At 71.0% G+C, this 48,292-nt stretch carries 42 protein-coding genes; 23 read left to right on the top strand and 19 right to left on the bottom strand.

All coding sequences use genetic code 11. From position 1 onward, the window contains the following. Positions 1-137 precede the first annotated feature (137 nt). Positions 138-1,355: an FAD-dependent monooxygenase gene (locus tag ACFWSK_RS29345; protein ID WP_383792523.1), complete on the top strand. Its 1,218-nt coding sequence runs from the start codon at positions 138-140 to the stop codon at positions 1,353-1,355. Here the strand turns inward: ACFWSK_RS29345 and ACFWSK_RS29340 are convergent. The 4 genes from ACFWSK_RS29340 to ACFWSK_RS29325 all read right to left on the bottom strand — a co-directional run bounded on the left by ACFWSK_RS29340 (position 1,332) and on the right by ACFWSK_RS29325 (position 5,634). Beyond that, positions 1,332-1,799, bottom strand: a complete 468-nt coding sequence (locus ACFWSK_RS29340) for a MaoC family dehydratase (protein ID WP_383792520.1) — start codon at positions 1,797-1,799, stop codon at positions 1,332-1,334. The two genes, ACFWSK_RS29345 and ACFWSK_RS29340, sit on opposite strands and share 24 nt — an antisense overlap. A gap of 17 nt (positions 1,800-1,816) precedes the next feature. Further along, a complete protein-coding gene (locus ACFWSK_RS29335; protein WP_383792517.1) occupies positions 1,817-3,154 on the bottom strand; it encodes an MFS transporter in 1,338 nt (445 codons plus the stop codon). Positions 3,155-3,318: 164 nt separating this feature from the next. Beyond that, the gene (locus ACFWSK_RS29330) at positions 3,319-4,542 is read right to left on the bottom strand and encodes an acetyl-CoA C-acetyltransferase (protein WP_383792514.1); all 1,224 of its coding nucleotides are present in this window, start codon (positions 4,540-4,542) and stop codon (positions 3,319-3,321) included. A 168-nt stretch (positions 4,543-4,710) separates the two neighbouring features. Beyond that, entirely contained in the window at positions 4,711-5,634 is a 924-nt protein-coding gene (locus tag ACFWSK_RS29325; protein WP_383792511.1) for a LysR substrate-binding domain-containing protein, read from the bottom strand. Positions 5,635-5,813: 179 nt separating this feature from the next. On the opposite strand from ACFWSK_RS29325, the gene ACFWSK_RS29320 reads away from it, so the two are divergent. The 4 genes from ACFWSK_RS29320 (at position 5,814) to ACFWSK_RS29305 (ending at position 9,608) form a co-directional block, all read left to right on the top strand. Continuing rightward, positions 5,814-6,731: a CoA transferase subunit A gene (locus tag ACFWSK_RS29320; RefSeq protein WP_383792526.1), complete on the top strand. Its 918-nt coding sequence runs from the start codon at positions 5,814-5,816 to the stop codon at positions 6,729-6,731. Positions 6,732-6,766: 35 nt separating this feature from the next. Beyond that, positions 6,767-7,546, top strand: coding sequence for a CoA-transferase subunit beta (locus tag ACFWSK_RS29315; protein WP_383792509.1), 780 nt, complete (start codon positions 6,767-6,769; stop codon positions 7,544-7,546). A 36-nt stretch (positions 7,547-7,582) separates the two neighbouring features. Continuing rightward, positions 7,583-9,121: a 3-hydroxyacyl-CoA dehydrogenase gene (locus ACFWSK_RS29310; protein WP_383792506.1), complete on the top strand. Its 1,539-nt coding sequence runs from the start codon at positions 7,583-7,585 to the stop codon at positions 9,119-9,121. Between the two features lie 94 nt (positions 9,122-9,215). Then, the gene (locus ACFWSK_RS29305) at positions 9,216-9,608 is read left to right on the top strand and encodes a VOC family protein (RefSeq protein ID WP_383792504.1); all 393 of its coding nucleotides are present in this window, start codon (positions 9,216-9,218) and stop codon (positions 9,606-9,608) included. Here the strand turns inward: ACFWSK_RS29305 and ACFWSK_RS29300 are convergent. Both ACFWSK_RS29300 and ACFWSK_RS29295 read right to left on the bottom strand, forming a co-directional pair. Further along, positions 9,548-10,402 carry a helix-turn-helix domain-containing protein gene (locus tag ACFWSK_RS29300; RefSeq protein WP_383792500.1) on the bottom strand — a complete coding sequence of 285 codons (855 nt, stop codon included), beginning with the start codon at positions 10,400-10,402 and terminating at the stop codon, positions 9,548-9,550. The two genes, ACFWSK_RS29305 and ACFWSK_RS29300, sit on opposite strands and share 61 nt — an antisense overlap. Before the next feature lie 13 nt (positions 10,403-10,415). Next, positions 10,416-11,474, bottom strand: a complete 1,059-nt coding sequence (locus ACFWSK_RS29295) for a YihY/virulence factor BrkB family protein (RefSeq protein ID WP_383792497.1) — start codon at positions 11,472-11,474, stop codon at positions 10,416-10,418. A 104-nt stretch (positions 11,475-11,578) separates the two neighbouring features. Between ACFWSK_RS29295 and ACFWSK_RS29290 the strand changes: the two genes are divergently transcribed. The 15 genes from ACFWSK_RS29290 to ACFWSK_RS29220 all read left to right on the top strand — a co-directional run bounded on the left by ACFWSK_RS29290 (position 11,579) and on the right by ACFWSK_RS29220 (position 26,320). Beyond that, positions 11,579-13,216: an acyl-CoA dehydrogenase family protein gene (locus ACFWSK_RS29290; RefSeq protein ID WP_383792494.1), complete on the top strand. Its 1,638-nt coding sequence runs from the start codon at positions 11,579-11,581 to the stop codon at positions 13,214-13,216. Between the two features lie 259 nt (positions 13,217-13,475). Next, complete coding sequence (locus tag ACFWSK_RS29285; protein WP_383792491.1) at positions 13,476-14,702, top strand: GAF domain-containing protein; 1,227 nt, start codon at positions 13,476-13,478, stop codon at positions 14,700-14,702. 126 nt (positions 14,703-14,828) lie between these two features. Next, entirely contained in the window at positions 14,829-16,058 is a 1,230-nt protein-coding gene (locus ACFWSK_RS29280; protein WP_383792488.1) for a peptidoglycan DD-metalloendopeptidase family protein, read from the top strand. A 90-nt stretch (positions 16,059-16,148) separates the two neighbouring features. After that, entirely contained in the window at positions 16,149-16,745 is a 597-nt protein-coding gene (locus tag ACFWSK_RS29275) for a GNAT family N-acetyltransferase (protein WP_383792485.1), read from the top strand. A gap of 119 nt (positions 16,746-16,864) precedes the next feature. After that, on the top strand, positions 16,865-16,948 hold the full coding sequence (locus tag ACFWSK_RS29270) for a putative leader peptide (protein WP_309486338.1): 84 nt from the start codon (positions 16,865-16,867) through the stop codon (positions 16,946-16,948). A 114-nt stretch (positions 16,949-17,062) separates the two neighbouring features. Next, positions 17,063-18,760, top strand: a complete 1,698-nt coding sequence (locus ACFWSK_RS29265) for a nitrite/sulfite reductase (protein ID WP_383792481.1) — start codon at positions 17,063-17,065, stop codon at positions 18,758-18,760. Continuing rightward, positions 18,757-18,936 (top strand): hypothetical protein, encoded by a 180-nt coding sequence (locus tag ACFWSK_RS29260; RefSeq protein ID WP_328906565.1) that lies wholly within the window; start codon positions 18,757-18,759, stop codon positions 18,934-18,936. Before ACFWSK_RS29265 ends, ACFWSK_RS29260 begins: the two co-directional genes overlap by 4 nt. Then, complete coding sequence (locus tag ACFWSK_RS29255; RefSeq protein WP_383792478.1) at positions 18,933-19,649, top strand: phosphoadenylyl-sulfate reductase; 717 nt, start codon at positions 18,933-18,935, stop codon at positions 19,647-19,649. The genes ACFWSK_RS29260 and ACFWSK_RS29255 overlap by 4 nt, the downstream gene beginning before the upstream one ends. Next, on the top strand, positions 19,649-20,218 hold the full coding sequence (gene cysC, locus ACFWSK_RS29250) for an adenylyl-sulfate kinase (protein WP_328906563.1): 570 nt from the start codon (positions 19,649-19,651) through the stop codon (positions 20,216-20,218). Before ACFWSK_RS29255 ends, cysC begins: the two co-directional genes overlap by 1 nt. Next, positions 20,215-21,150 (top strand): sulfate adenylyltransferase subunit CysD, encoded by a 936-nt coding sequence (gene cysD / locus ACFWSK_RS29245; protein ID WP_383792475.1) that lies wholly within the window; start codon positions 20,215-20,217, stop codon positions 21,148-21,150. Before cysC ends, cysD begins: the two co-directional genes overlap by 4 nt. 1 nt (position 21,151) lies before the next feature. Further along, positions 21,152-22,504, top strand: coding sequence for a sulfate adenylyltransferase subunit 1 (locus ACFWSK_RS29240; RefSeq protein ID WP_383792473.1), 1,353 nt, complete (start codon positions 21,152-21,154; stop codon positions 22,502-22,504). A 234-nt stretch (positions 22,505-22,738) separates the two neighbouring features. After that, positions 22,739-23,854: an aliphatic sulfonate ABC transporter substrate-binding protein gene (locus ACFWSK_RS29235; protein ID WP_383792471.1), complete on the top strand. Its 1,116-nt coding sequence runs from the start codon at positions 22,739-22,741 to the stop codon at positions 23,852-23,854. Between the two features lie 43 nt (positions 23,855-23,897). Further along, the gene (locus tag ACFWSK_RS29230; protein ID WP_383792468.1) at positions 23,898-24,689 is read left to right on the top strand and encodes an ABC transporter ATP-binding protein; all 792 of its coding nucleotides are present in this window, start codon (positions 23,898-23,900) and stop codon (positions 24,687-24,689) included. Then, positions 24,676-25,554 (top strand): ABC transporter permease, encoded by an 879-nt coding sequence (locus ACFWSK_RS29225; RefSeq protein ID WP_383792466.1) that lies wholly within the window; start codon positions 24,676-24,678, stop codon positions 25,552-25,554. The genes ACFWSK_RS29230 and ACFWSK_RS29225 overlap by 14 nt, the downstream gene beginning before the upstream one ends. Before the next feature lie 7 nt (positions 25,555-25,561). After that, a complete protein-coding gene (locus ACFWSK_RS29220; RefSeq protein ID WP_383792463.1) occupies positions 25,562-26,320 on the top strand; it encodes a sirohydrochlorin chelatase in 759 nt (252 codons plus the stop codon). 16 nt (positions 26,321-26,336) lie between these two features. Here ACFWSK_RS29220 and ACFWSK_RS29215 read toward each other — a convergent pair whose 3' ends face one another. From ACFWSK_RS29215 to ACFWSK_RS29185, 7 genes are all read right to left on the bottom strand, one after another. Continuing rightward, entirely contained in the window at positions 26,337-26,969 is a 633-nt protein-coding gene (locus ACFWSK_RS29215) for a DsbA family protein (RefSeq protein WP_383792460.1), read from the bottom strand. Positions 26,970-27,095: 126 nt separating this feature from the next. Beyond that, on the bottom strand, positions 27,096-27,479 hold the full coding sequence (locus ACFWSK_RS29210; protein WP_383792457.1) for a DUF4440 domain-containing protein: 384 nt from the start codon (positions 27,477-27,479) through the stop codon (positions 27,096-27,098). 262 nt (positions 27,480-27,741) lie between these two features. After that, entirely contained in the window at positions 27,742-28,944 is a 1,203-nt protein-coding gene (locus ACFWSK_RS29205; RefSeq protein ID WP_383792454.1) for a S8 family peptidase, read from the bottom strand. 333 nt (positions 28,945-29,277) lie between these two features. Next, positions 29,278-30,477 (bottom strand): macrolide-inactivating glycosyltransferase, encoded by a 1,200-nt coding sequence (gene mgt / locus ACFWSK_RS29200; protein ID WP_383792451.1) that lies wholly within the window; start codon positions 30,475-30,477, stop codon positions 29,278-29,280. A 54-nt stretch (positions 30,478-30,531) separates the two neighbouring features. Next, on the bottom strand, positions 30,532-31,827 hold the full coding sequence (locus tag ACFWSK_RS29195; RefSeq protein ID WP_383792448.1) for an ABC transporter substrate-binding protein: 1,296 nt from the start codon (positions 31,825-31,827) through the stop codon (positions 30,532-30,534). After that, positions 31,827-32,666 carry a carbohydrate ABC transporter permease gene (locus ACFWSK_RS29190; protein ID WP_383792445.1) on the bottom strand — a complete coding sequence of 280 codons (840 nt, stop codon included), beginning with the start codon at positions 32,664-32,666 and terminating at the stop codon, positions 31,827-31,829. The genes ACFWSK_RS29195 and ACFWSK_RS29190 overlap by 1 nt, the downstream gene beginning before the upstream one ends. Further along, a complete protein-coding gene (locus ACFWSK_RS29185) occupies positions 32,663-33,610 on the bottom strand; it encodes a carbohydrate ABC transporter permease (protein WP_383792442.1) in 948 nt (315 codons plus the stop codon). The genes ACFWSK_RS29190 and ACFWSK_RS29185 overlap by 4 nt, the downstream gene beginning before the upstream one ends. 127 nt (positions 33,611-33,737) lie before the next feature. On the opposite strand from ACFWSK_RS29185, the gene ACFWSK_RS29180 reads away from it, so the two are divergent. Further along, positions 33,738-34,604, top strand: a complete 867-nt coding sequence (locus ACFWSK_RS29180) for a phosphotransferase enzyme family protein (RefSeq protein WP_383792439.1) — start codon at positions 33,738-33,740, stop codon at positions 34,602-34,604. On the opposite strand, the gene ACFWSK_RS29175 is transcribed toward ACFWSK_RS29180, so the two are convergent. The 4 genes from ACFWSK_RS29175 to ACFWSK_RS29160 form a co-directional block, all read right to left on the bottom strand. Next, on the bottom strand, positions 34,601-35,866 hold the full coding sequence (locus tag ACFWSK_RS29175; RefSeq protein WP_383792437.1) for an arginine deiminase: 1,266 nt from the start codon (positions 35,864-35,866) through the stop codon (positions 34,601-34,603). The two genes, ACFWSK_RS29180 and ACFWSK_RS29175, sit on opposite strands and share 4 nt — an antisense overlap. Positions 35,867-35,925: 59 nt before the next feature. Next, positions 35,926-37,380 carry a basic amino acid/polyamine antiporter gene (locus ACFWSK_RS29170; RefSeq protein WP_383792434.1) on the bottom strand — a complete coding sequence of 485 codons (1,455 nt, stop codon included), beginning with the start codon at positions 37,378-37,380 and terminating at the stop codon, positions 35,926-35,928. Positions 37,381-37,594: 214 nt separating this feature from the next. Continuing rightward, a complete protein-coding gene (locus ACFWSK_RS29165; protein ID WP_383792431.1) occupies positions 37,595-38,323 on the bottom strand; it encodes a 3'-5' exonuclease in 729 nt (242 codons plus the stop codon). Positions 38,324-38,422: 99 nt separating this feature from the next. Continuing rightward, entirely contained in the window at positions 38,423-39,655 is a 1,233-nt protein-coding gene (locus ACFWSK_RS29160; protein WP_383792428.1) for an SAV2148 family HEPN domain-containing protein, read from the bottom strand. A 347-nt stretch (positions 39,656-40,002) separates the two neighbouring features. Here ACFWSK_RS29160 and glgX point away from each other — a divergent pair, with 347 nt between their 5' ends. Both glgX and treY read left to right on the top strand, forming a co-directional pair. Beyond that, a complete protein-coding gene (gene glgX, locus ACFWSK_RS29155) occupies positions 40,003-42,171 on the top strand; it encodes a glycogen debranching protein GlgX (protein ID WP_383792426.1) in 2,169 nt (722 codons plus the stop codon). 102 nt (positions 42,172-42,273) lie between these two features. Beyond that, complete coding sequence (gene treY, locus ACFWSK_RS29150; protein WP_383792423.1) at positions 42,274-44,682, top strand: malto-oligosyltrehalose synthase; 2,409 nt, start codon at positions 42,274-42,276, stop codon at positions 44,680-44,682. On the opposite strand, the gene ACFWSK_RS29145 is transcribed toward treY, so the two are convergent. Then, on the bottom strand, positions 44,585-45,682 hold the full coding sequence (locus ACFWSK_RS29145; RefSeq protein ID WP_383792420.1) for a cytochrome P450: 1,098 nt from the start codon (positions 45,680-45,682) through the stop codon (positions 44,585-44,587). The two genes, treY and ACFWSK_RS29145, sit on opposite strands and share 98 nt — an antisense overlap. Before the next feature lie 147 nt (positions 45,683-45,829). Further along, on the bottom strand, positions 45,830-48,070 hold the full coding sequence (locus ACFWSK_RS29140) for an MMPL family transporter (RefSeq protein WP_383792416.1): 2,241 nt from the start codon (positions 48,068-48,070) through the stop codon (positions 45,830-45,832). Positions 48,071-48,292 lie beyond the last annotated feature (222 nt).

Genomic DNA, 48,292 nt, shown 5'->3' with positions numbered 1-48,292 from the left:
CGTCCGGACAGCGTCGGCTGTCCGGACGGCCCCTGCCTCTGTCGGCCGCGCGCGCCGGAAGCGCGCTCGGAGCCGTGCCACGGCTGCGACCATGAGGGCTTCCAGCACCTTCACGTAGTGGAACAGGCGGTACCGGCGTGGCGGCAACAGCCTTACGGATGGGCGTGGTCGGCGGCAGCATCGCGGGCTGTGCCATGGCGATCGCGGGTCTCCGGGCCGGCGCCGACGTCACCGTCTACGAGCGCAGCAACGGTGAACTGCAGGACCGGGGGCTCGGCATCGTGATCCCGCCGGCCCTGCATCAGGAGCTCGTATCGGCCCGATATCTGGACGCCTCGATGGAAACGGCACCGGTCGGGGCCCGGGTGTGGGTCACCCGGAAGCCGGACGGGCGCACGGCCCACGAGTTCGGCAGGCAGCCGAGCGCCGTGGTGCCCTGCAACTGGGGCATGCTGTGGCGTTCGCTGCGCTCGCGAGCCGGTGACGTCCGCTATCACCGCGGGCTGCCGGTCACCTCCGTGGAACGGGAGCCGTCGGGCGGGGCACTGATCCGCACCGCTGCCGGGGTGGAGTCGTACGACATCGTCGTCGGCGCGGACGGCCATCAGTCGGTCACCCGTGAGCTGCTCGCGCCGGGGCTGCGGCCGACGCCCGCCGGGTACGTGGTGTGGCGCGGCACCGTCTCCCCCAGCGCGTTCGCCGGCCGGCCCGAGCAGCTGGAGCTGCTGCGCGGCGCCTGGGTCACGGTGGCATTTCCACGGGGGCACGGGGTCTTCTACCTGATCCCGACGGCGCCGAAGAGGGCCGGTGGCGCGGGCGGCGAACGGCTGCTCGCCTACGCGATCTACGGATACCCGCCCGCCCCGGCGGCCGGGCGCCGCCAGGAAGATGTGGCCACCTACGTACGGACCCTCGCCGATGAGCACTTCCCCGTGGAGTGGGCCGATGTCGTCGCCCGGGGCGAGCACCTCTCCCTGATGTGCCACCCGGTGGCCGACATCCAGGTGCCCCGGGCCGCGGACCCGCCGTTCCTGCTCGCCGGGGACGCCGCCGCGATCACCCGCCCGCACACCGCGAGCGGCGCGGTCAAGGCGCTCCAGGACGCCCTGTGCCTGGAACGGGTGCTGCGCGACTCCACCTCGACGGACGAGGCGCTGCGCCGGTACGCGGACGAGCGCACCGCCGCCGGTGCCCACCTGGTCGAGCTGGGGCGGCGGCTGGGGCGTGCCCAGGTGGAGCGGACACCGGAGTGGCACACCATGGGGCCCGCCGACGTGGACACCTGGAGCCGCGCCGTCCTGGACGGCGCGACGAGCTATCTGTTCGGCGGCCTAGGGGTAGAAGTGCGTGAGTGACTCGGCTACGCAGGCGGGCTTCTGCGAGCCTTCCAGTTCGAAGGTGAACGCCCGGGTCATCTGTACGCCGCCCCGCGCGACCTCCCGCACGTCCGTGACCGAGGCGTGCAGCCTTACGCGGCTGCCGACGGGCACGGGCGCGGGGTACCGGACCCGGTTGACGCCGTAGTTGAGGGCCCGGCCGACGCCGCGTACCCGGAGCAGTTCGCCGAACATCGGGATGCCCCAGCTGAGCACCATGTAGCCGTGGGCGATGGTGCGTCCGTACGGTCCGGTCGCGGCGCGCCCGACGTCCGTGTGAATCCACTGGTGGTCGCCGGACACGTACGCGTACGCGTCGATGAGCTCCTGGGTGATCTCCTTCCAGTGGGAGTGCCCGAGGTCGCGCCCGTTCAGGGCGAGGATCTCCGGGATGCCGTTCACGGTGAGCGGGGTCGGTGACACGGTCCTGTTCCGTTCGGTCAGGCGGTGGCGGGGACGGTGGGGCGTGCGGGGACCGGCTCCGCCGCCTGCTCGTCGTGGTTGGGGCGCTTGAGCAGGAGCAGCATGCAGCCCAGGGTCAGGGCCACCTGGAAGACCGCGTACGCGATGACGGCGGTGATCGATCCGGTGCGGTTCAGCAGGAACTGGCCGATGATCGGGGTCGTGCCGCCGAGCAGCGTGCCGCAGAGCTGGTAGCAGAGCGAGATGCCGGTGTAGCGCAGGTGGGCCGGGAAGCGGCTGGCCAGCATGCCGGCGAGCGCCGCGTAGTAGAGGCAGTGCGGGATGGTGGCGACGGCGACGCCGAGCATCGCGAGGCCGTAGTTCCCGGTGCTGATGAGGATGAACATCAGCGGCATCAGGATCAGTTCGGGCAGCAGCATCACGGTCACGGCCCGGGACCAGCTCTTCATCCTGGTGGCCATCACGGCGCCGAAGGGCTGGACGATGATCTGGGTGATGTTGGCGACCAGGATGATCGTCAGGAACGAACTGCGGTCGAAGCCGAGCGAGGTCGTGGCCCAGGACAGTGCGAACGTGGACTTGAAGTAGGTCGCCGACAGGCCGATGGTACAGGCGCCGATGCCGAGGGCGATCAGCATGGGCTGGGTGCGCAGGACCTCGGTCAGCGGGAGCTTGACGACCTTCTTCTTCTCGATGAGGTTCGCCATGGCCGGGGACTCGGAGACCTTGAGCCGTACGAGGAGTCCCACGATGACGAGTGCGGCGGAGGCGAGGAACGGCACCCGCCAGCCCCAGGAGACGAACGCCTCGTCGGGCAGCTGGCTGATGGCGAGGAAGCTCAGGGTGGAGAGGGTGTTGCCGACCGGTGAGCCCTGCTGGGCGAAGGCCCCGTACAGCACGGACTTGCCCTTCGGGGCGTGCTCGGAGGCGATGAGCACCGAGCCGCCCCATTCGCCTCCGAGGCCGATGCCCTGCACCATGCGGATGCAGACCAGCAGGATCGGTGCGGCGATGCCGATGGAGGCGTAGCCGGGCAGCAGGCCGATCGCGGTGGTGGAGATGCCCATCATCAGGAGCGTGATGACGAGGGTCTTCTTGCGGCCGAGGCGGTCGCCGTAGTGGCCGAAGATGATGCCGCCGATGGGGCGGGCGAGGAAGCCGACCCAGAAGGTCGCGAATGCGACGAGGGTGCCTATCGGGCCTTCGAGTCCGGGGAAGAAGACCTTGTCGAAGACGAGGGCGGCCGCGGTTCCGTAGATGTAGAAGTCGAACCACTCGATGGTCGAGCCGATGAAGGCTCCGAATCCTGCGCGGTTGGCGGCTCGTGTGCGCTCTCGTGCGGTGGACGCACTCATGGTGGCTCCCGATGAACGTCGTTGATCAAGCGGATGGGGGCATGGCGAAGCAGCGTCGCCCGAGACGCGGGTTCGCCGGGGAATGCCGGGGAGGGGTGGTGAAGGGTGACGAGAAGTGGTGAGGGGTGGTGAGCGTCGGGAAGGGGACGGGGAGTGAAGTCGGGTCAGGCGGCGATGCGTTCGAAGACAGCGGCGAGGCCCTGGCCGCCGCCGATGCACATGGTCTCCAGCCCGTAGCGGGCCTCGCGGCGGTGCATCTCGCGGGTCAGGGTGGCGAGGATCCGGGCTCCCGTGGCGCCCACGGGGTGGCCGAGGGAGACTCCGGAGCCGTTGACGTTGATCCGCTCGTGGTCCTTGTCGCCGAGGCCCAGTTCGCGGGTGCAGGCGAGCACTTGGGCGGCGAACGCCTCGTTGAGCTCGATGAGGTCGAGGTCGGCGAGGGTCAGCCCGGCGCGGCCGAGCGCGGCGTGGGTGGCCGGGACGGGGCCGATGCCCATGGTCGCGGCGGGGACTCCGGCGCGGGCGAAGGAGACGAGGCGTACGAGCGGGGTGAGGCCGAGCCGCTCGGCGGTGGCGGCGCTGGTCACCAGGCAGGCGGCCGCCGCGTCGTTCTGGCCGCTGGCGTTGCCGGCGGTGACAGTGGCCTCCGGGTCCGTCTTCCCCATGAGGGGGCGCAGCGCGGCGAGTTGCTCGGCGGTGGTGTCCGGGCGGGGGTGCTCGTCGGCGGTGACGACCGTCTCGCCCTTGCGGGTGCGTACGGTGACGGGCACGGTCTCCGCGTCGTAGCGTCCCTCCGCCGCGGCGCGGGCGGCGCGCTGCTGCGAGCGCAGGGCCAGCGCGTCCTGGTCGGTGCGGCTGATCGCGTACGCGCGGCGGAGGTTCTCCGCCGTCTCGATCATGCCTCCGGGGACGGGGTGGTTGACGCCGCCCGCCGTGACCCGGCCGCGGGCCAGGGAGTCGTGGAGCTGGAGGCCGGGGCCCTTGATGCCCCAGCGCCCGTCGTGTGTGTAGTAGGGGGCGGCGCTCATCACGTCGACGCCGCCCGCGATCACGAGGTCGCTGAAGCCGGCCCGGATCTGCATCGCCGCGTCGAGTACGGCCTGGAGGCCGGAGCCGCAGCGCCGGTCGATCTGCGCTCCGGTGACGGAGTCGGGCAGTCCGGCGTCGAGGGCGGCGACGCGGCCGATGGCGGGCGCGTCGGAGGAGGGGTAGGCGTGCCCGAGGATCACTTCGTCGACCCGGGCGGGGTCGACGCCTGTACGGGCGACGACCTCGGCGATGACGCGCGCGGCGAGCGAGGCCGGCGTCTGCTGTGCGAACGCTCCGCCGAAGCGGCCGATGGGGGTGCGCAGGGGTTCGCAGATGACGACATCGAGCTGGTCGGGCACGGCGGGGCCTTTCGGAGGGTGGCCGGGGGCGGGTCGGAGAGGAACCGGGGGCGTGCGGTGGTGGGGAGAGGGGCCGGGGGCGCGGTGTGAAGGTGTGGGGCGACCCTCGCATCAGGTGACTGATTCGGTCCAATATTGAATTCGCCCTGATTCAAGACGGATCACGTCTCAATCGAGGGGGTCGGTGTCCCGCTCCACCGGGACGGGGGTCGGCAGGGCCTCCTCCGCAACCGCGAGCACCGCACGGAGCGCGGCGGAAGGGTTGTCCTGGCGCCAGGCCAGGGCCGCCTGGCGCCGGATGGGCGGCCCGGCGAGGGGCCGGTAGACCAGGCCGTTCTGCTGGATGTGCTGACAGGAGGTGACCGTCAGGGTGACGCCGACCCCGGCGGCCACCAGCGCCAGGATCGTGTACGAGTCGGGCGCCTCCTGCACCACGCGCGGGTTGAACCCGGCGGCCTCGCAGGCTTCGGTCATGGCGTCCCGCACGGTCGACCCGGTGTTGGCGGGGAAGGACACGAACGGCTCCTCGGCGAGCACCGCCAGCGGGACGCTCTCCAGTTGGGCGAGCCGGTGGTCGGAGGGCAGCGCGCAGATCAGCTCCTCCTCGTCGATCACCCGGTGGGCCACGCCCGGCTGGGTCACCGGCAGCCGGACGAAGCCGAGGTCGAGGGAGCCGTCGGCGACCCGGGACAGGGCGACGTTGGCGTACGTCTGGCCCGTCATGACGAGCTCCAGGCCGGGGTGGGCGGCGCGCACGGCGCGGGTCAGCTGCGGCAGCGTCTCGTGGCTCGAGGCTCCCGCGAAGCCGATGGTGACCCGTCCGTACTCACCTCGTCCGGCGGCCTTGGCCGCCCGTACCGCCGTGTCGAGATCGTCGAGCACGGTGCGTACCGGTTCGAGGAACGACTCGCCCGCGCTGGTGAGGCGCACGGAGCGGGTGTTGCGTTCGAAGAGCTGCACGCCGAGCTGCTTCTCCAGCTGGCGGATCTGCTGGCTCAGCGGGGGCTGGGCCATCTGGAGCCGTTTGGCGGCCCGGCCGAAGTGCAGCTCCTCGGCCACGGCGACGAACGCGGTCAGATGACGCAGCTCCATGCCGCTCCCCACTCCTGCTCGGCTTGATGACCGGCATTCATTAATCAGCGGTCTGGATGCGACCTTAATTTGGTATTGGACAGCAATCAATGGCCGCTGACACGGTGGGGCCACCCGCATGCGCACGCCTGAGGAGCACCGTGGACAGGACAGACAGGCCGGACAGGACCGACAAGGTCATGACGATGAGGGCGGCGATCGCCGCCTTCGTCCATGACGGGGACACCGTCTGCCTCGAAGGCTTCACCCATCTCATCCCGACCGCCGCGGGACACGAGATCATCCGCCAGGGCCGCAGGGACCTCACCGTCGTCAGGATGACCGCCGACATCGTGGTGGACCAGATGCTCGCGGCGGGCTGTGTCTCCCGGCTGGTCTCCTCCTTCGTCGGCAACTCGTCCGCCGGATCGCTCGGCAATCTGCGGCGCCGCATCGAGAGCGCCGATCCGGAGCCGCTCGCCTACGAGGAGTACAGCCACTACGGGATGATCTGCCGCTATCTCGCCGGCTCCCAGCGGCTGCCGTTCTATCCGCTGCGCTCGTACGGCGGCAGCGATCTCCCGAGCGTCAACAGCGATCTGCGCAAGGTCACTTCGCCCTATCCGGGGCCGGACGGCGAACCGGAGCAGATCTATGTCGTGCCGCCGGTGAACCCCGATGTGACGATCATCCACGCGCAGCGGGCCGACCGCGGCGGCAACACCCAGATGTGGGGCCTGACGGGCATCCAGGCGGAGGCGGTGTACGCGGCGAAGAAGGCGATCGTCGTGGTCGAGGAGCTCGTGGACGACGAGGTGGTCCGCTCGGACCCGAACCGTACGCTCGTCCCCGCGCACGCGGTCCACGCCGTCGTCGTCTGCCCGCGCGGCGCGCACCCCTCGTTCGCGCAGGGGTACTACGACCGTGACAACGCCTTCTACCGGGCCTGGTCGCAGATCAGCCAGGACCCGGACCGCCTCCAGGCATGGCTGGACGAGTGGGTGCGCGGGACGGCCGACCACGCGGAGTACGTGGCGAAGCTGGGCGAGGAGTTCTGGGCGGGCCTGGCCGTCGGCGAGGCGCTGAGCGAGCCGGTCAACTACGGACGCCGACTGTGACGACCGCGCGTACTGGATACGAGAAGGAGCCGGCCATGACCATCACCGCACAGGACACCCCCGTCACCTCGTCGGAGCTGTTGTCCGTCGTGGCGTCCCGCGAACTCGTCGCACGCCGGACGGTGTTCGCGGGCATCGGGCTGCCGACGCTCGCCACCGAGCTGGCGCATCTGACGGTCGCACCGGAGATCGAGGTGGTGTACGAGTCGGGGGTCTGCGGCGCGCACCCCTCTCACCTGCCGGAGACGATCGCGGACGCCGTCCTGATCACGGGGGCCGAGGCGGTGATCTCCATGCCCACGCTGTTCGGCTGTGTCCTGCAGGGCGGGCACATCGACGTCGGGTTCCTCGGGGCCGCCCAGATCGACCGCTGGGGCAATCTCAACACCTCGGTCATCGGCGACTGGGAGAGCCCGTCGGTTCGGCTGCCGGGGTCCGGTGGCGGGATCGAGGTGATGGCCAACGCGCGCGAGGTGTTCGTGGTGATGCGCCGCCACACTCCGCGTTCCTTCACCGATCCGCTGGACTTCTGCACGACCCCGGGTCCCGACCGGGCGCTCGCCGAGGGCATCCGGCCGCTCGGTACCGGCGTCACCCGGGTCATCACGGAACTGGGCATCCTGGCCCGTGAGGGCATCGGCCACGAGCTGCGACTGGTCGCCGTCCAGCCGGGCGTCACGGTCGACCAGGTCAGGGCCGCGACCGGCTGGGACCTCCAGGTCGCCGATACGGTCACCACGGTCGAACCCCCGACCGCCGACGAGCTGCGCCTGCTGCGCGACGAAGTCGACCCCGAACGCGTCTATCTTCGCTGAGGCGAAATCCGACCCACCGAAAGGACCGTTACTGCCATGCGGATCAGGATCGTCGGCGCCGGAGCCATGGGCCGCGGCATCGCCCAGTGGGCGGCGACCGCAGGACACACCGTGGAGTTGTGCGACGTACGCGCCGAGGCGGTGAAGGACGCCCTGGAGTTCGTGACGGGCATGCTGGAGCGCGCCGTGCGGAAGGGCCGCCTCTCCGCCGAGGAGTGCGCGGCCACGGTCGGACGTCTCGTGCCGCTCGACGACCCGTGGGCGGCGGGCCCCGATGTGGAGCTCGTCATCGAGGCCGTACGGGAGGACCCCGCGACCAAGGCCGAGGTCTTCGGCAGGCTGGAGCGTGCGCTGCCCGCCTCGGCCGTGTTCGCGACGAACACCTCCTCCCTCTCCGTCACCGGGATCGCCGCGACGCTGCAGGACCCGACGCGTCTCGCGGGGCTGCACTTCTTCAACCCGGTGCCGCTGATGAAGATCGTCGAGGTGGTGCCGGGCGCGGCCACCCGCCCGGAGATCCCGCCGGCCCTCACCGCGCTGGTGGAGAGCTGCGGGCACCGGGCGGTCACGGTCGCCGACACCCCCGGCTTCCTGGTCAACCACGCGGGGCGAGGGCTGGTGACCGAGGCGCTGGCGCTGCTGGAGGAGTCGGTCTCCGATCCGGCCGGCATCGACCGGATCGCCCGCGAGGTGCTGGGGCTGCGGATGGGCCCGTTCGAGCTGATGGACCTCACCGGGCTCGACGTGACGGCCGCGGTGATCGACTCGATCTGGCAGGGCTTCCGTTACGAGGACCGTCTCCGGCCCTCCTTCCTCACCCCGAACCGGGTCACGGCGGGCCTGCACGGCCGCAAGACCGGGCAGGGCTGGTTCGCGTACGGCCCCGGGGCTCCGGCCCCCGCCCCTGAGCCGCCGGTCACGGGCGACGCGGACCGCCCGGTGCACGTCGTGGGCGAGGTGTCGGACCCGGACGTGGCCCGGCTGCGTGCCGAGCTGGCCGGGGCGGGCGCGAACGTGGCGGCCGGGCCGGTGCCGGCCGCGGACGCCGTCGTGCTCGTCCCGGTGTGGGGCACCACGGTGGCCGCCGCAGTCGCCGCGCGGGGGCTGTCCGCCGACCGCACGTTCGGCGTGGACCCGCTGCCCGCGGCGGGCCGCCGACGGGTGCTCGCCGTGACGCCCGCCGCGAGCCCGGCCGCCGCGCGGGACGCCCGCGCGGTGCTCGCCCGGGCGGCGGACGGCGAGGAGCCGTGGGCCGTGTCGGTGGTCCGGGACACGGCGGGGTCGGTCGCGCAGCGGCTGCTCGCCTCCGTGGTCTCCGTCGCCGCGTCGATCGCGGAGCGCTCCCTCGCCACGCCCGCCGACATCGATCTGGCCGTCACGACCGGGCTCGGTTACCCGGCCGGGCCACTGGCCTGGGGCGAGCGCGTCGGCGCCGGGCGGATGCTGGAGCTCCACCGGGCGCTGCACGCCTCGACGGGCGACCCGCGCCACCGTCCGACCCGCTGGGTCACCGAACGCGCTCAGCTCGGCCTCGCGCTGACGGACCCCGGCGTCTCCCCCGCCGACTGCGCGTAGCGGTGGGCCGGGTGCCCGGGGACGCACACCCCGGCGCCCGGCCCATGACCGTTTCTTACAAGACCACGGGCCGTCTCCGTCCTAGATTCGGTGCATGACTCCACGACTCGACGCGATCAGCATCACCACCGCGGACCTGGGCGCCTCGCTCGCCTTCTACCGCCGGCTCGGGCTCGACATCCCCGCCGGTGCCGAATCCGCACCCCATGTCGAGGTGACGCTGCCGGGCGGAATGCGCCTGCTCTGGGACACCGAGGACGTCGTCCGCTCCTTCGACCCCGACTGGGCCGGCACGGCCGGCGGGGAACGTCTCGGGCTCGCCTTCCTCTGCGACAGTCCGGCGGAGGTCGACGCCGTGTACGGCGATCTGACCGGCGTCGGCTACGAGGGCCGTCTCAAGCCGTGGGACGCGGTGTGGGGGCAGCGTTACGCGGTGGTGCTCGACCCGGACGGCAGCGCGGTGTCCCTCTTCGCCAACGCCTCGTAGCCCGTGTTCAGCCCGCCCGCATCCCGGTCGCCCGTCTCCACGTCGCCCGCATCCCGGTCGCCCGTATCCCGGTCGCCCGTCCCCACGTCGCCCGCATCCCGGTCGCCCGTATCCCGCAGATAGTCGCTGAGCGTCGTGCCGGCCAGGTCCCGCATCTCGCGGGCGAGGTGCGCCTGGTCGGTGCAGCCCGCGGCGTAGGCGGCATCGGCGTACGGCATTCCGGACCGTACGAGACCCAGCGCCCGTTGCAGTCTCAGGACCCTGGCCAGCGTTTTGGGCCCGTAGCCGAACGCGGCCAGGGAGCGGCGGTGCAGCTGGCGGGCGCCCAGGCCGGCGGCCCTGGCCGTGTCGGCGACGGTGCGGCCCCGGCCCAGCTGCGCGGCGACGGCGACCGCGAGCGGGTCGGGCGGTCCGGCCTCGGCCGCTCTGCGCCGGGCGAGGCTCTCCAGCGCGGCGGCGGGGTCGGCCGCCTCGCCGAGCCGCTCGGTGAGCCGGCGGACGTGGGCGGCGGGCCAGAGGTCGTCGAGGGCGACCCGCCGGTCCCGCAGCTCGTACGCCGGTACGCCGAAGAACGCGGGCGCCGTCCCGGGGGCGAACCGGATCCCGGCGCACGGCCCGTCGTACTCGCCTGACACCAGGAACGCGTGGGTGTCGGGGCCCGCGACCCGGAGCCGGCCACCGGTCCAGAGCAGGTCCATGCACCCGTCGGGGAGGACCGGCCGGGCGGGGCCGCCCTGCCGGTCCACCGTCCAGACGACCGCACCGCCCATGCGCGACGCCCACTCCTCGTACATCCGGGACCTCTCCCTACGGGCCTGGCTTCGTCTCCCTGTCACGGGGTCCGTGCAGCCGGGACTTCACGTCGTCCGGCGGCAGGAACCGTGACCACCGCTCCGGGAACTCGGACGGCATGTACACGTCTTCGTCCTCCTCGTCGTCGTCCCCCTGTCCCACCGCGACGGCGGACCAGGTGCGGGCCACGAACTCGGCCGCCTGCGCGGCGCGGGCCCGCTCGTTGGCCGCACGGGCCACGGAGGTCGCGAGCGAGGGCCAGACCCGGTCGATGGCCGCGTTGACCGCGGCTCCGACCAATACCGCGAAGGCGGAGATACCGATCCACAACAGGACAGCGATGGGGGCGGCCAACGAACCGTAGATCGTGGGGCCTTCGACCGTGCTGGTGAGGTAGATCCGCAGGAGGAAGCTGCCGACCACCCACATGGCGAGGGCGACCAGGGCGCCCGGCACGTCCTCGATCCACGGCGAACGGACCGGCACCGACACGTGATAGAGCGTCGTGAGGAACGCGATGGTCAGCAGGATGACCAGCGGCCAGTACAGGACCGCTATGACCTCCGTGCCCCAGGGCACGAACTCCACGACGCGGTCGGGGCCGACCACGAGCAGGGGCAGCACCACCGCGCCGAGCAGCAGCGCGATGACGTACAGCAGGAAGGCGAGCAGCCGGGTCTTGACGATGCCCCGCTCGCCGTCGAGTCCGTACATGACGGTGATCGTGTCGATGAAGACGTTCACCGCCCGCGAGCCGGACCAGAGGGCGATCGCGAAGCCGATGGAGATGACATCGGGACGGGCCCCCGTCGACACGTCGTCCAGCAACGGCTTGGCGAAGTCGTTGACGCCCCGCTCGGAGAGGACCGTCTGCGCCGCGTTGAGGATGTTGCGCTCGATTGAGGCGACAGTGGTGGTGGTCGTCCACTCGTCGACGTATCCGAGCAGCCCGATCAGGCCGAGCAGCAGCGGAGGCATCGACAGGAGGGTGAAGAACGCCGCCTCGGCCGCGAGACCGAGGATCCGGTACTCGATGCACGAATTGACGGTGTCCTTGAGCAACTGCCACGCCATCTGCCGCTTGGATACGTTGCGGTAGAGAACGCGAGCTCGGTGGAGCCGACCCGATGGCTGCCCGGGTGTTTCGTTTGCTGCCTGCACCTCCTTACCGTAGCTGTATGGCAGCCACCACCCACACAGTGACCAACCAGGTTCCACCGCTGGTCGGCTATGACGTCTTCCATGCCGATCTCGCCCTCACCGAGGCCGTCGAGCGGCACATCGCGCCGGATCTCCTCCCCACGGTGCGCGAGGACCTCGGCACGCTCGGCCGGTCCGCCGGTTCCGTCCATGCGCAGGAATGGGGTGCGCAGGCGAACGAGAACCCGCCGAAGCTGCGTACGCACGACCGCTACGGCCACCGCATCGACGAGGTGGACTTCCATCCGTCCTGGCACCGGCTGCTGGGCCACGCCGTGTCCGCCGGCCTGACCGACGCCTGGGGCAGGCCGGGCGGTCACGTGCGGCGTGCGGCCGGTTTCCTGGTGTGGACGCAGAGCGAGGCGGGCCACGGCTGCCCGCTGTCCATGACCCACGCGGCGGTGCCAGCCCTGCGGACCGACCCGGCGCTGGCCGCCGAGTGGGAGCCGCTGCTGACGTCGAAGGTGTACGAGGAGGGTCTGCGGCCCCCGCTGCAGAAGGCCGGCGTGCTCTTCGGGATGGGCATGACCGAGAAGCAGGGCGGCACCGATGTGCGGTCCAACACGACGCGGGCCGAACCGCTGGCCGGGGACGGGGAGTACCTGCTCACGGGTCACAAGTGGTTCTGTTCGGCGCCGATGTCCGACGGCTTCCTGGTGCTCGCGCAGGCTCCCGGGGGGCTGACCTGCTTCCTCCTGCCTCGGGTGCTGCCGGACGGGACCAGGAACGTGTTCGCCATCCAGCGCCTCAAGGACAAACTGGGCAACAGGTCCAACGCGTCCAGCGAGGTCGAGTTCGACGGGACGTGGGCCCGCCGGGTCGGCGAGGAGGGGCGCGGGGTGCGCACCATCATCGAGATGGTGGCGGCCACCCGGCTCGACTGCGTGGTCGGTTCGGCGGCGCTGATGCGGCAGGCGGTGGCGCAGGCGATCCATCACACGGCGTACCGCAGCGCGTTCGGCGGTCTGCTGATCGAGAAGCCGCTGATGCGCAACGTACTGGCCGACCTGGCGCTGGAGTCGGAGGCGGCGACGACGCTCGCGCTGCGGCTGGCCGCCGCGTACGACGCCGATACGCCGCAGGAGCGGGCGTTCCTGCGGATCGCCGTGCCCACCGCCAAGTACTGGGTAACGAAGCGGTGCGCCCCGGTGGTGGGCGAGGCGCTGGAGTGCCTCGGCGGCAACGGGTACGTGGAGGAGTCGGGCATGCCGCGCCTGCTCCGCGAGGCGCCGCTCAACTCGATCTGGGAGGGCTCCGGGAACGTCCAGGCGCTGGACGTGCTGCGAGCGTTGCAGCGCGAGCCGCAGGCGCTCGACGCGTTCCTCCAGGAGATCGGCGCGGCACGGGGCGCCGATCACCGCCTCGACGGGGCGATCAAGGATCTGCTCACCGAGCTGGCGGACCTGGAAGCGGTCGAGGCGCGGGCCAGGCGGCTCGTCGAGCGGATGGCGCTGGTGCTCCAGGGTTCGCTGCTGATCCGCTGGGCGCCGCCGGAGGTCGCCGACGCGTTCTGCGCGTCACGGCTGGGCGGGGACTGGGGGTCGGCCTTCGGGACGCTGCCGCACCAGCTCGGTCTGGCCTCGGTGGTGGAGCGCGCACGGGCCTGCGACCGCTAGGACGCGGAAGAGCGACGGAGGGTGGTGCTGCGCCGACACGGCACCACCCTCCATGCTTGTTCAACACCTGACCGCGGGACACGGGCCCCGCAGTGCGGTGTTCCGTCACTCTCGTCCGGACCTGCACCCGCTGACCAGAGTTGCAAGGGGTTGCAAGCATTGGTGACATGCGGTGCCGGACAGCGGCAGGATAGGACTGCCCGACCATGGTCGGCCGGTCCGCGGGCCCCCACCCCGCAGCCGGGACAAGGGAAGAGTGATGAGGGGGGCACGAGTGATGCGGACGAGCCGCGCCGGGCAGCAGCGTGGGGCCGCCCCGCGGGCGGAGATCGACGCCTCGTGGGACCGGGTGGCGCGCAGTGGCGTCGATCCGGACCAGTCGACCGAGAGCGAGCTGCTGGGGTCGAACGAGATCGAGCACCGGCGGAACGCCTCCACGCTCGGCGAGGTGATGCCGCTGCTGCGCGACGGTCTCGCCTCCATCGCCGACGCCTCGCAGCAGATCATGGTGGTCACCGATGTGGACGGCCGGGTGCTGTGGCGTCAGGGACACGCGGCGGTGATGCGCCAGGCCGACGGGATCTGTCTGGAGGAGGGAGCCGCGTGGTCGGAGACGTCAACGGGCACCAACGCCATCGGCACGACGCTCGCCACGCGCAAGCCGATCCAGGTGCACTCCTCCGAGCACTTCGTGCGCTCGCTGCACCACTGGACCTGCGCCGCCGCTCCCGTGCGCGACCCCCGGGACGACAGGCTCGTGGGCATCCTGGACATCAGCGGACCGGCCCGCACCTTCCATCCGGCCACGCTGGCACTGGTCGACTCGGTGGCCAGGCTCGCCGAAAGCGAGCTGCGGATGCGGCATCTGGTCTCGATCGAGCGGCTGCGGTCGGTGGCCGCGCCGATCCTCTGCCGGCTCGACGGCCCGGCGCTGGCGGTCGACAGCCACGGCTGGCTGGCCGCGGTCACGGGCATGCCCCCGGTGGACCGGCTGCCTCTGCCGAAGTCCTTGCAGGCGGGCCGGGTGTGGCTGCCGTCGCTGGGCATGTGCCGGGTGGAGCCGCTGCCCGGCGGCTGGCTCGTGCAGGTGGCCGACGCGAGCCTCGACGGCCCCCCGCGCCGGGTGGTGCTGGATCTGAGCAGGGCCCGGGGGCTGACGGTCCAGGTGGTCAATCCGGTGGGCACCTGGACCCAGCGGCTCTCGCCGCGCCACGCGGAGCTGCTGTACGCGCTGGCGCTGCACCGTGAGGGGCGTACGGCGGCGGAGCTGGCGCAGGACATCTTCGGCGACCCGACCAGGACGGTGACGGTCCGGGCGGAGATCTCGCGGCTGCGGCGCCATCTCGCGGAAGTGCTCGCCCACCGCCCGTACCGCTTCGGGGACGGGGTGGAGGTCGAGGTGATCCACCCGGAGGACCCAGCCGATCTGCTGCCGCATTCGAAGGCACCGGTGGTGCTCGGGGCGCGTGGCTCCGCGAGCCAGTAGGGGTGGGAGCCGCGAGGCCCTCTTGTCATGTACAGACCTTGCCGGGAGTCTGATTCCGACCACGTATCCATGCGCGTAGACCTGCCCTCCGGGAACGGCCTGCGCCCCGTCGGAGGAATCAGACCGATGTCGCATCGAAGACGCCGCACATCGTCCATCACGAGAATGGTGACGGCCCTGGCCGTGGCAGCGGCCGGCACGCTGCTCACCGTCGGGCCGTCCGTGGCCGGCGAGGCAGGGGCAGCTGCGGCCGCCCCCGGGCCCGAGGCCGCGGTGACCGGACATCTGCACGAGCGCGGGCAGTGGCGGGCCGGCGTGGCAGCCGCGGGCGACCGGCCGGTGGTCGAGGTGACACGCGAGGCCGGGGCCTGGGCCCATGGCACCGCCGTCCTGGCCACGGAGCCCGGGTCCGACCGGATGCCGGAGGGCTGGCTGTTCATCGCCCACCGGGACAAGGGCTCCTGGCAGGTGGCGTTCGACGGCGAGCCGCGGTTCGCCGAACTCTCGGCCCGCTCCACCCTCACCAGGGCCGCCGAGAAGCCGCTCTTCGCCGAGCAGGACGGCAAGCAGCCCACCGCGCGCACCACCGGCATCACCCCGCTCGCCGGAAGCGACTTCCGTACGGGCATGGCGCTGCCCTGGGCCAATGGCCAGACATGGACCATGACGTCGGGGCCGCACGGCTGGGGCGGCTCGGAGGCCCCCTGGAGCTCGGCGGACTTCGCGGGCGGTGACCAGGCGGTGCGCGCCACGCGCGGCGGCACCGCGTACACGATGTGCACGGGCTGGGTCCGGGTCATCCACGACCGCGGCTACTCCACGGACTACTACCACCTGTGGAGCAGCATAAGCGCCAACGGAACAGCCGTGGGAGCCGGCGCCCACCTCGGCTACACGGGTACGGACGTCACGTGCGGCGGTGCCGCGTACGGGCGGCACGTCCACTTCGGGCTGCGGCAGAACAGTGCCTACGTCGGCCTCGCCGGCCATGGACTCGGCAAGTGGGTCATGGAGAACGGCGGCGCCGCCTACCAGGGCTCCGCGCTGCACGGCAGCGCCCGCGTCGGAGCCGGGGGCAACCTCTACAACTACGGCGCCCTCGGCCTGAACCAGGGCGTCATCGACGCCAACGGCGGCGGCTCGGTCAACAAGCGCACGGGTCCCGGCACCGGCTACGGCATCAGCGGGTCCGTGGCGGACGGCGCCACGGTCACGGTGTCCTGCTCCAGCAACGGCACCTCGCACACCGGCCGCTACGGCACCACGAGCCTCTGGAACAGGCTCTCGGACGGTACGTGGGTGAGCGACGCGTACATGTGGACGGGCGTCAACGGAGCGATCAACGGCTACTGCTGAGCCCACCGGCAGCCGGGGCGGGCCCAGGTTCCGGACACTTCACCCCGGACCCGCCTTGGCCGAAATCGAACGGCATGATTCCCTGGCCGTATGAGCAACCCCTCGCGCCCCGGCCCCGCCACCACCGCGGTGACCATCTGGTCCCTGGAGCAGACCTCGCCCGCCGACCTGCGGCCCTCGGCCGCCCCCGGGGACGCGATACGGGTCGTGCGCTCGGAGAGGCCGCTGCCGGAGTTCAGCCGCTTCCTCTATACGGCGGTCGGCGGCGACATCCAGTGGACCGACCGGCTGGGCCTGTCGTACGCGCAGTGGCAGGAGACCCTGGACCGGCCAGGCGCCGAGACCTGGGTGGCGTACGAGAACGGCACCCCGGCCGGTTACGTGGAGCTCGACCCGCAGGACGACGGCGCCGTGGAGATCATGTACTTCGGCCTGATTCCCGCCTTCCGGGGACGGCGCATCGGCGGACACCTCCTCTCGGTGGGTGTGGCGCGCGCCTGGGACCTCGCCGAGCGGTGGCCGGAACGGACGCCGACGAAGCGGGTCTGGCTCCACACGTGCTCCAAGGACGGTCCGCACGCGATGGACAACTACCTGCGCCGGGGTTTCCGGCTCTTCGACACCCGGATCGAGCAGGAGACCGAGGTGGAGACACCCGGCCCCTGGCCCGGTGCACGCACGGACTGAGTCGACTTGTCGACCCTCCGGGAGTGACGGACGACACAGCGTCTCACTCTTCGAGACCATGTCGTCCACATCGTGGATCGTGGTGGACTGCTCGGAACTGCGCGTGACACGCTTCCGTCATGTCTGGAACTGGAATTGCCTTGGTGAGTCGGCGGCACGTCGACCTCGGCCGCATGTCCAGCGCCATCTGTCCGGCGAGCTGAGACACCCAGCACCGCCGAGATCCCTTTACCTCTGCTGACCCAGCGCACCGCCGCGCCCACGCGCGAGTGTGCAGTTCAGAGCCGCCCTCCCGCAGTCCCGAAGGACGTATTGTCATGGCCGCCACCCCGGAACAGCCTGCGACCACCGCGCCCCGCCGCAAGGCCGGACGCCACCGTGGCGAGGGCCAATGGGCGATGGGGCACTTCACCCCGCTCAACGGGAACGAGCAGTTCAAGAAGGACGACGACAGTCTCAACGTGCGGACACGCATTGAGACGATCTACTCCAAGCGCGGCTTCGACTCGATCGACCCCAACGACCTTCGTGGACGCATGCGCTGGTGGGGCCTGTACACCCAGCGCAAGCCCGGCATCGACGGCGGCAAGACCGCGATCCTGGAGCCGGAGGAGCTGGACGACCGTTTCTTCATGCTCCGCGTCCGCATCGACGGCGGCCGGCTGACCACCGCCCAGCTGCGGGTCATCGGTGAGATCTCGCAGGAGTACGCACGGGGCACCGCCGACATCACCGACCGGCAGAACGTCCAGCTGCACTGGATCCGCATCGAGGACGTTCCGGCGATCTGGGAGAAGCTGGAGGCCGTCGGGCTCTCCACCACCGAGGCGTGCGGCGACTGCCCCCGCGTGATCATCGGCTCCCCGGTGGCGGGGATCGCCGCTGACGAGATCATCGACGGCACCCCGGCGGTCGACGAGATCCACGACCGCTACATCGGCAGCCCCGAGTTCTCGAACCTGCCCCGCAAGTTCAAGACCGCCATCTCCGGCTCGCCGGTGCAGGACGTGGTCCACGAGATCAACGACATCGCGTTCGTCGGCGTCGACCACCCCGAGCACGGCCCCGGTTTCGACGTCTGGGTCGGCGGCGGGCTCTCCACCAACCCGAGGCTCGCGGAGCGGCTCGGCACCTGGGTGCCGCTCGACGAGGTCCCGGACGTCTGGGCCGGAGTCGTCGGTATCTTCCGCGACTACGGTTACCGCCGGCTGCGGACCCGCGCCCGCCTCAAGTTCCTGATGGCCGACTGGGGTCCCGCCAAGTTCCGCCAGGTGCTGGAGGACGAGTACCTCAAGCGCCCGCTGCTGGACGGCCCGGCCCCCGCGCAGCCCACCTCCCGCTGGCGCGACCACATCGGTGTCCACGAGCAGCGGGACGGCCGGTTCTACGTCGGCTTCGCCCCGCGCGTCGGACGCGTGGACGGCTCCACCCTGGCGAAGATCGCCGACCTCGCGGCCGCGCACGGCTCCGACCGGCTGCGCACCACCGTCGAGCAGAAGATGATCATCCTCGATGTGGAGCGGGACCAGATCGACTCACTGGTCTCCGGTCTGGAGGCGCTGGACTTCCAGGTGAAGCCGTCGCCGTTCCGGCGCGGCACGATGGCCTGCACCGGCATCGAGTTCTGCAAGCTGGCGATCGTCGAGACGAAGGCGCGCGGCGCCTCGCTCATCGACGAACTGGAGCGCCGCATGCCGGAGTTCGAGGAGCCGCTGACGATCAACATCAACGGCTGCCCGAACGCGTGCGCCCGTATCCAGACGGCCGACATCGGCCTCAAGGGCCAGCTCATGCTCGACGGTGAGGGCAACCAGGTCGAGGGCTACCAGGTACACCTCGGCGGCGCCCTGGGCCTGGAGGCCGGCTTCGGCCGCAAGGTCCGTGGTCTCAAGGTCACTTCGGCCGAACTGCCCGACTACGTCGAGCGCGTGCTCGGCCGCTTCCAGGAGGAGCGCGAGGACGACGAGCGCTTCGCGACCTGGGCCGCCCGGGCCAGTGCGGAGTCGCTGTCATGAGCGAGCGAGCCGCGCCGTTCTACTGCCCGTACTGCGGCGACGAGGACCTGCGTCCGCACGAGACCGGGCACGGCGCCTGGGAATGTGCCTCCTGCAACCGCGCGTTCCAGCTGAAGTTCCTGGGGCTGCTGTCCCAGGGCCTGAAGCGCAACGACGTTGAAGGGGACGGGATATGACGGACACTCTGCATGCCGCCGAGCTCACCGACGAGGCCCTGCGGGAACTCGCCGAACGCGCGGGCCGCGAGCTGGAGAACGCCTCCGCGCCCGACATCCTGAAATGGGCGACCGACACGTTCGGCACCCGCTTCTGCGTCACCTCCTCCATGGAGGACGCGGTGGTCGCGCATCTCGCCTCGCGTGTCGCGCCCGGTGTGGACGTGGTGTTCCTCGACACCGGCTACCACTTCGAGGAGACCATCGGGACCCGGGACGCGGTGGACGCCGTGATGGACGTGAACGTCATCACCCTCACCCCCCGGCAGACGGTGGCCGAGCAGGACGCCGTGTACGGGCCGAAGCTGCACGACCGCGACCCCGACCTCTGCTGCGCACTGCGGAAGGTCAAGCCCCTCGAGGACGGCCTGACGTCGTACACCGCATGGGCCACCGGCCTGCGGCGGGACGAGTCCCCGACCCGGGCGAACACCCCGGTGGTCGGCTGGGACGAGAAGCGCCGCAAGGTCAAGATCTCGCCCATCGCCTCGTGGACGCAGGACGACGTGGACGCCTACGTCGCCGAACACGGCGTACTGACCAACCCGCTGCTCATGGACGGGTACGCCTCCGTGGGCTGCGCGCCCTGCACCCGGCGGGTGCTGGAGGGCGAGGACGCACGGGCCGGCCGGTGGGCCGGGCGGGGCAAGACCGAGTGCGGACTGCACGGCTGATGACAACGGATCAGGAGACTTCGATGAGCGTGACGGAGACAGGGGCCACCGTCTGGCTGACCGGTCTGCCGAGCGCGGGCAAGACGACCATCGCGTACGAGCTGGCGGGCCGGCTGCGCGGTGACGGGCACAAGGTGGAGGTGCTCGACGGTGACGAGATCCGGGAGTTCCTCTCCGCCGGGCTCGGCTTCTCCCGCGAGGACCGCCACACCAACGTCCAGCGGATCGGCTTCGTCGCCGAACTGCTGGCGGCGAACGGCGTGAAGGTGCTGGTCCCGGTCATCGCGCCGTACGCGGACAGCCGCGACGCCGTCCGCAAGCGCCACCGGACCGAGGGCACCGCGTACCTGGAGGTGCACGTCGCCACCCCCGTCGAGGTGTGCTCCGAGCGTGATGTGAAGGGCCTTTACGCCAAGCAGGCAGCGGGCGAGATCAGTGGCCTGACCGGGGTCGACGACCCCTACGAGGCACCCGAGTCGCCCGATCTGCGGATCGAGTCGCACCAGCAGACCGTGCAGGAGTCCGCAAGCGCGCTTCGTGCGCTGCTCACCGAGAGGGGCCTGGCGTGACGACCGTCGCCACTGTGCCGGAAGGCACCGTCCATCCTTACGCGCTCAGCCACCTGGACTCCCTCGAGTCCGAGGCGGTGCACATCTTCCGCGAGGTCGCGGGTGAGTTCGAGCGGCCGGTGATCCTGTTCTCCGGCGGCAAGGACTCGATCCTGATGCTGCACCTGGCGCTCAAGGCGTTCGCGCCCGCGCCGGTGCCGTTCACGCTGCTGCACGTGGACACCGGGCACAACTTCCCCGAGGTCCTGGAGTACCGGGACCGCACCGTCGAGAAGCACGGGCTGCGGCTCCACGTCGCCTCCGTGCAGGAGTACATCGACGCCGGGAAGCTCCGCGAGCGCCCGGACGGCACCCGCAACCCCCTCCAGACCGTCCCGCTGACCGAGGCCATCCAGCAGCTGCGCTTCGACGCCGTGTTCGGCGGAGGACGCCGTGACGAGGAGAAGGCACGCGCCAAGGAGCGGGTCTTCTCCCTGCGCGACGAGTTCTCCCAGTGGGACCCGCGCCGCCAGCGCCCCGAGCTGTGGCAGCTCTACAACGGCCGCCACGCCCCCGGCGAGCACGTGCGGGTCTTCCCGATCTCCAACTGGACCGAGCTCGACGTCTGGCAGTACATCGAGCGCGAGGGCATCGAGCTCCCGGAGATCTACTTCGCCCACGAGCGCGAGGTCTTCAACCGCTCCGGCATGTGGCTCACCGCGGGCGAGTGGGGCGGTCCCAAGGACCACGAGACGGTCGAGACCCGGCTGGTGCGCTACCGCACCGTCGGCGACATGTCCTGCACCGGCGCCGTCGACTCCGACGCCACCACGCTGGACGCCGTGATCACCGAGATCGCCGCCTCCCGGCTCACCGAGCGGGGCGCGACGCGGGCCGACGACAAGATGTCCGAGGCCGCGATGGAAGACCGCAAGCGCGAGGGGTACTTCTAACATGACCACACCCACCCAGCAGGCCGGCCAGGTGTCGACCACCACGCTGCTTCGGTTCGCCACCGCGGGCTCGGTCGACGACGGCAAGTCCACCCTGGTGGGACGGCTTCTGCACGACTCGAAGTCGATCCTCACCGACCAGTTGGAGGCCGTCGAGCACGCGTCCCGCAACCGGGGTCAGGAGGCGCCCGACCTGGCGCTGCTGACCGACGGCCTGCGGGCCGAGCGCGAGCAGGGCATCACCATCGACGTCGCCTACCGCTACTTCGCCACACCGGCCCGCCGGTTCATCCTCGCGGACACCCCCGGTCATGTGCAGTACACCCGCAACATGGTCACCGGCGCCTCGACCGCCGAACTGGCGGTGGTCCTGGTCGACGCCCGCAACGGCGTCGTCGAGCAGACCCGCCGGCACGCCGCCGTCGCCGCGCTCCTGCGCGTCCCGCACGTGGTCCTGGCCGTCAACAAGATGGACCTCGTCGAGTACGCGGAGCCCGTGTTCGCCGCCATCGCCAAGGAGTTCACCGCGTACGCGGCGTCCCTCGGCGTCCCGGAGATCACCGCGATCCCGATCTCCGCACTCGCCGGTGACAACGTCGTGGAACCCTCGGCGAACATGGACTGGTACGGCGGCCCGACCGTGCTGGAGCACCTGGAGACGGTGCCGGTCAGTCATGACCTCACCGCCTGCCACGCCCGGTTCCCCGTCCAGTACGTCATCCGCCCGCAGACCGCCGAGCACCCCGACTACCGCGGATACGCGGGACAGATCGCCGCGGGAGCCTTCCGCGTCGGCGAGTCCGTCACCGTGCTGCCCTCGGGTCGCACCTCGACGATCGCGGGGATCGACGCGCTCGGCGAGAGCGTCGACGTCGCCTGGGCGCCGCAGTCCGTCACCATCCGGCTGGCCGACGACGTCGACGTCTCGCGCGGTGACCTGCTCGCCCCCACCGGGGACGCGCCCGCGGTCACCCAGGACGTCGAGGCGACCGTCTGCCACGTGGCCGACCAGCCGCTCTCGGTGGGCCAGCGGGTGCTGCTCAAGCACACCACCCGGACGGTGAAGGCGATCGTCAAGGACATCCCGTCACGCCTGACCCTGGACGACCTCTCCCAGCACCCCGCTCCGGGGCAGCTGGTCGCCAACGACATCGGCCGGGTCGTCGTACGCACCGCCGAACCGCTCGCGCTCGACGCGTACGCGGACTCGCGGCGCACCGGCTCGTTCCTGCTGATCGACCCCGCGGACGGCACCACGCTCTCCGCCGGCATGGCGGGCGCCTCGTTCGCCGAGGTGGCCGGCGCCGCGCAGGACGAGGCCCCGGCTGGCGACGACGCCGAATGGGACTTCTGATGACCACCGATGTCTTCTCGACCTTCGCGAAGGAGGGCGGCCGGGTCGGCAGCGGCGCCCTCGGCAGCGGCCAGGGCGGCGTCGGGCGATGTGCGTGATGACGTACGCGCACTGCCTGCGCGCCCGCTCGCACCAACCGCACCGCCTGTTCAGACGAAGATCTGCCGACCGCCCGGCCGCGTCCCCGGACTTCCGGGGGACGTGAGCACCGGGCCGACGAGAGGAAAGCCTCCCGTGTCTGCCCCACGTTCCACCGTTCGCCGCAGCCTTGCCGCTGCCACCGCCCTGCCGCTGCTCGCCGTGGTGCTCTCGGCCTGCGGTTACGGCTCCGAGGCCAAGGACGACGACGCCAAGAAGGCGAACGTCGCCGCCGGCGGCAAGAAGCTCTCCGCGGACAGCGTGAAGATCGGCTACTTCCCGAATCTCACGCACGCCACCGCCCTGGTCGGTATCCAGGAGGGTCTGATCGCCAAGGAGCTGGGCGGCACCGAGGTCAAGTCCTCGACGTTCAACGCCGGCCCCTCCGAGATCGAGGCGCTCAACGCGGGTTCGATCGACATCGGGTTCATCGGCCCCTCCCCCGCCATCAACGGCTTCTCCAAGTCCGAGGGCAAGAGCCTGCGGATCGTGGGCGGTTCGGCCTCCGGCGGCGTGAAGCTGGTCGTCGACCCGAAGAAGATCAAGACCCTGGACGACCTCAAGGGCAAGAAGATCGCCACTCCCCAGCTCGGCAACACCCAGGACGTGGCATTCCTGAACTGGATCTCCGAGAAGGGCTGGAAGGTCGACGCGCAGAGCGGCAAGGGCGACGTCTCCGTGGTCCGTTCGGACAACAAGGTGACTCCGGACGCCTTCAAGGCGGGCTCGCTCGACGGCGCCTGGGTGCCGGAGCCGACCGCGTCCAAGCTGGTCGCCGAGGGCGGGAAGGTGCTCCTCGACGAGTCGTCGCTGTGGCCCGACAACAAGTTCGTGATCACGAACATCATCGTGTCGCAGAAGTTCCTCTCGGAGCACCCGGACGTGGTCCAGGCGGTGCTGCGGGGTTCGGTGAACACCAACGCCTGGATCAACGCCAACCCGGACAAGGCGAAGGCGTCGGCCAACGCCGCGCTCAAGGAGCTCAGCGGTAAGCCGCTGGCCCCGGAGGTCATCGACCCGGCGTGGAAGTCCATCCAGTTCACGGACGACCCGCTGGCCGCCACGCTCGACGCCCAGGCGGACCACGCCGTGAAGGCCGGTCTCCTGGAGGAGACGAACCTGACGGGCATCTACGACCTCAAGCCGCTCAACAAGATCCTGAAGGCCGCGGGCAAGCCCGAGGTCAGCGACGCCGGTCTCGGCGTCAAGTAGCCCGACCGCCCATCCGTACCAGGATTCCCAGGAGGTGACGACCATGGCGACCACCACCCTCACCAAGGCCGAGGACCGTGCGACGGTCGAGCACGCCGCTCGTCTTTCGCACGTCTCGAAGTCCTTCGCAGGACCCACGGGTCAGCAGCTCGTCCTGGACGACATCACACTCGATGTCGCTCCCGGCGAGTTCGTCACCCTCCTGGGAGCCTCCGGGTGCGGGAAGTCGACCCTGCTCAACCTGGTGGCCGGACTCGACCGCCCGACCGCGGGGTCCATCGAGACCCCCGGCGGGCGGCCGGCCCTGATGTTCCAGGAGCACGCCCTCTTCCCGTGGCTGACCGCGGGCAAGAACATCGAACTCGCCCTGCGGCTGCGCGGGGTGCCGAAGCAGGACCGCCGTCCGGAGGCCGAGCGGCTGCTCGAACTCGTCCGGCTGGGCGGGGCGTTCGGCAAGCGGGTGCACGAACTATCGGGAGGCATGCGGCAGCGGGTGGCGATGGCCCGCGCGCTCGCCCAGGACAGCCGGCTCCTGCTGATGGACGAGCCGTTCGCCGCGCTCGACGCCATCACCCGCGATGTGCTGCACGACGAGCTGACCCGGATCTGGCGCGAGACGAACGCCTCGGTCCTCTTCGTCACCCACAACGTGCGGGAGGCGGTGCGCCTCGCGCAGCGGGTGGTCCTGCTGTCGTCCCGGCCGGGCCGGATCGCCCGGGAGTGGTCGGTCGACATCGAGCATCCGCGCCGTATCGAGGACACCGCCGTGGCGGAGCTGTCCGTCGAGATCACCGAACAACTGCGTGGGGAGATCCGCCGACATGGCCAGCACTGACATCAAGACCGACGATCTGGCCGGTCTCGAAGCCGGTCTCGACGCGCTGGACGCCGTGCAGGTGCGGCGGACCCCGGTGCGCGAGGTCCTGGTCACCAAGGTCCTGCCGCCGCTGCTCGCGGTGGTGCTGGTGGTGGCGGCCTGGCAGCTGCTGGTCACCGCGCAGGTCACCGAGGACTACAAGCTGCCGCCGCCGTCCGCCGTCTGGGACAGCGCGGTCGACATGTGGTTCCAGGGGACCCTGCTGGAGGTCATCTGGACCAGCGTCTCGCGTGGTCTGCTCGGATTCATGCTGGCCGTCGCCCTGGGCACGCCGCTGGGTCTGCTGGTCGCCCGGGTGAAGTTCGTCCGGTCCGCCATCGGCCCGATCCTGTCCGGTCTGCAGTCCCTGCCCTCCGTGGCCTGGGTGGCACCGGCCGTGATCTGGCTCGGGCTCAACGACAAGATGATGTACGCGGTGATCCTGCTGGGTGCGGTGCCCTCGATCGCCAACGGGCTGGTGTCCGGCGTCGACCAGGTGCCTCCGCTGGTCATCCGGGCGGGCCGCACCCTCGGTGCGACCGGGCTGCGCGGCACCTGGCACATCGTGCTGCCGGCCGCTCTGCCCGGCTATCTGGCGGGCCTCAAGCAGGGCTGGGCCTTCTCCTGGCGCTCACTGATGGCGGCCGAGATCATCGCCTCGTCGCCCGATCTCGGGCTCGGGCTCGGGCAGTTGCTGGAGAACGGCCGCAACAACTTCGACATGCCGGGGATCTTCCTCTCGATCCTCCTCATCCTGTTCGTCGGCATCGCGATCGACCTGCTCATCTTCAGTCCACTGGAGCGGTGGGTCCTGCGCAGCCGCGGCCTCCTCGTGAAGAGCTGAGTCCGTCATGCCGTCCCCTGTCCTCCTCGTCATCGCCCACGGCAGCCGCGATCCGCGGCACGCGGCGACCGTGCACGCGCTCACCGAGCGGGTACGGGCGCTGCGGCCGGGGCTGCGTGTGGAGACGGGGTTCCTGGAGTTCAACGCTCCCTCCGTGCCCCGGCTGCTGGAACGCCTGGCCGCGGAGGGTGCGCAGGACGTCGTCACGCTGCCCCTGCTCCTCACCCGGGCCTTCCACGCCAAGACGGACATCCCTTCGGTGCTGCGCGAGGCCCGCACCCGCCTGCCGAGGCTGCGTGTCCGGCAGGCCGAGGTCCTGGGCCCGTCGCCGCACCTGAACGCGGCGCTGGAACAGCGGTTGTACGAGGCCGGGGTCTCTCCCGGCGACAAGAGCTCGACCGGGCTCGTCCTGGCCTCGGCGGGCTCCACAGACCCGGAGGCGATCGCAGTGATCGCTGAAATCGCGCGGGAGCTGCGGCACACCGGTTGGTGCGCCGTGCGGCCTGCGTTCGCCTCCGCTGTTCTTCCTGGGGGCTTTCCCCGTCCCGAGGACGCGATACGGTCCCTTCGCGCCGAAGGCGTGCGGCGGGTGGCGGTGGCCCCGTACGTCATCGCCCCCGGACGCCTCCCGGACCGTATCCTCGCGGGTGCCGCCGGGGCGGACGTGGTGGCCGATGTCCTCGGCGCCGCGCCCGAGCTGGCGCGGCTGCTGGTGCGGCGGTACGACGAGGCGCGCGTCGCGGAACGGTTCGCGGCGGCGGGCTGAACCCCCGGGCCGGCCGTCAGTCGAACGACAGGCTGCCGGTGCGGGCGCGCTTCAGCTCGAAGAATCCCGGGTGGCCCGCGAGCACCCGGAAACTGTCGAAGAGCCGGGCCGCCTCCTCGCCCCTGGGGATCGAGTCGAGCACGGGTCCGAACCAGACCGTGCCGTCGACATGGATGGTGGGCGTGCCGACGTAGGCGTCCGCCGCCGGGTCCGTCCCCCGCTCGTGGCTGAGGCGGACCGCTTCGTCGTACTTCTCCGAGTGCGCGGCGGACGCGAGGCCGGCGGGCAGACCGAGTTCGGCCAGCGCCTCCATGGTCACGGCGTCGAAGTCCTCGTTCTTCTGCTGGTGGATACGGGTACCGAGCGCGGTGTAGAGGTCGCGCAGGACGCCGTCGCCGTGAGCGGCCGAGGCGGCGGCCGCGACCCGTGCCGGACCGATCGATCTGTCGACGAGGTCGCGGTACCAGTCGGGGAGTTCGTTGCCGGTGTTGTGGAGGTGGAGGCTCATGACGTGGAAGCGGAGCTCGATGTCGCGCTGCTGCTCGACCTCCAGCATCCACCGGGAGGCGATCCAGGCGAACGGGCAGGCCGCGTCGAAGTAGAAGTCGACGACGGTCCTGCCCGTGGTGATGTTCTGGTGAGGAGTCATACGGATCAGGCTAGGCAGCCATTGGCACACTCATGTGGGCCAATCACGGGCCCGTCGGCCGGGCCACTTGCCGGTGGGGTTCGCGAGGTACCACGTCCCCGCGCCCGCGTCCCCGCGCCCGCTCCCTCAGATCTCGGCGAACGGATCGTCGACGTACGGCGTGGCCTGGTGGAAGTAGAGGAGCCAGCCGTTCTCGGTGCGCCGCCACAGGGAACTGCGGTGGGAGTGCAGTCCCTTGGACTCGGTGTCGAAGGTGAGGTGCACGAAGTCGGTGCTGAGCTGGACGCCCTGCATCCGCGACGCCGTCAGCGGGCCGGGGCTCGGGGCGTCGGCTGCGGTGAGTGCGGCGATGATCGAGTCCCGGTTCCAGAGCCGGCCGCTGGTGCCGATCTCGCGGAACTCGGAGTGGAGCAGCGAGACGAGGAGTTCCGCGGAGGCACGGACCACGGGGTCCAGGAGGCGCAGCTCTCCGTCGATGGCCGCGGCCACGGCGGGCGACGGTTCTGTCACGTGTTCATCTCCACTGGTTCCGCAGGGGCGTTCCGGTCAAGGGTCGCCGTGGCGATGCCACCGCGGCCGTGCGGCCGCCTCGTACCGGCCCGGCCCCGCGCGGGGAAGCCGTGTACGTCGTGGTCATGGGCACACCATAGGACGATGTTCCCGGCCGGGGCGGCCGCCGCGCCCCGTGGGGGAAGGCACGGCGGCCGCGGATTCGGTGCTGCCGGGCGGCGGCGGCTGCCGACCGCCGCCCGGCCACTGCTCGTCGGGTCGGTTACTCGACGACCTTCAGCAGCTTGTTCGCCGTGCCCTGGGTCGCGTTGGAGATGGCGTCGGGGGTGGCTCCCCCGGTCAGCGCCGCGGCGACCTGCTCCGGAGTGGCGTCCTGGTGTCCGCCGAGGTAGACGGCGGCGGCGCCCACGACGTGCGGGGTCGCCATGGACGTACCGGAGATGGTCTTCGTACCGTCGTCGCTGTCGTTCCACGCCGACGTGATGTCCGAGCCGGGGGCGTAGACGTCCACGACCGAGCCGAAGTTGGAGAACGACGACTGCTCGTCGTCCACCGTGGACGAGGCGACCGTGATGGCCTCCGGGACACGGGAGGGGGAGCCCTCGCCCGCGTCGCTGGACTCGTTCCCGGCGGCCACACCGAAGGTGACGCCGGAGGCGATGGCCTTCTGGACCGCGGCGTCGAGTGCCGGGTCCGCGCTGCCGCCGAGGCTCATGTTGGCGACGGACGGGCCCTCGTGGTTCGCGGTGACCCAGTCGATGCCCGCGACGACCTGCTCGGTGGTGCCGGAGCCCGCGTCGTCGAGCACGCGGACGGCCACGATCTTCGCCTTCTTTGCGACTCCGTGGGCCGCTCCGGCGATGGTGCCGGCCACGTGCGTGCCGTGGCCGTTTCCGTCGTCGGCGTTGTCGTCGTTGTCCACGGCGTCGAAGCCCGATGTGGCGCGGCCCTCGAAGTCGCTGTGCGTGACGCGGACACCGGTGTCGATGACGTACGCCGTGACGCCTTCACCCGCTGCGTCCGGGTAGGCGTACGCCTTGTCACCGGCGGTCTCGGCCTGGTCGATCCGGTCGAGGCCCCAGGACGGCGGGTTGTCCTGGGTGGCGCTTGCGGTGAACTTCTTGTTCTGGACGACCTTGTCGACGGCCGGGTCGGCGGCGAGGCGCTTGGCCTCGGTCTCCGAAAGGCCGTTGGCGGAGAAGCCGTTGATGGCGGACTTGTAGTTCCGCTTGAGCTTGCCGCCGTACTCCTCGGCCAGCTTCGCCTTGTTGGCCTTCTCGTCCAGGATCACGATGTAACTGCCGGAGACGGCGGTTGCCGCGTCCGCGCCGTAGACCGTGCCCATCGCGGGGGCCGGTGAGGCTCCCGCGAGCGAGGTGGAGAGAAGGGTGACTCCGGCTGCCGCTGCCACCGCGGTTATCGCCGCGGTCAGCTTGATCCGGCGTGCGCGCTTGTGAATTGCCATGAAGAGGGATCTCCTCGTCATTCTTTGTGGGGGGATTCGCCCTCGGCCGGAAGATCTCCGGGGGCTGGCTCGAAACCCTGACCGATTGACACGCTCAGATCAAGACCTTCATGGAGCTGTGACTTACTCAACAAGGTTTCGTAATAAAAAATCGGCCACGCCCGGTCAAGTCCGACACGACCGCCAACTGCCTTTATGTGTATGCACCTTGTATCGCGACGGCGGGCGCGTCGCCCTCCGTGGAACGGAGAGGGACGCGCCCGCATGCATGGAACGGCGGGGGGAGACGGCTTGATTACGCCCATGCCCTCGAACGGAAGGCGACGGCGGCCGTCACCCGGGCAGTTCGGCCTCGATGAGGTCGGCCGCCCGCTCGGTGCCGCCCTCCTGTGCCATCCGCTCCCGTACGGCGGCGGCCCTGGCCGCCACCTGCGGATCGTCGAGGAGCGCGAGCACGGCCTCGCGCAGCGTCTTCGCGTTCGCCTCCTCCATCGGGAGATGCCGGGCGACGCCGAGTGCCTGGAGCATGTCCGCGTTGCCGAACTGGTCGACGGCCTGCGGAACGGCGACCATCGGGGTGCCGGTGGCGAGCCCTTCCTGACTGCCGCCCGCGCCCGCGTGGGTGATGAAGGCGTCCGCCTGCCTGAGCACCGCGAGCTGCGGCACCCATGGACGCACCTCCACGGTGGCGGGTACGTCCCCGAGTTCGGACGGGTCGACATGGGCACCGATCTGCAGCACGACGTGCCAGCCGGGCAGATCACCGAAGGCTTCGACGCAGTCGCGGTAGAAGGCGGGCTGCTTCGTGAACGAGGAGCCGAGGGAGACCAGCAGCACCTTCTCGGCGCCGGCCGGGCGCTGCCACCCTCCCTGGTCGGCCCGGTCGCCCTGGCACGCGCCCACGAAGGTGTGGACGGAGCGGTCCACCCGGTCGGCGTGCGGCTGGAGCGCCTCGGGGATGAGGACGAGTGCGCGGCGGGGCCTGGCCACGAAGTCGTCCGACGACACGTCACCCAGGCCGTTCTCCGCGAGCCAGGCCGCGAAGCGCGCGTAGTAGGCCCTGCCCCGCTCGGTCTGCCGCAGCGCGGCGGTCATGGGCTCGCCGACCTCTTCCTCGTACCCGTCCCAGGGGACCAGGTTGGGCCAGAGGGAGACGGCGGGAACCCCCCAGCGGTGGGCGAGGACGCGGGCCGGGTAGGAGGTGATGTCGTGCAGGACGAGGTCCGGTTCGTCCCCTTCGAAGGCTGCGGCGAGCTGGGGCAGCGCCTGGATGGCGTCGTCGAGGAACGGCTCGACGTTGTCGATCAGCTCGGTGCCCCAGGCGTCCGGGTCGTCGTCCACGGGCAGCACCGAGGTGTAGAGCACCGGTTCGGCTCCGGTGGCCGCGACCTTCTCGGCGAAGGAGGCGGGGATGGCGTAACTGACGCGGTACCCACGGGCGACGAGCTCCCGGATGACTTCGAGGCTCGGGTTCACGTGCCCGTGGGCGGCGATGGAGAACATGGCGATGTGGGCACGCGGAGATTCCGTCATGCGCTCACCATAGGCGAGACGATACGTCTCGTCCACTCTATTTCCGCGGTCCTCTCAGCGCTGGTAGCGGGCCAGGACCCGGTTCCCGTCGTCGACCAGGCGCTTCCTCAGCTCCTCGGTGCCGATCGCCCCGCTGTAGAACTCCTGGAGCGCGGGGGTGGCGACCTTGTCCTTCCATTCGGGGTAGCCGCGCACGGACTGGGCGGGGGCCGGGCGCAGCGCCTTCGCCAGCGCGGTGCCGGTCGCCCAGCCGTTCTCGGTGGTGTGCAGGGCGGGGTCGGCGAGGGCCTCGGTGCCGGTCGGCAGCATCCAGTCGCCCTTGGCCAGGCGGACCATGTTCGGCGGCCGCAGCAGGAAGTCGATGAACCGCATCGCTTCCTTCTTGTGCGGGCTGTCCTCGGCGACGGAGAGGGTCTGCGGGCTCACGCCCTGAGCGAGCCCGCCGGAGCCGGCCGGGGCGGGCAGGACCGTCCACTCGAACCCCTCGGGCGCCTGCTCGACGATCTGCTGACGGTAGGCGAAGCCCAGCGGGACCATGGCGTATCTGCCTCCGAAGAAGCCGGGGAGGGTGTCGGAGCCGCCCATGCCCAGTGCCGTACGGGCGGCGCTGCGGTCGGTGTTGACCTGGTCGTGGATGGTCCCGGGGACCACCTGGTCGCCCTCTTCGGAGCGGATGGTGACCTTGCCGTCCGCGTCCCGGTGGAAGAGCTGCCCTCCGGCGGAGAGACCGAGGTTGAGGGTGACGGAGACGGGCTCCTTGAGCGGCCAGGCGACCCCGTACCTCCCCTTCCCCGTCAGCTCCTTGGTGACCTGGCGGAACTCCGGCCAGCTCCAGGGCCGCTCCGGGGTCGGAACGCGCACCCCGGACGCCTTGAGGATCTTGGTGTTGGCGATCAGGACCCGGGGTTCCTGGAGGAACGGGACGCCGTAGACACCGCCGTCGAACGTGGTGGTGCGCCAGGACTGCTCCGGGATGTCCGCGGTGAGCCGCTCCGGCAGGAGGGTGCGCAGGTCGGCGAGGTAGCCGCCGTACGCGAAGTCGGCGAGGTCGTCGGATGCGTCGTGGATGACGTCCGGCGCCTCGCCGCCCTCGAAGGAGGTGAGCAACTGGTCGTGGACGTTGTCCCAGCTCCCCTGGACGTAGTCCACCTGGATGTCGGGGTGGGCCGCGTTCCACTCCTTCACCAGCTGCTCGTTGGCGTCGACGGACTCCTTCTGCCAGGCCAGCGACTGGAAGCTCAGCCTGATCGTGCCGGACGGGTCCCTGCCGTCCCGGCCGTCGGCGCAGCCACTGAGCAGCAGGGTCAGCGCGGTGGCCGCCGCCGCGGCGGCGCGGGTGAGTGCGCGCATCAGCTCTTCACCGCCCCGGCCACCATGCCGCCGGTGATCCGCCGCTGGATGACCGCGAAGAGTACGAGGGAGGGAAGGGTGGCGAGGAAGGCGGCGGCGGCCAGGGGCCCGAGGTCGGCCACGCCCTCCGCACCGAGGAAGTGGGTGAGGACGACGGGCAAGGTCTGGTTCTCCGGGGTCTTGAGCAGGACGAGCGCGAAGAAGAACTCGTTCCACGCGGTGATGAAGGCGAAGAGCGCGGTGGCGACGATCCCGGGCGCCAGCAGCGGGGCGGTGACGGAGACCAGGGTGCGCAGCCTTCCGGCCCCGTCGACGGCCGCCGCCTCTTCCAGTTCGGGCGGTACGGCACGCACGTACCCCGCCAGCATCCACAGCGCGAACGGCAGCGACCAGACCACGTACACCAGGATCAGCCCCCACAGCGAGTTGATCAGATGCAGATTCTTGAGGATCAGGAAAAGCGGAATGATCACCAGGACGAACGGGAACGCCTGGCTGACCACGACCCAGCCGGTCGCGGCGGTCGACAGCCTGCCGCGGTGGCGGGCCATCACATAGGCCATGGGGGTGGCGATCACCACCGCGATCAGGGCGGCGGAGACGGCCGCGATCAGGGAGTTGCCCGCGGCCTGGAGCAGGGGCTGTTCGTCGAACGCCTGCCGGAAGTTGTCCAGGGTCGGCTGCTCGGGAATCCAGGTGGGGTGCAGTGAGCCCAGTTCGCGGGCGGGCTTGAAGGCGGTGGAGATCAGCCATGCGAACGGGAACGCCAGGAACACGAGGTAGCAGAGCAGTGCGGCGTACTGCCCGGCCCGTGCGGACCTGCTGGTACGGAGGCTCACGTGTCCTCGCCTCCCCTGAGACGGCCGACGAGGTAGCAGGCGAGGATCACGGAGATCACCGCGACCATCACACAGCCCATCGCGGCGGCGTAACCGAACTGGCCGTAGCGGAACGCCTCTTCGTACGCGAAGAGCATCGGCAGGCGGGTGCGTCCGCCGGGGCCTCCGCTGGTCAGGACGTAGACCAGCGCGAACGAGTTGAAGTTCCAGATGAAGTTGAGCGCGGTGATGGAGAGGGCGACCGGCTTGAGGGCCGGCCAGGTCACCGTACGGAAGCGGCGCCAGGCCCCCGCGCCGTCGAGGGCCGCCGCCTCGTGGAGTTCGTGCGGGGTGTTCTGGAGGCCGGCGAGCAGCGCGACCGTGGTATGGGGCATGCCGGCCCAGATGCCGACGACGATGACGGCGGGCAGCGCGGTGGCGAGGCCGGTGAGCCAGTCCCGGCCGTCGCCGAGGCCGAGATCGCGGATGGTCTCGTTGAGGATGCCCGCGTCGGGGTTGTAGACGAGCCGCCACATGATGCCGACGACCACCTCGGGCATCGCCCACGGGATGATCGCCAGCGCTCGCGCCAGCCAGCGCATCCGGAGGTTCTGGTTGAGCAGCAGGGCGAGGCCGATCGCGAGCACGAACTGGGGGACGGTGACCCCGACCGCCCACAGCAGGCCGATGCGGAACGAGTCCCAGAACAGTGTGTCGTGCAGGAGGTCCTGGAAGTTGAGCCCGCCGATCCACTGGGTGGACCGGGTGCGGCCGGACTGCGCGTCGGTGAAGGCCAGTGCGATGCCGTAGAGCAGCGGTCCGACGCTGAGGATCAGGATCGGGATGAGGGCCGGGAGCACCAGGAACCAGGCGGCTCTGTCCCGTCCCGCCCGCTGGTCGCGGCCGGGCCGTATCTCGCGTGGTCGTTTGCGCCCGGACCGCTCCGTTGCGGTCGCCAGTGTCACGGATTCGACCCCTTTGCCCCATTGCATCGGATTCATCCCGGTCTGGCCTACCCAGGTGGCCTCCGTCATCGTGCTGACGGGCCGTCCGTTCGTCAAGGTGGCCTGCGGGGATGCGAAAATCCTGAGCATGAACGAAATGCGTGCGCGCGAGGTACTGAGCGCCGCCGGACTGCCCGGCGACGCGGAACTGATCGCGCTGGGCGAGAACGCGGTGTTCGCCGTCGGCGACCTGGTGGTCAAGGTCGGCCGGGATGCCGCGCTCCACCCGGAGCTGCGGGAGCGGGCCGAACGCGAACTGGCCGTCGCCCAGTGGCTCGCCGCCTCCGACGTCCCAGCCGTACGGGCCGCCGAGTCCGGGGCACGGCTGGTCGAGGGCCACCCGGTGACGCTGTGGCACCGGCTTCCGCCCGCCGTGCGCCCTGCCGAGCCGCGGGACCTCGCGCCGCTCCTCACACGCGTGCACGCGCTGAGCGCGCCGGAGGGTTTCGCACTGCCGCGCCGTGAGCTGCTCGGCGGTGTCGAGCGCTGGCTGCGGCTGGCGGGCGACGCGATCGATCCGGCCGACGCCGACTTCCTGCGGGAGCGCCGCGACGGCTTCTCGGCGGCGGCCGCCGCACTGGCCCCGCACCTGCCGCCGGGCCCGGTCCACGGCGACGCGCTCCCGCGCAATGTCCACATCGGCCCGGACGGACCGGTCCTGGTCGATCTGGAGACGTTCTCCGCGGATCTGCGGGAGCACGACCTGGTGGTCCTGGCCCTCTCCCGCGACCGTTACGGCCTGCCCGCCCAGGCGTACGACGCCTTCACGGCGGCGTACGGCTGGGACGTCCGGGAGTGGGACGGCTGCACGGTCCTGCGCGGCGCCCGGGAGACGGCGAGCTGCGCCTGGGTCGCGCAGCACGCGCCGGCCAACCCGAAGGCGCTCGCGGAGTTCCGCCGGCGAGTGGCGTCGCTCCGCGACAACGATCCCGCGGTCCGCTGGTACCCGTTCTAGAAGGTCACCGCGTCGCGGATCAGGGGGCAGGTCATGCAGTGGCCGCCACCGCGGCCGCGGCCGAGCTCGGCGCCGACGATGGTGATGACCTCGACACCAGCCTTGCGCAGGAGGGTGTTGGTCTGGGTGTTGCGGTCGTACGTGAAGACCACACCCGGCTCCAGGGCGACGGCGTTGTTGCCGCTGTCCCACTGCTGGCGCTCGGAGGCGTACACGTCACCGCCCGTCTCGATGATCCGCAGCTCCGGCAGTCCGAGCGCCTTGGCGACCACGTCGACGAAGGGGCGTGACCCCTCGTCGGTGATGTCGAGGCCGGGGGCCTTGTCATCCGGTCGCAGCGAGAAGGTGTGGACGGCGTCCATGATGGCCGGGTAGAGCGTGACGATGTCGCGGTCGGCGAAGGTGAACACGGTGTCGAGATGCATCGCGGACCGCAGTTTGGGCATCCCGGCGACGATGACGTGCTGGGCCGCCCCGTTCGCGAAGAGCGACTGGGCGACCTGCGTGATGGCCTGCCGGGAGGTGCGTTCGCTCATGCCCATGAGGACGACGCCGTTGCCCACCGGCATGATGTCGCCGCCCTCGAACGTGGCCTGCCCCCAGTCCCGTTCGGGATCGCCCCACCACACGGTGGAGTCCATGAAGTCGGGGTGGAAGAGGTAGACGGCCTTCATCAGGAGCGTCTCGTCGTGCCGGGCGGGCCAGTACAGCGGATTGAGCGTCACTCCGCCGTACAGCCAGCAGGTGGTGTCCCGGGTGTAGAGCGTGTTCGGCAGCGGCGGCATCAGGTACTCGCGGACCCCGGTGGACTCCCGGGCCAGCGCCACGTACCCGGAGCGGAACTCCTCCGGCAGGTCGGCGGTCGCGAGACCGCCGATCAGATGCTCGGCCAGTTGGCGCGGGGTGAGCGTCTCCAGGAACGCCCGGGTGTTGTCGATGAGTCCGACGCCGACCTCGTTGGCGGTGATCTTCCGGTCCAGCAGCCAGTCCCTGGCTTCGGGAATCGCCATGGTCTGCGCGAGCAGGTCGTGCAGCTCGATGGCGTCGACACCCCGGTGCCGGAGCTTGTCGACGAAGTCCGCGTGGTCGCGCTGGGCGTTCTCGACCCACATGACGTCGTCGAAGAGCAGATCGTCGGAGTTGGTGGGGGTGAGACGGCGGTGCGCCATCCCGGGCTCGCAGACCAGCACCTTGCGGAGCCGGCCGACCTCCGAGTGGACGCCGTACGGGGTGGTGGCGGTGGTGATGTCGGGACTGGTCACGGTGTGCCTTTCCGGAGTGGCTCGGTCTCGGGTGATGGCGTGGCCGGTGGTCCGAGCGGTCAGAGACTGATCCAGCCGGCGGCGAGAGCGACGACGCCGAGGATCGCACCGGCGATGGAGACGGCGAGGATGACGAGCTCGCGCGGGGAGAACAGCTGCTTGCCCTGCTCCCGCCTGGCCATGACGAAGAGGATCGTGGCCGGGGCGTAGACGATGAAGGAGACGAGGACGAACTTCAGGCCGGCCGCGTAGAGCAGGAACGCGGTGTAGAGCGTCGCGACCACGCTCACGGTGAGGTCGCGCCCGCGGCCGGCGCTCGCGTCCCCGGCGTCCGGCCTCAGCATGATCTTGACCGCGAAGCCCGCGGCGAGCAGGAACGGGATCAGGGTCAGGGCACTGGTCAGATCGAGCGCGAAGTTGAACGCGTCGTCGGAGAACAGTGTGATGACCAGCACGACCTGCGTCAGCACGGTCGACATCAGCAGCGCCGGTACGGGAACGTCGGCCGCGGTGGAGCGGCGGAGGAACCGGGGCATGTCGTCGTCCTTGGCGGCGACGAACAGCACCTCGGCGGCCATCAGTGTCCAGGCGAGGTAGGCCCCGAGGACGGAGACGATCAGGCCGACGCTGACGAAGACGCTGCCCCAGGAGCCGACGGCGGATTCCAGGACCGCGGCCATCGAGGGCTGCCGCAGTTCGGCCATCTCACCCATCGGCATGATGCCGTACGAGACGATCGTGACCGAGGCGAAGACGGCGAACACGCTGAGGAAGCCGAGGATCGTCGCCCTTCCCACGTCCTCCCGCCGTTTGGCGTGACGTGAGTAGACGCTGGCGCCCTCGACACCGAGGAAGACGAACACCGTGGCCAGCATCGTGCCGCGCACCTGGTTGAACAGGGAGCCGGAGTAGTCGGCGCCGCCGAAGTTGTCCGCGAAGACGTCGGCCTCGAAGTAGAACAGGGCGAGGAGGACGAAGACCAGGATCGGCACGACCTTGGCGACCGTCACGATCCTGTTGATCGCCGCGGCCTCTTTGATGCCCCGGCGGATGAGGAAGTAGAAACACCACAGGCCCACCGATGAGAGGGCCGCGGCGAGCACGGTGTCGCCTTCGCCGAGCGCGGGCCAGATCGCCCCGATCGTCGACATGATGAGGACCCAGTAGGTCACGTTGCCGACGCAGGCGCTCGCCCAGTAGCCGAACGCGGCGAAGAAGCCGAGGTATTCGCCGAACCCGGCCTTGGCGTAGGCGTAGACGCCGGCGTCGAGGCGGGGTCTGCGGATCGCGAGCGCCTGGAAGACGAAGGCGAGCATCAGCATGCCGGTGCCCGCGATGGTCCAGGCGATGAGGGCGCCGGCGACCCCGGTCTCCTGGGCGAAGCGCCGTGGCAGCGAGAAGACCCCGGCGCCCACCATCGATCCGACGACCATCGTGGTCAGCGTCAGCAACGTCAGTTTGGCCGCGGCGGGGACTCGCGCGGCCGTATCGGTACCGGCGTCAGCGTGGCTCATGTCTTCCCTCGTCGGTGCGGCGTGTTCCGGGCCCTGGGAAGGACGGCCGGCAGACGGGGAGAGTGACAAGGGTCCCGTCAGGAGGCGGCTCGCATCTGCCGCATCGCCCGTCCAACGGGAGTGAATCTACGCCGTAAAGCACCATTTGACCCTTTTCGGGCCTTTGACGGTGTGTGTTTTGCCCGGATACGAGGCCGTTGCGGGCCGTCGTCGCTCAGCCGGTCACAGGCGCCGGCTCACGCAACGGCCAGCGGTCGTCGATCACCGCGTCGGCCGTTCCCTTGCGGCGCAGGAACTGCTGGAAGTCAGCCGCCCACTCCGCGTACCAGACGATCTGGCGCTCGTGCAGTTCGGCGGGGGTCAGCGCGGCCACCGAGCCGTGCCGCCCGGCTATCGCATACGCCACGCGCACCGCGGCGAGCGCGTCCGCGCCCGCGTCATGGGCGCCTCCGTGCACCACCCCGTACTCGACACACACGGCCTCCAGCGTGCGCTTGCCCTTGCGGTAGCGGTCGACGGCACGGTCGATGGTGTACGGGTCGACGACCGGGCCGATCCCCGCCCCGCCGAGCCGGTCGCTCAGCGACGGCAGCCCGTGGCGCCGCAACTCGGCCGACAGCAGCGTCAGATCGAAGGCCGCGTTGTACGCGACGACCGGCACCCCCCGGCGCCAGCACTCCACGAGGGTCTCCGCGATCTCGTCCGCCACCTCGCGCACCGGTCGGCCGTCGGCGGCCGCCCGCTCGCTGCTGATGCCGTGGATCGCCGAAGCCTGTGCGGGAATCAGGATGCCCGGATCGGCCAGCCAGGTGCGCTGGCGCAACGGCTCGCCTTCCCGGCCGTCCACCTCGACGACCGCCGCGGTCACGATCCGCGCCTCCAACGGCTCCGTACCCGTCGTCTCCAGGTCGAAGCCGACCAGCGGCTCCCTGTGCCAGCCCATCCCGTACCTCCTACGTGGTGCTCCCCCGAATGACGACCACCATCGCACGCACCACTGACAACGCTTCGGGGCGGTGGCCCCGGCGGCCCCCGGAAGGTCTCAGGAGACCGGCCGGGAGTCCGTCCAGACCGACTCGAACTCCTCGCGGTACGTCTCGAAGAGACCGTGCTCGCTGTCCTGCCCGGCCCGGACCACCGCGCGACCCCCGCCTCGCAGCACCAGCACGGGCGCCTCCATGCCGCGTGCGCGCCGCAGATACGGCTGGACGACCCCGACCGCGTCGGGCCCGTCGCCGTCCACCAGGTAGGCCGTGAAGCGGGGCGTCTCGTCGAAGACCTGGATCTCGAAGGCCCCCGGGTCGCGGAGCTTGGAGCGGACCCGGCGCATGTGAAGGATGTTCATCTCCACGGAACGGCTCAGCTCGCCCTTCTTGAGCCCCAGTTCCCGTTCCCTGCGCCTGACCGCGCTGCTCGCCGGATTGATGAAGAGCAGCCGGACCCGGCAGCCCGATTCGGCGAGTCTGACCAGCCGGCGGCCGGAGAAGTTCTGCACGAGCAGATTGAGCCCTATGCCGATCGCGTCGAGGCGGCGCGCCCCGCCGAACAGGTCCTCGGCGGGCAACTGGCGCTGGAGCCGTACGCGGTCGGAGTGGACGGAGACCACGTCGGCGTACCGGTCACCGACCAGTTCCTCGACGGCGTCCACGGGCAGCCGGTCGGCGGACGGCACGGCGGCCCCGCTGCCCAGGATCTCCAGGAGGCGCGCGGAGGCCCGTTCGGCCTGGGCGAGGACCGCCTCGTTCAGCGCGCGGTTGCGGGAGACCACGTTGCGCGCGACCTCCAGCTCGTCGAGGGCCAGCTCGACATCGCGGCGGTCGTCGAAGTAAGGCTCGAAGCAGGGCCAGTGCTGGACCATCAGTTCCCGCAGCTGCGGGAGGGTCAGGAAACTGAGGACGTTGTCGTCGGCCGGGTCGAGCAGATAGCCCTTGCGGCGCGAGACCTCGCGTACGGCCACGGCCCGCTGCACCCACTCCTGCCCGGCGGGTCCCGCGGCGGCCACCACCCAGTCCTCGCCGTGCACGGGCTCGTAGATGGGCCGGAGCACCGCGGCGACCACGGCACGCAGTCGCTGTTCGACGAGATTCAGCCAGATGTAGGCCCGGCCGGCCCGCTGGGCGCGCGTACGCACCTCGCCCCAGGCGTCCGCTCCCCAGTCCAGCTCCGCGCCTATCTCCATGGGTTGCGCAAGTGAGACCGCCCCTGGCGGCGCATCGGTCGATTCCCCCTCGTGACCTGGGCCACCTGGGGGTAGCTCGAAGCCTCCCGAGCTCACCCGCGTACCGCCTTCCACTCCCCCACCAACGATCAAGGAAGGGTACTCCGCGAGGGTGAGCCGGTGCAGCCCGATGGGCAGGCCGCTTTCCCAACTGCCAAGTGAATCAAGCCTGTTCCCCTTGGCGAGATCGGGTGGAGTGAGCCGATTCATAGTGATTAGACACCCCGCCCCGACACCCCGGCGCACGGTCCGGCGCACGGGGCGCACGGATTCCTGTCCGGGGCGGCACCCACGTGCCCGTTGTTGACAGCACCGGCCGACGTCCTAGGCGCACGCCCCACTTTCGGGGAGTATCGGACCGAAAGACCCCGCAGCACCCGGATCAGAAGTGGAAGAGTCAATCTATGCAGGTCTGGCCGGGACAGGCGTATCCCCTCGGCGCCACCTACGACGGCGCCGGTACCAACTTCGCGGTCTTCTCGGAGGCCGCCAACCGAATCGAGTTGTGCCTGCTGCACGACGACGGTTCCGAAACGGCGGTGGAGCTGCGCGAGACCGATGCCTTCGTCCGGCATGCCTACCTGCCCGGTGTGATGCCGGGTCAGCGGTACGGCTTCCGGGTGCACGGACCGTACGAGCCGCAGCGCGGGCAACGCTGCAATTCGGCGAAGCTGCTGCTCGACCCGTACGCGCGGGCGGTCTCCGGGAAGATCGAGTGGGGCGAGGCCGTGTACGGCTACCCGTTCGGCCGCCCCGACGCCCGCAACGACCTCGACTCCGCTCCGCACACCATGAGCTCGGTCGTGGTAAATCCCTACTTCGACTGGGGCGACGACCGGCCGCCCCGGACGGACTACCACCGCACCGTGATCTACGAGGCCCATGTGAAGGGCCTCACGATGCTGCATCCGGGGCTGCCGGAGGAACTGCGCGGCACGTACGCGGGGCTGGCCCACCCCGAGGTCATCGCCCATCTCACGGAGCTCGGCGTGACCGCGATCGAACTGATGCCGGTGCATCAGTTCGTCCAGGACCACCGCCTGGCGGACGCGGGCCTGGCCAACTACTGGGGCTACAACACCATCGGCTTCTTCGCCCCGCACAACGCGTACGCCTCCTGGGGCGACCGCGGTGAACAGGTGCTGGAGTTCAAGCAGGCCGTACGGGCGCTGCACAAGGCCGGCATCGAGGTGATCCTCGACGTGGTCTACAACCACACGGCCGAGGGCAACCACCTCGGGCCGACGCTCTCCTTCCGGGGCCTGGACAACGCCTCGTACTACCGGCTGGCCGAAGACCAGCGGTACTACATGGACACCACCGGGACCGGGAACTCCCTGCTCATGCGCTCGCCGCACGTCCTGCAGCTGATCATGGACTCCCTGCGGTACTGGGTGACCGAGATGCACGTGGACGGGTTCCGCTTCGATCTGGCGGCGACCCTGGCACGCCAGTTCCACGAGGTGGACCGGTTGTCCTCGTTCTTCGACCTGGTCCAGCAGGACCCGGTGGTCAGCCAGGTCAAGCTGATCGCCGAGCCGTGGGACGTCGGCGAGGGCGGCTACCAGGTGGGGAACTTCCCGCCGCTGTGGACCGAGTGGAACGGCAAGTACCGCGACACGGTGCGGGACCTGTGGCGGGGCGAACCGCGGACGCTGGCGGAGTTCGCCGGACGGCTGACGGGATCGTCCGACCTGTACCAGGACGACGGCCGGCGGCCGCTCGCCTCGATCAACTTCACCACCTGCCACGACGGCTTCACCCTGCACGACCTGGTCTCGTACAACGACAAGCGCAACGACGCCAATGGCGAGGGCAACCGGGACGGGGAGAGCCACAACCGGTCCTGGAACTGCGGCGCCGAGGGCGAGACCGACAACAAGGAGGTCCTGGAGCTGCGCAACCGCCAGATGCGCAACTTCATCGCCACGCTGATGCTGTCGCAGGGGGTGCCGATGCTGAGCCACGGGGACGAGTTCGCCCGTACGCAGCACGGCAACAACAACGCCTACTGCCAGGACAACGAACTGGCGTGGGTGCACTGGCCCGACCCCGCCGCCCGTACGGCGGACGGCGAGGAGGACGAGGAGGAGGCCGGGAGCGGAACCGGGGCGGACACCGGTCTGCTGGAGTTCACCCGCACCATGGTGTGGCTGCGCCGCGACCATCCGGTGTTCAGACGCCGGCGGTTCTTCCACGGCAGGCCGGTGGAGGGCACGCACGACGAGCTCTCCGACATCGCCTGGTTCACCCCGGAGGGGCAGGAGATGACCCAGCGGGACTGGCAGGCCGCGCACGCCAAGGCCCTGACGGTCTTTCTGAACGGGCACGCGATCTCGGAGCCGGGTCCGCGCGGCGAGCGGATCTCCGACGACTCGTTCCTGCTGATGTTCAATGCCGGTGCCGACACCCTGGAATTCGCCGTTCCGGTGAATCACGGGCGGCAGTGGCAGATCGTCGTGGACACGGCCCGCCCGGACGGCGTGCCCCCGGGCACCGGGCCGAAGGTCTCGGCGGGTGAGCGGGTCACGCTGATCGGGCGCAGTCTGACGGTTCTGAAGCGCCTGGCGTAGCGGAGGCGAGGCCCCTCCGGCGGGTGAATCCGATGCCGCCGGAGGGGGTCCTTCCGCAAGGGCCATGACACAGACGGCCCCACAATGGGTACTTACGTGTTCATGACGCCCACCGCCACGTACCGGCTCCAGCTCCAACCGGACTTCCCCTTCTCCGCTGCCGGTAAGGCAGTGCCGTATCTCGCCGCGCTCGGTGTCTCCCATCTGCATCTGTCGCCGGTACTGGAGGCGGTCCCCGGCTCCCGGCACGGCTACGACGTCGTCGACCACAGCCGCGTACGGGCGGAGCTGGGCGGGGAGGCCGGGCTGCGGCAGCTGTCCGCCACCGCGCGTGAGTACGGCCTCGGACTGATCCTGGACATCGTGCCCAACCACATGGCCGCCGCGCCCCGCCACAACCGACAGCTGTGGGAGGTGCTGCGCGAGGGACGGGCGTCCCCGTACGCGCGTTGGTTCGACATCGACTGGACGGCGGGCGGCGGCAAGGTGCTGCTGCCCGTACTCGCGGGCCCCCTCGCCGAAGAGCTCGGCCGCTTCGAGGCCGGCACCGAAGCGGGTTCGGGTGCGCCGGTGCTCCGGTACGGCGAGCAGGAGTTCCCCCTGCGGGAAGGCACGGCGGGACTGCCCCTGCCCGAACTGCTGGACGCCCAGCACTACCGGCTCGCCTGGTGGCGTCTCGCCCGGACCGAGCTGAACTACCGGCGGTTCTTCACCATCTCCGAGCTGATCGGCGTGCGTGTGGAGCACCCCGAGGTCTTCGCCGCCACCCATGCCAAGATCCTCGAACTCCTGAGCGACGGTGTCGTCGAGGGGCTGCGGATCGACCATCCGGACGGACTAGCCGGACCCGCCGCCTATCTGGAGCAGCTGAGCGAGGCGGCCGGCGGCCGGTGGACGGTGGTGGAGAAGATCCTCACCGGCTCCGAGACGCTGCCCGCGGGCTGGGCCGTCGCGGGTACGACCGGGTACGACGCGCTCCACCGGATCGACGGGCTCTTCACCGACCCGACGGGCTCGGCGGATCTGCTCGGCCGGTACCGGGACTTCGCCGGTCCGCCCGGGGACCGCGGGGGCTACTGGACGGCGACGGTGCGCAGGGCCGCGTACCGCGTGGTGAACCACGAACTGGCCGCCGAGACCCGGTGGCTGACCCGGCTCGCCACCGAGGTCTGCGCCCAGGACCCAGCCCTGCGCGACCACGCCCCGTGGGCACTGCACGCGGCCGTCACCGAACTGCTCGTCCGGATTCCCGTCTACCGCCCGTACGTCACCGCCGGCGGCCCGGTCACCGAACTCGCCGAATCAGCGCTTCCGGCGGAGGCGGTGCGGGACGCCAAGGCGGTGTTCTCCGTACCCGAGGAGGCGAGGGCCGTCGACGTGGTGCGGGAGCTGGCGCTGGGGCGGCTCGGCGAGGGCGACGCCCGGACGGCGTTCTGCGCGCGGTTCGCGCAGACGGCGTCGGCGCTGCACGCCAAGTCGGTCGAGGACACCGCCTTCTACCGCTACGTCCCGCTGATCTCGGCGACCGAGGTGGGCGGTGACCCGGGCCGCCCGGCGGTGACGCCGGAGGAGTTCCACGCGTTCTGCGCCCGCCTCGCCCGTGACTGGCCCGCCACGGGCACGGTGCTGACCACGCACGACACCAAGCGGAGCGCGGATGTGCGGGCCAGGATCGCGGTGCTCTCGGAATGCCCCGAGCGGTGGTCGTCCCTGGTGGCGCAGGTGACCCGGGCCACCACGCCGGCCGCTCCCGACCCGCAGCTGGCCTGGCAGGCGTGGCAGTCCGCGTACGGCTGCGCGGACCTCCCGGCGCAGGAGCTGGCGGCACGGCTGGAGCCCGCGCTGCTCAAGGCCGTGAGGGAGGCGGGTCTGTTCACCAGCTGGACCGAACCCGATCCGGCGTACGAGCGGGCGGTGGCGGACTTCGTCGCGGCGGGACCCGGCAGTGACGCGGGTCCCGCGCGGGCCCTGCTGACGCGGTTCGCGGCCGCGCTCGCCCCCCATGTGCGGGCCAACGTGCTGGGCGCGGCGCTGGTGCAGCTGACGATGCCCGGCGTGCCGGATCTGTACCAGGGCACGGAGCGGGACTACCTCGCCCTCGTCGACCCGGACAACCGCAGGCCGTTCCGGGAGCCCGACCACGAGGCCGACGAGAAGACGACGGTGACTGTGGCGGCGCTGCGCCTGCGCCGTGAGCGGCCGGAGCTCTTCGGGGAGTCGGGGACGTACACCGCGCTGACGGCGCACGGCCCGGCGGCCGCCCACTGTCCGGCCTTCGCCCGGTCGGGCGAGGTGGTCACCGCGGTGACCCGGCTGTCCCTGCGCCTCGCGGAGGAGGGCGGCTGGCGCGGCACGGTGCTGACGCTGCCCGACGCGGGGCCGTGGCTCGATCTGCTGGCGCCTGGAAGGAAGTTCACCGGTCCGGCGGTCGAGGTGGCCGAGCTGTTCGCCGAACGGCCGGTGGCACTGCTCCGGAAGGCCGTACCAGGAGGGTCCGCGGACCTCGGGTGAGGAGCCCGGTGGCGGTGGGGCGGAACCCTTCCGCCCAGCGGATGAAGGGCATGGCGTCGAGCAGGGCGTGCAGTCCGTGCTCGGCTTCCAGCCGTCCGAGGAGGACCGCGGGGCAGTGTGCGGGCCCGGTGGTGAGGTGTCCCGGGTCGGGCCTGAACGGGTCGAAGCGGTCGGGGGCTGCGAAGCGGTCGGGGTCGCGTCCGGCCGCGCCCATCAGACAGGCGACGGGGGCCCCCGCGGGGAGCGTGCCGCCGCTGACCGGCACGTCGGTGAGGGTGCGGCGCAGGACGATCTGCACGGGCGGGTCGCGGCGCAGGGTCTCCGTCCAGGCGCCCACGATCAGGTCGGGGTCGGTGCCGAGGACTTCCAGGAGGCAGGGCTCGTCCAGGACGTTGGCGAGGAACGAGGCGAGGGCCGTCTCACGGAGCGCGGTGTGCACGGCGCACGTGGTCACGGCGGACCGGGCTATCCGGAGGTGAAGGTCTGCGCGGGACAGCCGGGTGAGGTCGGGGTGGGAGAGTCCGGCCGCGGTGACGGCGCCGCCGAGCGGGAGCCAGTGGCAGAACTCCGGTACGAGGTCGGCCTGTTCCCGGTCGGCTATCCGGCGCGCCAGCACGTAGGCGGTCCGCTCCAGGACCGCGCCGGTGTGGGCCGGCTGCGCCGCGGGCCGGTGCCGGGCTCTGCCGGGCAGGGGTGCGCAGTCGAGGCTGCCCCGGCAGAGCCCGAGGGGCGCGGGACCGCCGCGGGGTGCGCCCTCGTGCGGGTAGCCGGCGAAGCGGGGGTCGGTGAGCGCGGCGGCCACATCGGCGTACCGGCTGAGCAGCCATGCGCCGAGGCCGGTGTCGTACGTCAGCGGGTGGTCCTCGCGCAGGCTGCGGTAGAGGCGCAGCCGGTACGGGTCCCGGTCCGCGCCGGGGGTCAGGACGCTGGGTCCCGCCGTGCCCTCCCGGGTGCGGGGGCTGTCGGTGCCGGGGGATTCAGCGGGCGGGCCGGTCTGCATCCGTACCCCCCGAGGTGCGTGTGCGTCGCCGTCCGACGCGTGTGCTCCCAGCCGACCACTGCCGGGGGCCGGGCGCAGTGGACGTACGGCCGTTCGGGTGACGGACGGCGGTGGCTGCCGGCGTGGGCAGCCATCACCGTCGCGCTGTCAGTGCCCCCGTTCCGCTGCGCTCACCTCGCGCTCCGCGCCGCCGGGCCGTTCCGGCTGCGGGCCGTCGGTCACGGCCTTCGGCGCCGGCCGGTCGGGCCACCAGCAGCGGTCGCCGAGGAGGGCCAGGGCGGACGGCAGCATCAGGGCCCGCAGCACCACGGCGTCGAAGAGGACCGCCACGGTCAGTCCCACCGCGATCTGCTTCATCTCCACCCGGTCGATGAACAGGAAGCTGGCGAAGACGGACACCATGATCACGGCGGCGCTGGTGACGACTCCGGCCGATCCTGCGATCCCTTCGACGACGGCCTGCCGGGTCGGCACCCCGCGCCGTACGGCTTCCCTGATCCGGCTCACCACGAAGATCTGGTAGTCGGTGGAGAGGCCGACCAGGATCGCGAAGACGAGCAGCGGGGTGCGTGATCCGACGAAGCCCAGCGACTCGAACCCGAGCGGCCCGTCCGCCCAGGTTCCCTGGAAGACCAGGGTCAGCACGCCCCAGGACACCATCACCGCCGCCAGGTTGAGCAGCACACCGAGCACCGCGAGTGCCACGGACCGGAACGCGGCGAACATGATGCCGAGCGTCGTCAGCGAGACGAAGAGAATCACCCACGGCAGCTGGCCGCTCTGGTGTTCCGCGTAGTCCACACCGCCCGCGATCTCACCGCTCACCGCGGTCTCGGCGCCCGGGCCCGCCGTCTTCCCGACCGTCGCGGGAATCAGCTCGGTGCGCAGCAGTTCCAGGGAGCGGGTGGCCTCCGCGGAGTTCTGGGCGTACGGGACGGGCAGCCGCAGCAGGGCGGTGCGTCCGTCGTCGGAGGTCGTCAGCCGCGGCTCGCCCTCGTGGGCGAAGAGCGGTTCGCTCTCGACGCGTTCGGCGAGCTGCCGCAGCGCGGCGGTGGGCTCCGGGCCGCGGACGACGACGAGGTGCGTGGGGCCTTCGGAGGGGTATGCCTCGACGAGCCTGTCGTAGGCGGCGACCGCCGCGACGCTGTCGGGGAAGGTCTCCTTGCCCTCGGTGCCCAGCTTCATGCCGAGTACGGGAAGGGCCAGCGCCGCGGTCACCGCCGTGCCGATCAGCAGGGTGGCCAGGGGCCGCCGCATGACGGGCCGCAGCATCGCCGTCCACATTCTGCTGCCGCCGTCATCCGGGCTCCCCCGCCGGCCGGCGGCCGTGCCGCGCCGGGCGGACCTGCTGTCGAGACGGCGCCCCAGCTTGGTGAGCAGGGCGGGCAGCACGGTCAGCGAACCGGCCACCGCGACCAGCGTCACCAGGATCGCGCCGGATGCGATGGACGAGAAGATCACGTCGTCCATCAGATAGAGGCCGCCGAGCGCCAGCACGACCGCGATCCCGGAGTCGACCACCGCACGTCCCGAGGTCGCCGCGGCCAGTTCGACCGCGGCCGCGTGGCTGATGGTGCCGCCGGACCGCTCCCTCTCCTCGCGGGCCCGCTTGAGGTAGAAGAGCGAGTAGTCGACCCCGACGGCCATGCCGATCATGAAGATCACGCTGAGGGCCGCACCGCCCGCGTCGGGAGTGACCCAGGAGGCGAGTCCGTACAGACCGACGGCTCCGGCGAACGCGGAGAGCGCGAGCAGCACCGGGATTCCGGCGGCGAGCACGGCGCCGAAGACCACGAAGAGGATCACGAACGTCACCGGGAGGCTGATGGCCTCGGTCCGCTGAAGGTCCTTCCCCTGCTTGTCGTTGACGCCGACGGAGATGGACGCGCTGCCGGTCTCCTCGATCCGCAGCCCGTCGTGGGCGCGCTGGACCTCGGCCGTCTGTACGAGCAGGGCGTCGACGTCCTCCTTGGCGGTCTCCTTGTCGCCGCGCAGGGTGACCGCGACCATCAGGGCCGAGCCGTCCCGGGCGGGCCGGGGACCGGCGACCGAGACGACCGCGGGCAGCTTCCGCATCCGTACGGCGATGTCCTGCGCGGCGGACCGGGCGCCGGCCGAACCGGCCGTGCCGGTGTCCGGGGCCGTGCCCTTCCCGGTGATGAGGATCTGCTCGACGGGTGCGGGGGTGAGACCGCTCTCCGAGGCGAGCTGCTCCGCCCGGCCCGCCTCACCGACCCAGAAGTCCTCGAACGTGCCCTTGTTGGTGCCCACCGCCGCGCCCGCCCCGACGCACAAGGCGATGAAGACGAGCCACCCGACGACGGCTCGCCATGGATGAACCGCACACCAGCGTGCGATGCGAACCGTGCTCGGTCTTCTGCCCGTCATGCGGGCACCTCCCCTGGGCCGCTGATTTCTGCCGTTGATCAGCGTCCCGTCCGGGGAGGCGGAGGTCATTGGGGCTTGCCGCCCTGTGTGGCTATGGCTGTCCCCACCCTTGGTCACTCCCCCTAGGCCCAATACCGGTGACTTTGAGTTGTGTTGGTCGTTGGATGTGTTGTGCCAAGGCCTGGGCAGGTGAAGTCGTCGGGTGAGCGGTTGTCGGACCGG

Origin of the sequence: Streptomyces sp. NPDC058620 (assembly GCF_042717135.1) — a bacterium.
In the GTDB taxonomy this organism is placed as follows: domain Bacteria; phylum Actinomycetota; class Actinomycetes; order Streptomycetales; family Streptomycetaceae; genus Streptomyces.
This window is presented reverse-complemented; position numbering and strand designations above follow the sequence as displayed.

What these genes read in the sequence shown, in the direction of transcription:
- ACFWSK_RS29335 (WP_383792517.1), bottom strand. Translation starts at nt 3,154, where the DNA reads ATGAGTGCGTCCACCGCACGAGAGCGCACACGAGCCGCCAACCGCGCA.
- ACFWSK_RS29325 (WP_383792511.1), bottom strand. Translation starts at nt 5,634, where the DNA reads ATGGAGCTGCGTCATCTGACCGCGTTCGTCGCCGTGGCCGAGGAGCTG.
- ACFWSK_RS29320 (WP_383792526.1), top strand. Translation starts at nt 5,814, where the DNA reads ATGACGATGAGGGCGGCGATCGCCGCCTTCGTCCATGACGGGGACACC.
- ACFWSK_RS29315 (WP_383792509.1), top strand. Translation starts at nt 6,767, where the DNA reads ATGACCATCACCGCACAGGACACCCCCGTCACCTCGTCGGAGCTGTTG.
- ACFWSK_RS29310 (WP_383792506.1), top strand. Translation starts at nt 7,583, where the DNA reads ATGCGGATCAGGATCGTCGGCGCCGGAGCCATGGGCCGCGGCATCGCC.
- ACFWSK_RS29305 (WP_383792504.1), top strand. Translation starts at nt 9,216, where the DNA reads ATGACTCCACGACTCGACGCGATCAGCATCACCACCGCGGACCTGGGC.
- ACFWSK_RS29300 (WP_383792500.1), bottom strand. Translation starts at nt 10,402, where the DNA reads ATGTACGAGGAGTGGGCGTCGCGCATGGGCGGTGCGGTCGTCTGGACG.
- ACFWSK_RS29295 (WP_383792497.1), bottom strand. Translation starts at nt 11,474, where the DNA reads ATGGCGTGGCAGTTGCTCAAGGACACCGTCAATTCGTGCATCGAGTAC.
- ACFWSK_RS29290 (WP_383792494.1), top strand. Translation starts at nt 11,579, where the DNA reads ATGGCAGCCACCACCCACACAGTGACCAACCAGGTTCCACCGCTGGTC.
- ACFWSK_RS29285 (WP_383792491.1), top strand. Translation starts at nt 13,476, where the DNA reads ATGAGGGGGGCACGAGTGATGCGGACGAGCCGCGCCGGGCAGCAGCGT.
- ACFWSK_RS29280 (WP_383792488.1), top strand. Translation starts at nt 14,829, where the DNA reads ATGTCGCATCGAAGACGCCGCACATCGTCCATCACGAGAATGGTGACG.
- ACFWSK_RS29275 (WP_383792485.1), top strand. Translation starts at nt 16,149, where the DNA reads ATGAGCAACCCCTCGCGCCCCGGCCCCGCCACCACCGCGGTGACCATC.
- ACFWSK_RS29270 (WP_309486338.1), top strand. Translation starts at nt 16,865, where the DNA reads ATGTCTGGAACTGGAATTGCCTTGGTGAGTCGGCGGCACGTCGACCTC.
- ACFWSK_RS29265 (WP_383792481.1), top strand. Translation starts at nt 17,063, where the DNA reads ATGGCCGCCACCCCGGAACAGCCTGCGACCACCGCGCCCCGCCGCAAG.
- ACFWSK_RS29260 (WP_328906565.1), top strand. Translation starts at nt 18,757, where the DNA reads ATGAGCGAGCGAGCCGCGCCGTTCTACTGCCCGTACTGCGGCGACGAG.
- ACFWSK_RS29255 (WP_383792478.1), top strand. Translation starts at nt 18,933, where the DNA reads ATGACGGACACTCTGCATGCCGCCGAGCTCACCGACGAGGCCCTGCGG.
- cysC (WP_328906563.1), top strand. Translation starts at nt 19,649, where the DNA reads ATGACAACGGATCAGGAGACTTCGATGAGCGTGACGGAGACAGGGGCC.
- ACFWSK_RS29240 (WP_383792473.1), top strand. Translation starts at nt 21,152, where the DNA reads ATGACCACACCCACCCAGCAGGCCGGCCAGGTGTCGACCACCACGCTG.
- ACFWSK_RS29230 (WP_383792468.1), top strand. Translation starts at nt 23,898, where the DNA reads ATGGCGACCACCACCCTCACCAAGGCCGAGGACCGTGCGACGGTCGAG.
- ACFWSK_RS29225 (WP_383792466.1), top strand. Translation starts at nt 24,676, where the DNA reads ATGGCCAGCACTGACATCAAGACCGACGATCTGGCCGGTCTCGAAGCC.
- ACFWSK_RS29220 (WP_383792463.1), top strand. Translation starts at nt 25,562, where the DNA reads ATGCCGTCCCCTGTCCTCCTCGTCATCGCCCACGGCAGCCGCGATCCG.
- ACFWSK_RS29215 (WP_383792460.1), bottom strand. Translation starts at nt 26,969, where the DNA reads ATGACTCCTCACCAGAACATCACCACGGGCAGGACCGTCGTCGACTTC.
- ACFWSK_RS29205 (WP_383792454.1), bottom strand. Translation starts at nt 28,944, where the DNA reads ATGGCAATTCACAAGCGCGCACGCCGGATCAAGCTGACCGCGGCGATA.
- mgt (WP_383792451.1), bottom strand. Translation starts at nt 30,477, where the DNA reads ATGACGGAATCTCCGCGTGCCCACATCGCCATGTTCTCCATCGCCGCC.
- ACFWSK_RS29195 (WP_383792448.1), bottom strand. Translation starts at nt 31,827, where the DNA reads ATGCGCGCACTCACCCGCGCCGCCGCGGCGGCGGCCACCGCGCTGACC.
- ACFWSK_RS29180 (WP_383792439.1), top strand. Translation starts at nt 33,738, where the DNA reads ATGAACGAAATGCGTGCGCGCGAGGTACTGAGCGCCGCCGGACTGCCC.
- ACFWSK_RS29170 (WP_383792434.1), bottom strand. Translation starts at nt 37,380, where the DNA reads ATGAGCCACGCTGACGCCGGTACCGATACGGCCGCGCGAGTCCCCGCC.
- ACFWSK_RS29165 (WP_383792431.1), bottom strand. Translation starts at nt 38,323, where the DNA reads ATGGGCTGGCACAGGGAGCCGCTGGTCGGCTTCGACCTGGAGACGACG.
- glgX (WP_383792426.1), top strand. Translation starts at nt 40,003, where the DNA reads ATGCAGGTCTGGCCGGGACAGGCGTATCCCCTCGGCGCCACCTACGAC.
- treY (WP_383792423.1), top strand. Translation starts at nt 42,274, where the DNA reads ATGACGCCCACCGCCACGTACCGGCTCCAGCTCCAACCGGACTTCCCC.
- ACFWSK_RS29145 (WP_383792420.1), bottom strand. Translation starts at nt 45,682, where the DNA reads ATGCAGACCGGCCCGCCCGCTGAATCCCCCGGCACCGACAGCCCCCGC.
- ACFWSK_RS29140 (WP_383792416.1), bottom strand. Translation starts at nt 48,070, where the DNA reads ATGACGGGCAGAAGACCGAGCACGGTTCGCATCGCACGCTGGTGTGCG.